The sequence below is a fragment of the Thioalkalivibrio sp. ALgr3 genome, from assembly GCF_000377325.1.
In the GTDB taxonomy this organism is placed as follows: Bacteria; Pseudomonadota; Gammaproteobacteria; order Ectothiorhodospirales; family Ectothiorhodospiraceae; genus Thioalkalivibrio.
In genome coordinates this window covers 165170-222840 of the sequence record NZ_KB897980.1, presented here as the reverse complement: position 1 = coordinate 222840, position 57671 = coordinate 165170, and the positions used below count along the sequence as shown (strand labels likewise).

General features: G+C 67.9%; 52 protein-coding genes and 5 tRNA genes (2 of these 57 running past the window's edge). 48 read left to right on the top strand and 9 right to left on the bottom strand.

Annotation, left to right across the window (positions count from 1 at the left end; translation table 11 throughout):
• The 6 genes from hflX to C998_RS0108030 all read left to right on the top strand — a co-directional run.
• Positions 1-1254: the 3' portion of a ribosome rescue GTPase HflX gene (gene hflX / locus C998_RS0108055; RefSeq protein ID WP_018870351.1), read on the top strand. 120 nt of this gene lie to the left of the window's left edge; 1254 of the gene's 1374 nt are visible here — the last part of the coding sequence; the start codon falls outside the window, past its left edge; it ends in the stop codon at positions 1252-1254.
• Positions 1255-1415: 161 nt separating this feature from the next.
• Positions 1416-2849 carry an MBL fold metallo-hydrolase gene (locus tag C998_RS0108050; protein ID WP_018870350.1) on the top strand — a complete coding sequence of 478 codons (1434 nt, stop codon included), beginning with the start codon at positions 1416-1418 and terminating at the stop codon, positions 2847-2849.
• A gap of 175 nt (positions 2850-3024) precedes the next feature.
• Complete coding sequence (hflK, locus tag C998_RS0108045) at positions 3025-4239, top strand: FtsH protease activity modulator HflK (protein WP_018870349.1); 1215 nt, start codon at positions 3025-3027, stop codon at positions 4237-4239.
• Positions 4239-5138: a protease modulator HflC gene (gene hflC / locus C998_RS0108040; protein WP_018870348.1), complete on the top strand. Its 900-nt coding sequence runs from the start codon at positions 4239-4241 to the stop codon at positions 5136-5138. Before hflK ends, hflC begins: the two co-directional genes overlap by 1 nt.
• Positions 5139-5267: 129 nt before the next feature.
• The gene (locus tag C998_RS0108035; protein ID WP_018870347.1) at positions 5268-6458 is read left to right on the top strand and encodes an ATP phosphoribosyltransferase regulatory subunit; all 1191 of its coding nucleotides are present in this window, start codon (positions 5268-5270) and stop codon (positions 6456-6458) included.
• Positions 6458-7753, top strand: coding sequence for an adenylosuccinate synthase (locus tag C998_RS0108030; RefSeq protein ID WP_018870346.1), 1296 nt, complete (start codon positions 6458-6460; stop codon positions 7751-7753). The genes C998_RS0108035 and C998_RS0108030 overlap by 1 nt, the downstream gene beginning before the upstream one ends.
• A 140-nt stretch (positions 7754-7893) precedes the next feature.
• Here the strand turns inward: C998_RS0108030 and C998_RS0108025 are convergent.
• A tRNA-Leu gene (locus C998_RS0108025) sits at positions 7894-7980 on the bottom strand.
• 211 nt (positions 7981-8191) lie between these two features.
• Between C998_RS0108025 and rnr the strand changes: the two genes are divergently transcribed.
• The 11 genes from rnr (at position 8192) to C998_RS0107970 (ending at position 21465) form a co-directional block, all read left to right on the top strand.
• The gene (gene rnr, locus C998_RS0108020) at positions 8192-10948 is read left to right on the top strand and encodes a ribonuclease R (RefSeq protein ID WP_018870345.1); all 2757 of its coding nucleotides are present in this window, start codon (positions 8192-8194) and stop codon (positions 10946-10948) included.
• 82 nt (positions 10949-11030) lie between these two features.
• On the top strand, positions 11031-11813 hold the full coding sequence (gene rlmB, locus C998_RS0108015) for a 23S rRNA (guanosine(2251)-2'-O)-methyltransferase RlmB (protein WP_018870344.1): 783 nt from the start codon (positions 11031-11033) through the stop codon (positions 11811-11813).
• 84 nt (positions 11814-11897) lie between these two features.
• Positions 11898-12296, top strand: coding sequence for a 30S ribosomal protein S6 (gene rpsF / locus C998_RS0108010; RefSeq protein ID WP_018870343.1), 399 nt, complete (start codon positions 11898-11900; stop codon positions 12294-12296).
• Between the two features lie 38 nt (positions 12297-12334).
• Positions 12335-12559, top strand: a complete 225-nt coding sequence (gene rpsR, locus C998_RS0108005; protein ID WP_018870342.1) for a 30S ribosomal protein S18 — start codon at positions 12335-12337, stop codon at positions 12557-12559.
• 52 nt (positions 12560-12611) lie between these two features.
• Entirely contained in the window at positions 12612-13550 is a 939-nt protein-coding gene (locus C998_RS0108000; RefSeq protein WP_018870341.1) for a hypothetical protein, read from the top strand.
• Positions 13551-13644: 94 nt separating this feature from the next.
• Positions 13645-14094: a 50S ribosomal protein L9 gene (rplI, locus tag C998_RS0107995; protein ID WP_018870340.1), complete on the top strand. Its 450-nt coding sequence runs from the start codon at positions 13645-13647 to the stop codon at positions 14092-14094.
• Between the two features lie 85 nt (positions 14095-14179).
• Positions 14180-15544, top strand: a complete 1365-nt coding sequence (dnaB, locus tag C998_RS0107990) for a replicative DNA helicase (RefSeq protein WP_026279536.1) — start codon at positions 14180-14182, stop codon at positions 15542-15544.
• 7 nt (positions 15545-15551) lie between these two features.
• Positions 15552-16658, top strand: a complete 1107-nt coding sequence (alr, locus tag C998_RS0107985) for an alanine racemase (protein ID WP_018870338.1) — start codon at positions 15552-15554, stop codon at positions 16656-16658.
• A gap of 55 nt (positions 16659-16713) precedes the next feature.
• A complete protein-coding gene (locus tag C998_RS0107980) occupies positions 16714-17907 on the top strand; it encodes an O-succinylhomoserine sulfhydrylase (protein WP_018870337.1) in 1194 nt (397 codons plus the stop codon).
• 198 nt (positions 17908-18105) lie between these two features.
• Complete coding sequence (locus tag C998_RS0107975; protein WP_018870336.1) at positions 18106-20604, top strand: heavy metal translocating P-type ATPase; 2499 nt, start codon at positions 18106-18108, stop codon at positions 20602-20604.
• A gap of 18 nt (positions 20605-20622) precedes the next feature.
• Positions 20623-21465, top strand: a complete 843-nt coding sequence (locus C998_RS0107970) for a ferritin-like domain-containing protein (RefSeq protein ID WP_026279535.1) — start codon at positions 20623-20625, stop codon at positions 21463-21465.
• A gap of 29 nt (positions 21466-21494) precedes the next feature.
• Here C998_RS0107970 and C998_RS0107965 read toward each other — a convergent pair whose 3' ends face one another.
• Positions 21495-22250, bottom strand: coding sequence for a UDP-2,3-diacylglucosamine diphosphatase (locus C998_RS0107965; RefSeq protein WP_018870334.1), 756 nt, complete (start codon positions 22248-22250; stop codon positions 21495-21497).
• Between the two features lie 4 nt (positions 22251-22254).
• Positions 22255-22767 (bottom strand): peptidylprolyl isomerase, encoded by a 513-nt coding sequence (locus C998_RS0107960; RefSeq protein WP_026279534.1) that lies wholly within the window; start codon positions 22765-22767, stop codon positions 22255-22257.
• 198 nt (positions 22768-22965) lie between these two features.
• Between C998_RS0107960 and gltX the strand changes: the two genes are divergently transcribed.
• Complete coding sequence (gltX, locus tag C998_RS0107955; RefSeq protein ID WP_018870332.1) at positions 22966-24408, top strand: glutamate--tRNA ligase; 1443 nt, start codon at positions 22966-22968, stop codon at positions 24406-24408.
• 25 nt (positions 24409-24433) lie between these two features.
• On the opposite strand, the gene folD is transcribed toward gltX, so the two are convergent.
• A complete protein-coding gene (gene folD, locus C998_RS0107950; protein ID WP_018870331.1) occupies positions 24434-25297 on the bottom strand; it encodes a bifunctional methylenetetrahydrofolate dehydrogenase/methenyltetrahydrofolate cyclohydrolase FolD in 864 nt (287 codons plus the stop codon).
• A gap of 175 nt (positions 25298-25472) precedes the next feature.
• On the opposite strand from folD, the gene C998_RS0107945 reads away from it, so the two are divergent.
• The 5 genes from C998_RS0107945 to C998_RS0107925 all read left to right on the top strand — a co-directional run bounded on the left by C998_RS0107945 (position 25473) and on the right by C998_RS0107925 (position 26508).
• A tRNA-Pro gene (locus C998_RS0107945) sits at positions 25473-25549 on the top strand.
• A gap of 46 nt (positions 25550-25595) precedes the next feature.
• Positions 25596-25672 (top strand) — tRNA-Arg (locus tag C998_RS0107940).
• Positions 25673-25715: 43 nt separating this feature from the next.
• Positions 25716-25791 (top strand) — tRNA-His (locus C998_RS0107935).
• Positions 25792-25818: 27 nt separating this feature from the next.
• Positions 25819-25894: transfer RNA gene (locus tag C998_RS0107930), tRNA-Lys, on the top strand.
• 194 nt (positions 25895-26088) lie between these two features.
• A complete protein-coding gene (locus C998_RS0107925; RefSeq protein WP_018870330.1) occupies positions 26089-26508 on the top strand; it encodes a nucleotidyltransferase domain-containing protein in 420 nt (139 codons plus the stop codon).
• Between the two features lie 133 nt (positions 26509-26641).
• Here the strand turns inward: C998_RS0107925 and C998_RS0107915 are convergent, their stop codons facing one another.
• Together C998_RS0107915 and C998_RS0107910 are read right to left on the bottom strand one after the other, a co-directional pair.
• Positions 26642-28069 (bottom strand): M48 family metalloprotease, encoded by a 1428-nt coding sequence (locus C998_RS0107915; RefSeq protein WP_018870328.1) that lies wholly within the window; start codon positions 28067-28069, stop codon positions 26642-26644.
• Positions 28070-28124: 55 nt separating this feature from the next.
• A complete protein-coding gene (locus C998_RS0107910) occupies positions 28125-28436 on the bottom strand; it encodes a hypothetical protein (RefSeq protein WP_018870327.1) in 312 nt (103 codons plus the stop codon).
• 245 nt (positions 28437-28681) lie between these two features.
• Here C998_RS0107910 and C998_RS0107905 point away from each other — a divergent pair, with 245 nt between their 5' ends.
• The 20 genes from C998_RS0107905 to C998_RS0107810 all read left to right on the top strand — a co-directional run bounded on the left by C998_RS0107905 (position 28682) and on the right by C998_RS0107810 (position 46012).
• Positions 28682-29011 carry a rhodanese-like domain-containing protein gene (locus tag C998_RS0107905; protein ID WP_018870326.1) on the top strand — a complete coding sequence of 110 codons (330 nt, stop codon included), beginning with the start codon at positions 28682-28684 and terminating at the stop codon, positions 29009-29011.
• A gap of 105 nt (positions 29012-29116) precedes the next feature.
• On the top strand, positions 29117-29347 hold the full coding sequence (locus C998_RS0107900) for a sulfurtransferase TusA family protein (protein WP_018870325.1): 231 nt from the start codon (positions 29117-29119) through the stop codon (positions 29345-29347).
• A gap of 182 nt (positions 29348-29529) precedes the next feature.
• Positions 29530-30204, top strand: a complete 675-nt coding sequence (locus C998_RS0107895; RefSeq protein WP_018870324.1) for a 4Fe-4S dicluster domain-containing protein — start codon at positions 29530-29532, stop codon at positions 30202-30204.
• 42 nt (positions 30205-30246) lie between these two features.
• The gene (locus C998_RS0107890; protein WP_018870323.1) at positions 30247-31653 is read left to right on the top strand and encodes a heterodisulfide reductase-related iron-sulfur binding cluster; all 1407 of its coding nucleotides are present in this window, start codon (positions 30247-30249) and stop codon (positions 31651-31653) included.
• Positions 31653-32702, top strand: coding sequence for a CoB--CoM heterodisulfide reductase iron-sulfur subunit A family protein (locus C998_RS0107885; protein ID WP_018870322.1), 1050 nt, complete (start codon positions 31653-31655; stop codon positions 32700-32702). The genes C998_RS0107890 and C998_RS0107885 overlap by 1 nt, the downstream gene beginning before the upstream one ends.
• Positions 32641-33513: a hypothetical protein gene (locus tag C998_RS0107880; protein WP_018870321.1), complete on the top strand. Its 873-nt coding sequence runs from the start codon at positions 32641-32643 to the stop codon at positions 33511-33513. The genes C998_RS0107885 and C998_RS0107880 overlap by 62 nt, the downstream gene beginning before the upstream one ends.
• A gap of 53 nt (positions 33514-33566) precedes the next feature.
• On the top strand, positions 33567-34283 hold the full coding sequence (locus tag C998_RS0107875) for a 4Fe-4S dicluster domain-containing protein (RefSeq protein WP_018870320.1): 717 nt from the start codon (positions 33567-33569) through the stop codon (positions 34281-34283).
• Positions 34276-35187: a CoB--CoM heterodisulfide reductase iron-sulfur subunit B family protein gene (locus C998_RS0107870; protein WP_018870319.1), complete on the top strand. Its 912-nt coding sequence runs from the start codon at positions 34276-34278 to the stop codon at positions 35185-35187. The genes C998_RS0107875 and C998_RS0107870 overlap by 8 nt, the downstream gene beginning before the upstream one ends.
• A gap of 102 nt (positions 35188-35289) precedes the next feature.
• Complete coding sequence (locus tag C998_RS0107865) at positions 35290-35736, top strand: glycine cleavage system protein H (RefSeq protein ID WP_018870318.1); 447 nt, start codon at positions 35290-35292, stop codon at positions 35734-35736.
• A 9-nt stretch (positions 35737-35745) separates the two neighbouring features.
• The gene (locus tag C998_RS0107860) at positions 35746-36153 is read left to right on the top strand and encodes a DsrE family protein (RefSeq protein WP_018870317.1); all 408 of its coding nucleotides are present in this window, start codon (positions 35746-35748) and stop codon (positions 36151-36153) included.
• A 32-nt stretch (positions 36154-36185) separates the two neighbouring features.
• Positions 36186-36623, top strand: a complete 438-nt coding sequence (locus C998_RS0107855) for a glycine cleavage system protein H (protein WP_077244523.1) — start codon at positions 36186-36188, stop codon at positions 36621-36623.
• 107 nt (positions 36624-36730) lie between these two features.
• Entirely contained in the window at positions 36731-37915 is a 1185-nt protein-coding gene (locus C998_RS0107850) for a radical SAM protein (RefSeq protein ID WP_018870315.1), read from the top strand.
• A complete protein-coding gene (locus C998_RS0107845; RefSeq protein ID WP_018870314.1) occupies positions 37908-38999 on the top strand; it encodes a biotin/lipoate A/B protein ligase family protein in 1092 nt (363 codons plus the stop codon). Before C998_RS0107850 ends, C998_RS0107845 begins: the two co-directional genes overlap by 8 nt.
• A gap of 34 nt (positions 39000-39033) precedes the next feature.
• Complete coding sequence (locus C998_RS0107840) at positions 39034-40116, top strand: NAD(P)/FAD-dependent oxidoreductase (RefSeq protein WP_026279532.1); 1083 nt, start codon at positions 39034-39036, stop codon at positions 40114-40116.
• A 54-nt stretch (positions 40117-40170) separates the two neighbouring features.
• Positions 40171-41349, top strand: coding sequence for a radical SAM protein (locus tag C998_RS0107835; protein WP_018870312.1), 1179 nt, complete (start codon positions 40171-40173; stop codon positions 41347-41349).
• A gap of 239 nt (positions 41350-41588) precedes the next feature.
• A complete protein-coding gene (locus tag C998_RS0107830; RefSeq protein WP_018870311.1) occupies positions 41589-42938 on the top strand; it encodes an OmpP1/FadL family transporter in 1350 nt (449 codons plus the stop codon).
• Between the two features lie 93 nt (positions 42939-43031).
• Complete coding sequence (locus tag C998_RS0107825) at positions 43032-44009, top strand: hypothetical protein (protein WP_018870310.1); 978 nt, start codon at positions 43032-43034, stop codon at positions 44007-44009.
• Between the two features lie 117 nt (positions 44010-44126).
• A complete protein-coding gene (locus C998_RS0107820; protein ID WP_026279531.1) occupies positions 44127-44564 on the top strand; it encodes a hypothetical protein in 438 nt (145 codons plus the stop codon).
• A gap of 6 nt (positions 44565-44570) precedes the next feature.
• Complete coding sequence (locus C998_RS0107815; RefSeq protein ID WP_018870308.1) at positions 44571-45605, top strand: lipoate--protein ligase family protein; 1035 nt, start codon at positions 44571-44573, stop codon at positions 45603-45605.
• A gap of 20 nt (positions 45606-45625) precedes the next feature.
• Complete coding sequence (locus tag C998_RS0107810; RefSeq protein WP_018870307.1) at positions 45626-46012, top strand: hypothetical protein; 387 nt, start codon at positions 45626-45628, stop codon at positions 46010-46012.
• Positions 46013-46117: 105 nt separating this feature from the next.
• Here C998_RS0107810 and C998_RS0107805 read toward each other — a convergent pair whose 3' ends face one another.
• A complete protein-coding gene (locus tag C998_RS0107805) occupies positions 46118-46435 on the bottom strand; it encodes a hypothetical protein (protein WP_018870306.1) in 318 nt (105 codons plus the stop codon).
• A 167-nt stretch (positions 46436-46602) separates the two neighbouring features.
• Here C998_RS0107805 and C998_RS0107800 point away from each other — a divergent pair, with 167 nt between their 5' ends.
• From C998_RS0107800 to C998_RS0107785, 4 genes are all read left to right on the top strand, one after another.
• Positions 46603-47472, top strand: a complete 870-nt coding sequence (locus tag C998_RS0107800) for a CbbQ/NirQ/NorQ/GpvN family protein (RefSeq protein ID WP_018870305.1) — start codon at positions 46603-46605, stop codon at positions 47470-47472.
• Positions 47469-50033 (top strand): VWA domain-containing protein, encoded by a 2565-nt coding sequence (locus C998_RS0107795; RefSeq protein ID WP_018870304.1) that lies wholly within the window; start codon positions 47469-47471, stop codon positions 50031-50033. The genes C998_RS0107800 and C998_RS0107795 overlap by 4 nt, the downstream gene beginning before the upstream one ends.
• Positions 50030-51253 carry an acetoin utilization protein AcuC gene (locus C998_RS0107790; protein ID WP_018870303.1) on the top strand — a complete coding sequence of 408 codons (1224 nt, stop codon included), beginning with the start codon at positions 50030-50032 and terminating at the stop codon, positions 51251-51253. Before C998_RS0107795 ends, C998_RS0107790 begins: the two co-directional genes overlap by 4 nt.
• 88 nt (positions 51254-51341) lie before the next feature.
• Positions 51342-52745, top strand: a complete 1404-nt coding sequence (locus tag C998_RS0107785; protein ID WP_231364969.1) for a diguanylate cyclase domain-containing protein — start codon at positions 51342-51344, stop codon at positions 52743-52745.
• Here the strand turns inward: C998_RS0107785 and C998_RS0107780 are convergent.
• The gene (locus C998_RS0107780) at positions 52742-55099 is read right to left on the bottom strand and encodes a helicase-related protein (protein ID WP_018870301.1); all 2358 of its coding nucleotides are present in this window, start codon (positions 55097-55099) and stop codon (positions 52742-52744) included. The two genes, C998_RS0107785 and C998_RS0107780, sit on opposite strands and share 4 nt — an antisense overlap.
• Positions 55100-55255: 156 nt before the next feature.
• A complete protein-coding gene (locus C998_RS0107775) occupies positions 55256-56347 on the bottom strand; it encodes an SEL1-like repeat protein (protein ID WP_018870300.1) in 1092 nt (363 codons plus the stop codon).
• A gap of 217 nt (positions 56348-56564) precedes the next feature.
• On the opposite strand from C998_RS0107775, the gene C998_RS0107770 reads away from it, so the two are divergent.
• A protein-coding gene (locus C998_RS0107770; RefSeq protein WP_018870299.1) for an aldo/keto reductase crosses the window boundary here: on the top strand, positions 56565-57671 show its 5' portion. 63 nt of this gene lie beyond the right edge of the window; the window shows 1107 of its 1170 coding nt (coding positions 1-1107); the start codon lies at positions 56565-56567; its stop codon lies off the right edge, out of view.

Below are 57671 nucleotides of genomic sequence, written 5' to 3'. Positions count from 1 at the left end.
GCCGAAGTGGTGGCCGTGGAATCCGGCTCGCGCCATCGTCCCGACTCGCGCCGGTTCGTGGGGTCCGGGAAGGCGGACGCCATTCGCGATCAGGTGGCGGCGCACGGGGCCGACCTGGTCATCTTCAACCACGAGCTGTCGCCCAGCCAGGAGCGCAACCTGGAACAGCACCTGCAGTGCCGCGTGCTGGACCGTGCCGGGCTGATCCTCGACATCTTTGCCCAGCGCGCGCGTTCTCACGAGGGCAAGCTGCAGGTGGAGCTGGCGCAGCTGCGTCACATGTCCACCCGACTGGTGCGTGGCTGGACCCACCTGGAACGGCAGAAGGGCGGGATCGGCCTGCGCGGGCCCGGCGAGACCCAGCTGGAGACCGACCGCCGGCTGCTGGCGGCGCGCATCAAGCATATCGAGCGGCGACTGGAAAAGGTCGAGCGCACGCGCGAGCAGGGGCGCCAGGCGCGCCTGCGCAACGAGGTGCCGACCGTCTCGCTGGTGGGCTACACCAATGCCGGCAAGTCGACCCTGTTCAACCGCCTCACCGATTCCGACGTTTACCAGGCCGACCAGCTGTTCGCGACCCTGGATCCGACCCTGCGCCGGCTGGATCTGGCGCCGCACCAGTCGGTGATCCTCGCGGACACCGTCGGGTTCGTGCGCGACCTGCCGCACGAACTGGTGGCGGCCTTCAAGGCGACCCTGACCGAGACCCGCGAGGCGGCGCTGCTTTTGCACGTGATCGATGCCGCCGATCCGGAGCGCGAGCGGCACATCGCCCAGGTGGAGGACGTGCTCGCGGAGATCGGCGCCGAGGACGTGCCCTGCTGGCGGATCTACAACAAGATCGACACCCTGCCGGAGCGCGACGACGAGACGGCGGAGCGCTTTGCCGGTGGCGAGGGCGAGGAGGCCTTCTGGCTGTCGGCGCAAACCGGCGAAGGGGTGGAGCGGCTGTACCAGCGCCTGGCCGAGTCCTTCACCGAATCCATGCGCCGTGGCTGGGTCGAGGTGCCGCCGTCCGCCGGGCGGCTGCGCGGTCGGCTGTACGACGAGAACGCCGTGGAGGCCGAGCAGACCGGTGATGAGGGTGCGATCCGCCTGCGGGTGCAGCTGCCGGAGCGGCGCTTTCAGGACCTGTTCCGCGAGGCCGGGCTGGATCCGGAAACGGCCTTCGTGGGGCCGGGCGAGGAACCCGGGGGAGCCGAGGACGCGCAAGCCGCCGGTGCGCGCGCCCCGGCACCGGGCTCCGGTGCCTGATCGCGCGCCCTGACGGGTTCCCGGGCAGCCGCGCAGCACCGGGAATATCATTTACGTTTTCTATCAGAACTTCCTTACGGGAACTTTTGCCCTAATAACTGACCAAATTAGTCAAGAAATGGGCAACGCCTGCAATGGCTGCAGGGAAAGGAGGTAGAACGATGATCTTTGAACGTTTCGTGGATTCCGGACTGTCACAGCATTCCTTCGTGGTCGGCTGCCAGGGCAGCGGCGAGATCGCCGTGATCGACCCGCAGCGCGACGTGGATGTCTACCTGGACTATGCGCGGGACCATGGCTATCGCATCGCGTACGTGATGGATACCCATATCCACGCCGACTTTGCTTCGGGCGCCCGCGAGCTGGCGGACAAGACCGGGGCGCGGCTGATGCTCTCGGGCTACGATGCCGGCGAGCATTTCCGGGTGCAGTTCCCGCACGAGGATCTGCACGAAGGGGACCGCATCGACATCGGCAACGTGCGCATCGAGGTCCGTCACACTCCCGGGCACACGCCGGAGCATCTGATGTTCGTGGTGTTCGACGGGGCACGGTCTCGTGACGAACCGATCGCACTGATCACCGGCGACTTCCTGTTCGTCGGCTCGCTGGGCCGGCCCGACCTGTTGGGCGAGGAGGCCAAGCGCGCGCTGGCGCGGCAGATGTTCGCCAGTGTGCGCGACAAGCTGGCCGACCTGCCCGACGGCGTGGAGGTCCACCCGGGGCACGGGGCCGGTTCCGCCTGCGGCGCGGGCATGGCCGGGCGTCCCGTCTCCACCCTGGGTTACGAGCGGGCGACCAACCCCTATCTGGATCCGTCGCTGAGCGAGGACGCCTTCGTGGAGAAGCTGCTGCACGGACTGCCGGAGATCCCGGATTTCTATCCGCGCAACAAGGGCATCAACTCCGAGGGTCCGAAGGACGTCATCCCGCTGCCGGGCATGCAGTCCATCGAACCCGACGAGGTGGCGCGGCGCGTGGAAGCCGGCGAGGTCACGGTGATCGACCTGCGCGATCCGCTGGCGTTCGGGGGCGGCCACGTGCCGGGGGCTCTGGGCATCGGCATCCGCGGCCCGTTCGCCAACTGGGCGGGCTGGGTCACGCCGGATGACCACCCGGTGATCCTGATCGACGGCAGCGGTGACCCCGCAGTGATCGAGCAGGCCGTGCGCAGCATGGTCCGCACCGGGCGCGACTACATCGACGGCTACGTGCGCGGCGGCATGGCCGCCTGGGCGGGCGCCGGCCTGCCGCTGGATACCCTGGCCCAGGTCGATGCCAGCGGAGCCGCGGACCGCGTGGCACGCGGCGAGGCCCGGCTGGTGGACGTGCGTACCCCGGCCGAGTACGCCGCGGGACACGTCGACGCGGCGGTGCATCGGCCGGTGGCGGAGACCCGTGAGGGCGTCCCGGGTGTCGATCCGGAAGAGCCGGTGGCCGTGGTCTGCGGCAGCGGTTACCGTTCCACGGTCGCGGCTTCCATCCTGCAGCGCCTGGGCTATCGCCACGTGATGAACGTGGTCGGCGGCATGGGCGCCTGGGAAGCGGCCGGTGTCGGAGAAGCCTCTACTTTCGGGCGCCGCGACGCGGCCTGACCCGTCCGCCCCGGCGAGTCGCGGGCCCCGCGGGGCCCGCGATCGTCCGCGGATCGCCCTTCCCTCAACCCGACTCCCGCAGGGGTGCGCTTGCCCGCCCCCGGGTGCCCCCCTAGAATGTCCGCTCCCTGTGCCTTCTCGGCACATCCCGAGCGATCGACGGAGTCCCTGATTCATGCCCTGGAACGAACCGGGAAACAACAACCGCGACCCCTGGAGCGGGGGAGGCGGTAACCGCGGCGGCAGCGGCGGTGGCGGAGGCGGCCAGCAGCCGCCGGATCTGGAGGAGATGCTGCGCAAGCTGTCGCGGCAGCTCAGCGGCATCTTTGGTGGCGGCAACCAGGGCGGAAGCGGCCTGGGCGGCGGCGGCATGGGGCGCGGCTCCCAGGCGCTGATCAGCCTCGGCCTGATCATCGCCCTGGTGGTCTGGATCGCCTCCGGCTTCCACATCGTCTCCGAAGGCGAGCGCGGCGTGGTGCTGCGCTTTGGCGCGTTCCAGGAGGTCAAGAGTCCGGGGCCGGGCTGGCACCTGCCCTATCCCATCGAGCGGATCGAGATCGAGAACGTGGACAACGTGCGGACCATCGAGAGCCGCGCGCTGATGCTCACCGGCGACGAGAACATCATCGATGTCGACATCGCGGTGCAGTACCGCATCCTCGACCTGGTCGATTTCCTGTTCAACGTCCGCAACCCGGATGCCACCGTGCATCAGGTCATGGAGTCGGCCATCCGTGAGCGGGTCGGCAAGGGCAATCTTGAATTCATCCTCGGCGAGGGCCGCGGCGAGATCGCCCAGTCCACCCGCACGGTGATGCAGGAGAACCTCGATGCCTACGGCGCCGGGATCGTGGTGACCGCGGTCTCCATGCAGCAGGCCCAGCCGCCGGAGGCGGTGCAGGAGGCCTTTGCCGATGCCATCCGTGCACGCGAGGACGAGGTCCGCTTCCGCAACGAGGCCGAGGCCTATGCCAACGGCGTGATCCCGCGGGCACGCGGTCAGGCGGCCCGTATCATCGAGGAAGCCGAGGGTTATCGCGATCAGGTCGTGGCCCGGGCGGAAGGTGATGCGTCCCGTTTCGATCAGTTGCTGGCCGAATACCAGCAGGCCCCCGAGGTCACGCGTGATCGCCTCTATCTCGAGGCGGTGGAAGCCGTACTCCAGGATTCGCGCAAGCTGATGCTGGACGTGGGCGCCAGCGGCAATCTGATGATGCTGCCGCTGGGCGAGATGTTCTCCGGTCAGCCGGGCACCCGCAATTCGGGTGATGCGCCGACGCCGCGTCCGCTGGATACCGGTCGCGGCACCCTTGGGGGTGCCTCCGGAACCACCGGAAGGGGTTCCATGACCCGTGATACCGAGAGCCTGCGCTCGCGGGAGGTTCGCTGATGCTGCGTATTGCCGGAATTGCCGTGGTGGTCATCGGGATCGTTGTGGCCCTGTCGACCTACACCGTTGACGAGCGCGAGCGCGTGATCAAGTTCGCCCTGGGGGAACTGCGCGAGGTGGACCAGGAGCCGGGGCTGCATTTCAAGTTCCCGCTGATCCAGAACGTCGAGAAGTTCGATGCCCGGATCATGACCCTGAACATCCCGCCGGACCGGTTCCTGACCAGCGAGGCGAAGAACATCATCGTGGATTTCTACGCCAAATGGCGGATCAACGATGTCGGTCAGTTCTACCGCGCCACCCGCGGTGACGAACGACTGGCCGAGGAGCGCCTGTCGCAGATCCTGCGGGACGGCATGCGTAACGAATTCGCCCGCTACGAGCTGCAGGACGTGGTCGCCGGCGAGCGCCTGACCATCATGGGCGCGGTGCGCCAGGCCGCCCTGGAGACGGCGCTGGAGCTGGGGGTCGATCTGGTGGATGTGCGCATCCGTCGCATGGACCTGCCGGACGAGGTGTCCGAGTCGGTGTTCGACCGGATGCGGGCCGAGCGCGAGCGTGTGGCACAGGACTTCCGTGCCCGGGGGCAGGAAGAGGCCGAGCGGATTCGTTCGCGTGCCGACCGCGATCGCACGGTGATCCTGGCGAACGCGTACCGTGACTCCGAGGAGATCCGCGGGGAGGGCGATGCCCGGGCCACCGAGATCCTGGGTGCCTCCTTCGGCGAAGATGAAGAGTTCTTCCGCTTCTATCGTAGCCTGATCGCCTACCGCAACAGCCTGCAGGGCGAGAACAGCACGTTCGTGCTGGAACCGAACTCGGAGTTCTTCCAGTTCTTCAACGCTCCGGGCGGCGAGCGTCCGTCCCGGGCTCCGCAGCTGCCGCAGCCCGCCGAGTGATCGTGCGGCCGGCCCCGCTGCGGGGCCGGTGCGGGCAGGTTCTGCCAATCACAAGCCGGGCCCGCACCGCGGGCCCTTCTTCTGGCCAGCCCGCCCGTGGACGGGTCAGGCCGTGCAGGCAAGGATGACATGACGGAAATCAATCGCTGGCTGCTGCCGGACGGACTGGAAGAGGCGCTGCCGGATTCGGCCCGGCGCCTGGAGGGTCTGCGGCGGCGTGTGCTCGACCATTTCGATGTCTGGGGCTACGACCATGTGATGCCGCCGCTGGCGGAATACCTGGAGTCGTTGCTTACCGGTGCCGGCCACGAGCTGGATCTGCAGACGTTCAAGCTGACCGATCAGCTGACCGGTCGTCTGATGGGCGTGCGTGCGGATCTTACGCCGCAGGTCGCGCGCATCGACGCGCACCGCCAGCATGTGGAGGGGGCCAACCGGCTGTGCTATGTCGGCACGACGCTGCGTGCGCGTGCCGACGAGTGGTCGGGATCCCGCAGTCCGCTGCAGGCCGGGGCCGAGCTTTTCGGCCACGACGGCCTGGATTCCGACGTCGAGATCATCCGTCTGATGCTGGCCACCCTCGAGGTCTGCGGTGTGCGCCGGCCGAGCATGGATCTGGGGCACGTCGGGATCTTCCGCAGTCTTGCACGGGCCGCGCGTCTGGAGCCGGAGCAGGAGCGCGCCTTCTTCGATCAGCTGCAGCGCAAGAGCATCCCCGAAATTGAACAGACCCTGGCGCAATGGCGTGAGGCGGGCCTCGACCCCGATCTGGCCGACGCCCTGCGTGCCCTGCCGGACCTCAATGGCGGACCCGAAGTCCTGGCGAGTGCGCGCGCCGCGCTGGGCCGGGCGCCCGCGGAGGTGCACGCGGCGCTGGATCACCTCGCGGCGGTGGTGGATGCGCTGCAGGCGCTGGATACCGACGTGGATCTGCACGTGGACGTTGCGGAGCTGCGTGGCTACGCCTATCACACCGGCCTGGTGTTCGCGGCGTTCATCCCGGGATCGGGGCAGGCGGTCGCCCGCGGCGGGCGCTACAACGAGATCGGTCGCGTTTTCGGGCGGGCGCGCTCGGCCACCGGTTTCAGTACCGACCTGCGCGAGCTCGTCCGGTACGGCGACGCGGGCGGCGATCCGGCGCGGCCGCGTGAATGCGTACTCGCGCCCGCCGGAACCGATCCGGAGCTGGAGGCCGCGGTGCGCGAGCTGCGCGGGCGCGGCGTGCGGGTGGTCCGCGAGCTGCGGGGCGAGACGCCGGTGGCGGATGCGGTCGCGCGCCTGGAGTACCGCAATGAACAATGGACGGTGGTGGAGCACTGATGGGACGTTTCGTAGTCGTACTGGGCAGTCAGTGGGGTGACGAGGGCAAGGGCAAGATCGTCGACCGACTGACCGAGGATGCCGCGGCGGTGGTGCGCTTCCAGGGCGGGCACAACGCCGGGCACACGCTGGTGATTGACGGCGAGAAGACGGTGCTGCACCTGATCCCCTCGGGCATCCTGCGTGAAGGGGTGGAGTGCATGATCGGCAACGGCGTGGTGCTGTCGCCGGAAGCCCTGCTCAAGGAGATGGACGAGCTCGAGGCCCGCGGCGTGCCCGTGACCGATCGCCTGCGGCTGTCGGACTCCTGCCAGCTGATCCTGCCGTACCACGTGGCGCTGGATCATGCGCGCGAGAAGGCGCGCGGCAAGGCGGCCATCGGTACCACGGGCCGCGGTATCGGTCCGGCCTACGAGGACAAGGTCGCACGTCGTGGACTGCGGCTGGACGACCTGTTCCATCGCGAGCGTCTGGCGGCCAAGCTCGGCGAGGTGATGGATTACCACAACTTTGCCCTGAAACATTATTTCGGGGCTGCGACGGTGGACCATCAGCAGGTGCTGGAGCAGTGCCTCGAGCATGCCGAGCGCCTCAAGCCGATGGTGACCGACGTCGCCGGCCGTCTGCACGAACTGCGTGCGGCGGGCCGCGACGTGATGTTCGAGGGGGCACAGGGTACGCTGCTGGACATCGATCACGGGACCTATCCGTTCGTGACCTCCTCCAGCACGACCGCCGGCGGCGCCTCCACCGGTTCGGGGGTGGGCCCGCGCGATCTGGATTATGTGCTGGGGATCACCAAGGCATACACCACGCGGGTCGGGGCCGGACCCTTTCCCACCGAGCTGTTCGACAACATGGGGGAACACCTCGCGCGCCGCGGCAACGAATTCGGTTCCACCACCGGGCGTGCGCGCCGCTGCGGGTGGTTCGATGCGGTGGCGCTGCGGCGCGCGGTCGCGGTGAACAGCATCAGTGGTCTGTGCATGACCAAGCTGGACGTGCTCGACGGTCTGGAGACGGTCCAGATCTGCACCGGTTACGACGTTGACGGCCGTCGCGTGGAGATCCCGCCCGCGGGGGCGGAGGCCTACGATTCGTGTACGCCGGTCTACGAGGAGATGCCGGGCTGGCAGGAGTCCACCGTCGGGGTGCGGGAGTATGCGCAGCTTCCCGCCAATGCGCGTGCCTACCTGGAGCGCCTGTCCGAGGTGGTGGGCGTTCCGATCGACATGATTTCCACCGGACCGGACCGTGACGAGACGCTGGTGATGCGCGACCCGTTCCGGGGCTGACGGGGGTGGCCGTCCGGTCCGGTTGCGGGCCGGGTGGCGACCGCACATGCAAAGACGCCCCGCAGGCCATTGCCATGCGAGCGATTGCGGACGCGGGATCTGAGGATTGCTTCGGGCACGAAGCGGGAAGCGAATAAAAATGGTGCCGAGGAGAGGACTTGAACCTCCACGGGGTTACCCCCACTAGCACCTGAAGCTAGCGCGTCTACCATTTCCGCCACCTCGGCACTTGAGGTCGGCCCTGTGAGGGGGCCTGCGCTTCAGGAACGCGTAAGGTAATCCGCGCTGGCGGATCTGTCAAACCCTGCGAGCTCCGCAGATGAAAGAAATGCGCCCGCGCCGCATCGGGGCCATAATGGGCGCCGGGCCGGCTCCGGCCTGTCACTGCCGCGGGCACCTCGGGTGCGCGGCACAACACCAGAAGAAAGAGTTCACTGAATGCCAGGAAAACGCAGCAAGCCGCAGGTCGACCCCAACCTCGAACGCGAGGCGCAGAAGTACGACAACCCCATCCCCAGCCGCGAGTACATCCTCGACCTGCTGCAGCTCGAGGGGAACCCGCTGTCCTTCGAGGAAATCGCCGGGCGTCTCGGCATCGAGGACGAGGAACGGCTGGAGGCCCTGAGGCGGCGGCTCAAGGCGATGGAGCGTGACGGTCAGGCGCTGTGCAACCGTCGGGGTGCCTACCTCCCGGTCAATCAGGAAGACCTGATCCGCGGGCGCGTGATCGGCCATCCCGACGGCTTTGGTTTCCTGGTGCCGGACGAGCAGGATGACGACCTGTTCCTGTCGCCGAAGCAGATGCGGGGGGTGTTCCACGGGGACCGCGCGGTGGCGCGCGTCATGGGCGTGGACCGGCGCGGGCGTCGTGAGGGCGGCATCGTCGAGGTGCTGGAGCGCAACACCACCCAGGTGGTCGGGCGTCTGCGCATCGAGGACGGCGTGGGCCTGCTGACCCCGGACAACAAGCGCATCACCCACGAGATCCTGGTACCGCCGGACGGTCTGGGCGAGGCGCAGGACGACCAGATCGTGGTCGTGCGCATCCGCGAGATGGCTTCGCGCAAGTCGCGTCTGCGCGGTGACGTGGTGGAGGTCCTGGGCGAGCACATGGCACCGGGGATGGAGATCGACATCGCGATCCGTGCCCAGGGTCTGCCGTTCGAATGGCCGGACGAGGTCACCGAAGCGGCCGACAAGCTGGGCGATTCGGTGCCGGAGAAGGCGAAGAAGAGTCGGCTGGATCTGCGCGACAAGCCGTTCGTGACCATCGACGGCAGCGATGCGCGGGACTTTGACGATGCCCTGTATTGCGAGCCCGAAGGCAAGGGCTGGCGGCTGTGGGTCGCGATCGCCGATGTGTCGCACTACGTCGAGCCGGATTCCGCGCTGGATCGCGAGGCGGTCAATCGCGCGACCTCGGCGTATTTCCCCGAGCAGGTGATCCCGATGCTGCCCGAGGCGCTGTCCAACGGGCTGTGCTCGCTGAATCCGGACGTCGACCGCCTGAGCATGGTCTGCGAGATGGAGATCGGTGCCCGCGGGGCGCTGAAGAGCTACCGTTTCCACGAGGGCGTGATTCGCTCGCATGCCCGGCTGATCTATGACGATGTGGCCGCAATGCTCGCGGGCGATGAGGGCCTGCGCGAGCAGAACGCGCAGGTGCTGCCGCACGTGGAGGAACTGCACCGGGTGTTCAAGGCGCTGCACGCGGCGCGCAACCGCCGTGGTGCGATCGATTTCGATTCCACCGAGACACAGATCGTGTTCGGCGAGGACCGCAAGATCGAGCGCATCGTGCCGGTGGAGCGCACCGATGCCCACCGCCTGGTCGAGGAATGCATGATCATGGCCAACGTGGCCGCGGCGCGCTTCCTCAAGAAGCACAAGGTCCCGGCGCTTTATCGCAACCACGATCAGCCGCCCACAGAGAAGGTCGAGGAGCTGCGTGAATTCCTCAATGGCGCGGGTCTGTCCCTGGGCGGAGGCGACGAGCCGACCCCGCGGGACTACACCGAGGTCCTCAAGGCGGCGAAGCAGCGCACGGACCAGAAACTGATCCAGACGGTCCTGCTGCGTTCGCTGTCGCAGGCGGTCTATTCACCCGACCTCGGCGGGCATTTCGGCCTGGCGCTGGATGACTACGCGCATTTCACCTCGCCGATCCGGCGCTATCCGGACCTGCTGGTCCATCGGGGCATTCGCCACGTGCTGCGCAACGGCAGCAACAAGGGCTTCCCCTATACCCATCAGCGCATGGAAGGCCTCGGCGAGCACTGCTCGATGGCCGAACGCCGCGCCGAAGACGCCACCCGGGACGTCGAGGCCTGGCTGAAGGCCGAGTACATGCAGGACAAGGTCGGGGATGTGTTTACCGGCATCGTCTCGGGCGTGACCGGGTTCGGCCTGTTCGTGGAGATCCAGGGGGTGTACATCGAGGGCCTGGTGCATGTCTCCAGCCTCGACAACGACTTCTACCACTTCGATCCCAAGCGCCACACCCTCACGGGCGAGCGCGCCGGCCGCGTGTTCCGCATCGGTGACGAGCTCCAGGTACAGCTGGTGCGGGTGAGTCTGGATGACCGCAAGATCGATCTGGCCCTGGCCGGTGAGTCGAAGCCCGCGGAGAAGGCTGCACCGGCCGGGCGCCCGGCCGGTCGCAAGGGCCCGGGCGGAGGTCCCGGTGCCGGCGGGAAGAAGCGTGGCAGCGCCCGCGACAACGCCCGTCGCAAGCGTCGCGCCAGAGGAGGCGATGCGGAGACGGGCGGGGGCCCGGCTGCTGGCCCGGATGCGGGCCCGGTGTCCGACGATTCCGCACCCGCCGACAGCGAAGGCGAACACGCAGCGGCAGAATCGGCCCCGGAATCGGCGCCGGAGCCCGCCGGTGACGACGCACCGAAGAAGAAGGGCCGGCGGCGCGGCCGTCGGCGCAGCAAGCCTTCCGCGGAGGAGGGTGACGCCGCCGCGCAGGGTGCCGACGGGCCCGGCGGGGGTGCTGCCTCCGAAGAGGACCCCGCAGATGCTCCGGAGCCGGGCAACGAGCGGCTTCCGGAGCCCGAGGCCGTTCCGGACAAGGATGGCAACACCATCCCTGACGCGGATGCCTCCGGCCCGGGCGGCTCCGGAGACGGCGAAACCGGGGACAAGCCGGGACGGCGTCGGAGCCGTCGCCGGCGCCCGACATCTTCTTCCTGATCGATGCACGGATGTCCGACGTTGCGGGTGCCGTTGCGGGCGTTCTGTCCGTACCGCGACCGAAAATGCGGGGACGTGCGGGATGAGCCGTAGCGGCGGAAAGGGGCGCTCCCGGGGCGAGGCCTTCGGCGGGATCCATGCGGTGGCATCGCTGCTCGAGCGTGCTCCGGAGCGGATCAAGAGCCTGCAGCTCGCGCGCGGCGAGGTGGATGCATCCCTGCAGCGCATCCTGGAGCGCGCCGGTACGCGGGGAGTGGCGGTGGAGCGGGTGGCCCGCGAGCGCCTGGACCAGCAGCACCCCGGATTTCAGCACCAGGGCGTGATCGTGCACTGTACGCCCCGCCCGGTGGTGGACGAGCGCGAGCTGCGCCAACGCGTGGAGGCCGGCCTGGATCTGGTGCTGGTGCTGGATGGCGTCACCGATCCGCACAACCTCGGCGCCTGCCTGCGCACGGCGGACGCCGCAGGCGCCGGGGCCCTGGTCGTCCCGCGCCACCACAGTGCTCCATTGACCCCGGCGGCGATCAAGGTGGCCTCCGGCGCGGCGGAGACCGTGCCGGTGGTGAGCGTGGGCAATCTCGCCCGCACCCTCGCCGCGCTGAAGGAGTCCGGCATGTGGGCCACGGGGCTGGACGGCGAGGCGCAGGAGGTCCTGTATGACGTCGATCTGCGCCCGCCCACCGCGATCGTCATGGGCGCCGAGGGCGAGGGCCTGCGACGCCTGACCCGCGAGGCCTGCGATCATCTGGCGCACATACCCATGGCCGGCACCGTGGAGAGCCTGAACGTGTCGGTTGCCACCGGCGTGTCGCTGTTCGAAGTCCGGCGCCAGCGCCGTGTTGTGACCGCGGGCAACATCGGTTAACGTATTGCGCCTTTCCGCCCGTCGTTAGGGCGGTTCCTTGCCTCACCGGCGCACCGGGAGGCTGTTACCCGCAAGGAGTTGGATATGCGTCACTATGAAGTCGTGTTTCTGGTCCATCCCGACCAGAGCGAGCAGGTCCCGGCGATGATCGAGCGCTACAAGGGTCTGGTGGAAGGCCACAGCGGCACGGTCCACCGTCTGGAGGACTGGGGCCGCCGGCAGCTCGCCTACCCCATCCAGAAGCTGGTCAAGGCCCACTACGTGCTGATGAACATCGAGGCCGACGAGGCCGCGATGGAAGAGCTCGACAGCGCCTTCCGCTTCAACGATGCGGTGCTGCGTCACCTGTCCATCCGCATGGATCGTGCGATCACCGAAGCGTCCCCGCTGGCCAAGGGCCGCGAGGAAGAAGAAGGCAAGGGCAGCCGCCGCCGCGAGGACGCCTCCGCGGACGAGTCGGCCGAAGCCCCCGCCGACGAGTGATCCCGAACCCCACCCCCGTTTACTGAAGGAGATCGGACATGGCCCGTTTCCCGCGTCGTCGCAAGTTCTGCCGGTTCACCGCCGAAGGTATCGAGTACATCGATTACAAGGACCTGAACCTGCTGAAGAATTACATCACCGAGACCGGCAAGATCGTGCCCAGCCGCGTCACCGGCACCAGCGCCAAGTACCAGCGTCAGCTGTCCACGGCGGTCAAGCGCGCGCGTTTTCTCGCGCTGCTTCCGTACAGCGATACGCATTGATCGGCGCCTGAACGCTGCCTGATCGCCGCCCGCCGGGCGGAGTGCAACGGTCATGCAGATCCTCGCCGAATTCGCGATGAAGAGCCGGGGCCGCGCCGTGGGTGCGGTCGCCGGCTTTGGTATTGCCGGGCTGTTCCTGCCGCCGGTATCCATCGTCAGCAGTGCCCTGGTGGCCCTGGTCGGGCTGCGCCTGGGGCTGACTCAGGCCCTGGTCGTCCTCGCGATCGCCTCCGCCCTGCTGGGCGCGGCCCTGTGGGGTCTGAGCCCCGGAACACCGGGACCGGCGGTGCTGCTGGCCGGTGTCATCCAGTGGCTGCCGGTGGCCCTGCTGGCCGAGCTGTTGCGGCGCACGGTGTCCTGGCGCATCACCCTCAAGGCCGGGGCGCTGGTCGCCGGTGCCGGCGTGTTGCTGATGCACGCCCTGGTGCCGGATGCCGAGGCATTCTGGGTGCGGGCAGGCATGGAGTTGCTGGCGCCGCTGGTGGAGACCGGCGAGGCGGCAGCGCGCGAAGAGCTCGAGGCGGTGCTGGCCGACCTCGCGCCCTACCTGGCCGGGCTGCTGGCGGGCATCGTGCTGTTGAGCGTGACCCTGGCGATGCTGATCGCCCGCTACTGGCAGGCGGCGCTGTACAACCCCGGGGCCTTCGGCGCGGAATTCCGCGCCCTGCAGCTGGGGCCGGGCGTCAGCGCCGCCGCGGTTGTGCTGCTCGCGGTGGGGCAGCTGGTGCCGTCGCCGCTGGCGATGGAGCTGGCGTTCATCCTGGGGGTGCTGTTCTTCCTCCAGGGGATCGCCCTGATGCATGCGCTGACGCATGGCCAGGGCATGAGCGTGTTCTGGCTGGTGGGCATGTACATTTTGATGGCCCTGGCGTTGCCGCAGATGTTCCTGCTGCTGGCCACCATCGGGGTCATCGACGCGTGGGCGGATATCCGCCGGCGCATGGGGATCGGTCGCGAGCGCGATGCCGGCGACGATCCCCCGGAATCCTGAGCGTGTGACGCGCGCGGTTCGGCCGGCGCGGCACACGGTGTAGAATACGGCCCGACCTCGGGTCGCTGGTTCAATCGTTGACGGGAAGACCAAGATGGAAGTCATTCTGCTGGAAAAGATCGACAACCTGGGCGGGCTGGGCGATCGTGTCCGCGTGCGCCCCGGTTTTGCGCGCAACTACCTCCTGCCGCAGGGCAAGGCGGCCTTCGCCACCGCGGAGAACATCGCCGAGTTCGAGGCGCGCCGTGCCGAGCTGGAAAAGGCCGCGGCCGAGGCCGTGGCGGCCGCCGAAGCCCGTCGCGAAAAGCTCGACGGCATGGATCTGGAGATCCGGGCCAAGGTCGGCGCCGAAGGCAAGCTGTTCGGTTCGGTGAGCCCGGCCGACATCGCCGACGCGCTGACCGCGAAGGGTGTGGAAGTGGAGAAAAAGGAAGTGCGCATGCCCGAGGGGCCGCTGCGGGCGACCGGCGAGTTCGAGGTGGGCGTTCACCTGTACTCGGGTGTCGACGCGGAGATCCGCGTCACCGTCACCCCCGAGGAGTGAGGCTCCCGATGGCGGACGGGCGGACCGCCGGGCGGGCCGCTGCCGCCGCGGGCCCGCATGATGGCGGCGGGGGCACGGCATGGCGATGACCGACATGCCGCGCGTCCCGCCGCATTCCGAGGAGGCGGAACAGTCCGTCCTCGGCGGTCTGATGCTCGACAACGGGGCCTGGGACCGGGTCGCTGACCGCATTACCGCGGACGACTTTTATCGCCATGACCACCGCGTGCTGTACCGGGCGATCGGGCAGCTGGCGGAGCGCAATGCTCCGTTCGACGTGGTGACGGTTTCCGAACAGCTGGAACGCACCGCCGAACTGGAAGCCGCCGGCGGCATGGCCTATCTTGGCCAGCTCGCCAGTGACACCCCTTCGGCCGCGAACATCGTGGCCTATGCGGACATCGTCCGCGAACGCTCCATTCTGCGCTCGCTGATCACGGTCGGCACCGAGATCGCCGATTCGGCATTCGTGCCCGAGGGGCGCGATTCCAAGCAGCTGCTGGACGAGGCGGAACAGAAGGTGTTCCGCATTGCCGAGCTGGGCGCGCGCGGGGCCCAGGGCTTTCGCGGGATGAAGCCCCTGCTGGCGTCCGCGGTCGAGCAGATCGAGTTCCTCTACGAGAGCACCAGCCCGATCACCGGCATCGCGACCGGTTATCAGGACCTGGACGAGCTCACCTCGGGGCTCAATCCTTCCGATCTGGTGATCGTTGCGGGACGCCCGTCGATGGGCAAGACCAGTTTCGCGATGAACATCGCCGAATATGTGGCGATGAAGAATCAGGAACCGGTGGCGATCTTCTCCATGGAGATGCCGGGCGAGCAGATCGCGATGCGCCTGCTGTCCTCCATGGGCCGGATCAACCAGCAGAAGCTGCGTTCCGGGCGCCTGGACGACGGCGACTGGCCGCGCCTGACCAGCGCCGTGCAGATGCTCTCCGGGGCGCCGCTGTTCGTCGACGACACCCCGGCGCTGACGCCCACCGAGCTGCGCGCCCGTGCGCGGCGCCTGATGCGCGAGCACAAGGGCCTCAAGCTCATCGTGGTCGACTACCTCCAGCTGATGCAGTACCCGGGCTCCGGGGATAACCGCGCCCACGAGATCTCCGAGATCTCGCGCTCGCTCAAGGCCCTGGCCAAGGAGCTGGAGGTCCCGGTGATCGCGCTGTCACAGCTCAACCGTTCGCTGGAACAGCGCCCGAACAAGCGCCCGGTGATGTCGGACCTGCGCGAATCGGGAGCGATTGAACAGGATGCAGACATCATCGCGTTCGTTTATCGCGACGAGGTCTATAACGAAGAATCGCCGGACAAGGGCACCGCCGAGATCATTATCGGCAAGCAGCGTAACGGGCCGATCGGGACCGTGCGTCTGACCTTCCGCGGCCAGTTCACCCGCTTCGAGAACTATGCCCCGGACGTGTACGGCGAGGTGGGCCCGGAGGGCTAGTCACGACATGCAGCGGGCGGCCAGCATCCAGCTCGATTCCGGAGCCCTGCGCCACAACCTGGAGGTGGCCCGCGGGCTCGCCCCGGAGACGGCGATGTGGCCCGTGATCAAGGCGGAGGGCTATGGCCATGGTCTCGAGTGGGCGGCGCAGTCACTGGGCGAAGTGGCCGACGGGCTGGCCGTGTCCGCGGTGGAGGAGGCCGAGGTCCTGCGGCGGAGCGGATTCGATGGCCCGCTGCTGGTGCTGCAGGGCGGGCGGGACGCCGCCGGGTTTCGCCGTTGTGCGGAGCTCGCGCTGCAGCCGGCGGTGCATGCGCCGGCGCAGCTGGAAGCGCTGGACGCCGCCAGCGTCGTCCTGCCCGAGGTCTGGATCAAGCTCAACACCGGGATGAATCGACTGGGATTCGCCCCGGCCGAAGCCGATGCCGTGGAACGTGCCCTGCGGGCGGCCGGTCACGGCGGGCGCGGCCTGCACTGGATGACCCACATGGCCTGCGCCGACGACCCGGCGGATGACCACAACGCGGCACAACTGTCGGCCTTCGCCACGGCCGTGGCGGGACGCTCCGGCGCGCGCTCGCTGGCCAATTCGGCGTCGCTGTTCGCCGGCTGGGGGCGAGGGGCCGGTCATGGCGCGGACGAGGCCTTCCGCGCCCGGCCGGGCATCATGCTCTACGGCTGCCACCCGGCCTCGGTACCGGCCAGGGCCCCGCCGGAGGGTCCGGATGCCGACCTGCGCCCGGTGATGACCGTGCAGGCCCCGATTATCGGGATCCAGCATCCGACGCCCGGTGACGGGGTGGGCTACGGCGCCACCTGGACCGCGCATGGCGGGGAGCGCATCGGCATCGTGGCCATGGGCTATGCGGACGGTTACCCGCGCCACGCCCCCACCGGCACGCCGGTGCGGGTACGCGGTCAGCTCTGCCCGCTGGTCGGGCGGGTCTCGATGGACATGCTCGCGGTGGATCTCTCCGGCGTGCCCGCGGCCGGGGTGGGCGATCTCGCGACACTGTGGGGCGAGGGCCTGCCGGTGGAGCGCGTGGCGCGTGCTGCCGGCACGATCGGCTACGAGCTGCTCACGCGGGTGGCCGGGCGTCTGCGGCCAGCGTAGCGAGTGCCGGCGGGCATCCGTAAACTGGCCCGTTCACGCGAGCCAGGAAGCCCCGATGCACGAAGAATTCGATCCCGCCGACTACGACCCCGATACCGTCGCCATCCGCCATGGCTACCGTCGGACCCCGGAGCAGGAACACTCCGAGGCGATCTTCCCGACCTCCAGCTTCGTGTTCGACAGCGCGGCGGAGGCCGCCGCCCGGTTCTCGGGCGAGGTCCCCGGCAACATCTATTCGCGCTTCACCAACCCCACGGTGAGGACCTTCCAGGAGCGGCTCGCGGCGCTGGAGGGAGGCGAGGCCTGTGTGGCCACCGCCTCCGGCATGTCCGCGATCCTGGCGACCATGATGGGACTGCTGAAGGCCGGCGATCACGTGGTCTGCTCGCGCTCGGTGTTCGGCACCACCACGGTGCTGTTCAACAACTACCTCGCCCGCTTCGGCGTGGAGGTGACCTACGTCGAGCTGTCGAACCTCGAGGCCTGGGAGGCCGCTACCCAGTCCAACACCCGGCTGTACTTCTGCGAGACGCCCTCCAACCCGCTCGGCGAGGTGGTGGACATCGCCGCGCTGGCGGCGATCGCGCATCGTCATGACGCGCTGCTGGCGGTGGACAACTGCTTCTGTACGCCGATCCTGCAGCGTCCACTGGATCTGGGGGCCGACCTCATCATTCACTCGGCGACCAAGTTCCTCGACGGCCAGGGCCGCTGCCTGGGCGGCGCGGTGGTGGGCGACGCCGAGCGCGTCGGCAAGGACGTCTACGGCTTCCTGCGCACTGCCGGCCCGACCCTGTCGCCGTTCAACGCCTGGGTGTTCCTGAAGGGGCTGGAGACCCTGGCCCTGCGCATGCGTGCCCACAGCGACAATGCCCTGGCCCTGGCGCAGTGGCTGCAGGCCCACCCGAAGGTCACGGCGGTGCATTACCCGGGGCTCGAATCCCACCCGCAGCATGCGATCGCGAAGCGCCAGCAAAGCGGCTTCGGCGGCGTGCTGAGCTTCGAGGTCGCCGGCGGGCGCGAGGCCGCCTGGTCGGTGATCGACGCCACGAGGTTCCTGTCGATCACCGCGAACCTGGGCGATGCCAAGACCACCATCACCCATCCGGCCACCACTACTCACGGTCGCGTGGACCCGGACAAGCGCGAGGCCCAGGGCATCACCGAGGCCCTGGTGCGGGTCGCGGTGGGGCTGGAGTCGGTCGCCGACATCCAGCGCGACCTGGCCCGCGGGCTCGACGCCCTCTGACCCCATTCATCTCGCCCCGGGGTATGGCGGCGAGCTCGATTCTGGCTCTGGCTGCTCGTTGTCGCCGTGGGGTAGCCGGTATGGCGGGTGGTCAGTCGGTTGGCAACTCGCCCGCCGGGGGACTACAACACGGGGATGAGCGCGGCCGGGGCATCCGGTTCGATAAACGTGGTGCAGTGACCGCTCAGGAGCGACCCGATGGTGCACGAGTCCCCGCAGTGGCGTGAGGCAGTGGTGATCGTCCCCGGTATGGGGTCGGACCACTGCGCGGGGATTGTCCGCGCGGCGCTGGAGAAGACCCCGGGCGTGGCCTCGGTGGGGACCAATATCGCCCGCCACCGGGTGACCGTGGGATATGACCCCGAGCAGGTGGACCCGCAGGGGTTGCGGGCTGCCGTGGAGGGGGCCGGCTACGACGTCGCCCGGGTCGAGGGTGAAACGGGCGCCACGGGTACGGTGCGTCTGGTGGTGCCCGGCATGGGGTCGGATCACTGCGCGGGGATCGTGCGCGGTGCGATCGAGAAGCTGGACGGCATCCAGGCGGTGCGCACCAACATCGGTGACCACCGTGTGACCGTGGAAACCGGTCCCGGAGGCCCCGACGCCGAGGCCCTGCGCGCCGCGGTCGAGGGCGCCGGTTATGACGTAGCGGCGGTGGAGACCGAGGAGGCCGGCAGCGAGGCGGACGACGCCGAGATTGACGCCGCCTACCTGAAGCAGGCCTGGCGCCGGCTGTGGATCGCGATGATCCCGACCATCGCGATCATGGTCCTGATGATGGTCCACATGTTCTGGCAGCCGATCCCCGGCTATCTGCTGATCATCGCCGTGCTGGCCTTCCCGGTGGTGTTCATGGCCGGGGGTGCGGCCACCCACCGTTCGTCCTGGCGCGCGCTGAAAAGCGGCAGCCTGAACATGGATGTGCTGATCTCCATGGGCTCGCTGCCGCCCTATCTGCTGGGACTGATCGGCTTCGTCTACCCGATGACCTCGTTCATCGAGATGGCCGCGACCATCATGGCCTTCCACATGCTCGGGCGGTACCTGGAGTACCGCGCCAAGGGCGAGGCCTCCTCCGCGATCCGCAAGCTGCTGGATCTGGGCGCGAAGACGGCCCGGGTCGAGCGCGACGGCGAGGAGGTCGAGGTGCCGGTGAAATCGCTGCAGGTGGGCGAGGTGATGATCGTGCGCCCCGGCGAGAAGATCCCCACCGATGGCGAGGTGGTCGCCGGCGAGAGCACGGTGGACGAATCCATCGCCACCGGCGAGTCGGTGCCGGTGGACAAGGGCGAGGGCGATAGCGTGCTCGGCGCGACCCTGAACCAGCAGGGGCGGCTGAAGGTGCGCGCGACCCGCGTGGGGGCCGACACCTTCCTGTCGCAGGTGATCCGTCTGGTGAACGAGGCCCAGGGCTCGCGGGTGCCGGTGCAGGAGCTGGCGGACCGCATCACCGCGCGCTTCGTGCCGGCGGTGCTGGTGATCGCGCTGGCGGCGTTCGCGGCCTGGCTGGCGTTCTCCGGGGCGCTGCAGCCGATCCTGATCTGGGGCGAGGGCTTCCTGCCCTGGGTCGACGCCGAGCGCCCGCCCATCGTGCTGGCCATCCTCGCGGCCATCGCCGTGCTGGTCATCGCCTGCCCCTGCGCGCTGGGGCTGGCCACACCCACCGCCCTGATGGTCGGTTCCGGCATGGGGGCCGAGCGCGGGGTGTTGATCCGCTCGGGCTCCGCGATCCAGACGTTGAAGGACATCCGCGTGATCGTGCTCGACAAGACCGGGACCCTCACCCGCGGGCAGCCGGCACTGACCGACGTGATCGCGGCCGAGGGCTTCGATGACGCTCGCGTGCTGCAAGCGGCCGCAGCGGTGGAGGCCGCTTCCGCGCACCCGCTGGCCGAGGCCATCGTGCAGGGCGCGCGCGACCGTGAACTGGAGATCGCCGAGGTCGAACAGTTCCAGTCGCACACCGCGCGCGGGGTGGCGGCCCACCTCGGCGGAGAGCGCGTCCTGGTCGGCAGCCAGCGGTTGCTGGAGGAGCAGGGACTGGATCCGTCCGGGCTGGTGGAATCGCTGCGGCGGCTCGAGGATGCCGGCAAGACGGCGATGCTGGTGGCCATTGGTGATCAACCGGCCGGCATCGTCGCGGTGGCCGACACGCTCAAGGATGAGTCGCAGGCTGCCATCGAGCAGCTGCATGGCCTGGGCATCCGCTGCGTGATGGTCACCGGGGACAACGAGCGCACCGCCAAGGCGGTGGCCGCGCAGGTGGGGATCGACGAGGTCCGCGCCGGCGTGCTGCCGGAAGGCAAGGTCGAGGCGATCCGCGAACTGCAGGCGCAGTACGGCGACCACGTGGCCATGGTGGGCGACGGCATCAACGACGCCCCGGCGCTGCAGCAGGCGAACGTCGGCATCGCGATCGGGGCCGGCGCGGACGTCGCCATCGAGGCCGCCGACGTCACCCTGGTGCGCGGCGAGCTGACCAGGGTCGTCGAGGCCGTGCAGCTCTCGCGCATGACGTTCCGCAAGATCGTCCAGAACCTGTTCTGGGCCTGGGGCTACAACTCCGCCGCGATCCCGATCGCCGCGGCCGGCCTGCTGCACCCGATGATCGGCGTGATCGCCATGACCGCCAGCTCGCTCTCGGTGATCGGCAACTCCATCCTGCTGCGCCGCAGCATGCCGACCGACGAGCGTTGAGCGGGTATCCTGTGTCGCATGCGCCCATCAAACCCGAATCCTGAACCCGTGCCCGAACCTTCGGTCGTTTATCGAGCAGCCGAGGCCGCATTGCGGGAGCGGGACCCGGAGGCCAAGTGCGAGCGGGTGCTGGAACTCATGCGCGCGTGGTGGGCGGACGAGCTGGAGCCCGGGAAGGCTTTGGCGCCGGAGCGCATGGAGGTGCCGGGGCGGCCGGAGCGGCCCGCGCTGGTGCACCCGAAGGACCTTCCGCGGCGCGGGCTGCACACGACGGCCGGGCGGGTGGCGCTGGTGCACGCCGTCGCGCATATCGAGTTCAACGCGATCAACCTGGCGCTGGACGCCGTGTATCGCTTTCGCGACATGCCGGAACCCTTCGTCAGCGACTGGCTGCAGGTGGCGGCCGAGGAGGTGCGCCATTTCCGGTTGCTGCGGAAGCGGCTCCACGAGCTGGGGGCGGACTACGGCGACCTGCCGGCCCATAACGGCCTGTGGGAGGCGGCGCTGGCGACCGATCACGACGTGATGGTGCGCATGGCGCTGGTGCCGCGGGTGCTGGAGGCGCGCGGGCTGGACGTGACCCCGGGCATGATCGAGCGTCTGACGGCGGCGGGCGATCACGCCACCGTGGCGCTGCTGGAGATCATACAGCGCGAGGAGGTTGCCCACGTGGCGATCGGCACGCGCTGGTTCCGCGAGCTGGCCCACGCACGCGGGCTCGATCCCGAGCCGCTGTTCCTCGAGCTGCTGGCCGAACACATGCCGGGGCGGGTCCGCCCGCCGTTCGCGCACGAGGCCCGCCTGGCGGCGGGGTTCACCGAGTCGGAGATGGGGGCGCTGGAGGAGCAGGGTCGGCGCTGAAGCAGCCCCGGGGTAACCCCGCGACAGTCTCAGGCGTGGAGCAGGTGTGCGGGGTAGGGCGTTTCGTCCAGCTGGCGCAGGACCGGGCCTTCCGGGCCGAGCTCCAGGAAGCCGGGGTGCTCGTCCCAGGCCGGCAGCACGCAGCGCTGACGCGGCTGGCCGGCGACCTCCAGATCGTGGATCGCGGGGCGGTGGGTGTGTCCGTGGATCAGCAGCGGCACGTCGCCGTCGCGAAAGGTCGCGGCCACGGCTTCGCCATTCACGTCGGTGATCGCGGCGGCCTTCATCTGCCCGTTGTGACGGCTGGCCTCGCGCATGGTTTCGGCCCGCGCGATGCGCTGTTCCAGTGGCTGGCCGAGGAAATCCCGTTGCCAGACCTCGCTGCGCACCATCTGGCGAAAGGCCATGTGTTCGCTGTCGTCGGTGCACAGGGAGTCGCCGTGCATCAGGAGGGCCGGGCCGCAGGGCAGCGTGGCGTGCAGCGGCTCGGGGGCGAGTGTCATGCCGGCGCGGGCGGCGTAGTCCGGGCCCACGAGGAAGTCGCGGTTGCCATGGATGAACATGACCGGCGCCTCCAGCGCGGAGAGCGCCGCCGCCAGTTGCTCTGCCGCCGGATGCGAGGCGTCGTCGCCGACCCAGTACTCGAACAGGTCGCCCAGGATGTACAGGGCCGAGGCGGCCCGCGCCGGGCCGTCGAGGAACGCCAGCGCGGCGTTCAGCGTCGGGCCGGGTTCGCGCTCCAGGTGCAGGTCGGAGATGACCAGGGCGGGCGCGGTCTCGCTCACGGGATCACTCGGCGCGGCGGGCGCTTTCCAGGACCACGGGTTCCTGCGGCACGTCCTGATGCATGCCGGAACGGCCGGTGGGCACGCCCTCGATGGTGCGCACGACGTCCATGCCCTCGACCACTTCGCCGAACACCGTGTAGCCCCAGCCCTGCGGGTTGGGTGCGGTGTGGTTGAGGAAGTCGTTGTCGTTGACGTTGACGAAGAACTGGGCGGTGGCCGAATGCGGGTCCTGGGTGCGGGCCATGGAGACCGCGCCGACCTTGTTCTTCAGGCCGTTGTCCGCCTCGTTGCGGATCGGGTCGCGCGTGGGCTTCTGGCGCATGTCCTTGTCCATGCCGCCGCCCTGGACCATGAAGCCGGGGATCACGCGATGGAACAGCGTGCCGTCGTAAAAGCCGTCGTCGACGTACTGCAGGAAGTTGGCGACGGTCTCCGGCGCGGCTTCGGCGTCGAGTTGCAGGACGATGCGGCCGTGCGTGGTTTCAAGCGCGACCTTGGGGCTGGATTCGGCCATGAGGGCTCCCGGAAAGCTGAGGACGAGGATCAGGAGGGCCGCGGCGATGCCGGCCAGCGGAACAGGACGGGGCATGACGACACTCCGGAATCAGGAGCCGGCATGGTAACCGCGGGCCCCCGCCGGTTCCAGTCGGCCCGCCTCGCGCTCCCCCTTTTGGCGGAGCGGTGCTGGTCGCACCGGGGTCGCTCGGCTACCATGCGCGCCATGACGACAACCGTGACCCGCACCCGTTTCGCGCCCAGTCCCACCGGGCTGCTGCACCTTGGCAATCTGCGTACCGCGCTGTTCAGCGCCCTGCTGGCACGGGCGCGCGGCGGGCATTTCCTGCTGCGCATCGAGGACACCGATGCGGAACGTTCGCGCGCGGAGTTCGTCGAGGCGCTGCAACAGGATCTGCAGTGGCTGGGGCTGGACTGGGACGAGGGGTACGGCGCGGCCGCCGGCGACGCCGGTCCCTATGCCCAGTCACAGCGTACGGGGCTCTACCAGGCCTACTACGACCGGCTGATCGAGGCCGGTCTGGCGTATCCCTGTTTCTGCACGCCGGAAGAACTCGAGCGCGGGCGCAAGCGCATGCGTGCCCAGGGCAAGCCGCCGCGCTACCCCGGCACCTGTGCCGGACTGGACCCGGAGGAGGCGCGCCGCCGCGAGGCCGAAGGGCAGCGCCCGACCCTGCGTTTCCGCGTGCCGCTGGGGCGCACGGTGCGCTTCGAGGACGGAGTGCGCGGCGCGGTGAAGTTCCGCACCGACGAGATCGGCGACTTCGTGATCCGGCGCTCGGACGGCACGCCGGCGTTCTTCTTCTCCAACGCGGTGGACGATGCCCTGATGGGGGTGACCGACGTGGTACGCGGCGAGGATCACATCGCCAACACCCCGCGCCAGCTGCTGTTGCTGGAGGCGCTGGAACTGCCGGCGCCCGGCTATCACCACCTGCCGCTGGTCAACGGCGACGACGGGGCTCCGCTGTCCAAGCGCAACGGTTCGGCCAGCATCCGCGAACTGCGCGAGGCCGGGGTGCTGCCGCTGGCGATCCTCAACCACCTCGCGCGGCTGGGTCATCGTTACGAGGAGGGGGGCCTGCTCTCGCTGGAGGGGCTGGCGCAGGGGTTCGACCCGGCGCGGATCGGTCATTCGGCGGCGCGCCACGATCCGCGCCAGCTGGAGCACTGGCAGGCCGAGGCCCTGCGCGCGCTGTCGGACACGGATCTGCAGGCGCATCTCGCGGGGCTGGGCGTGCTGGAACCGCTGCCGGAGGCCGGGCGCGCGGAGTGGATTGCGCTGGCGCGCGACAACATCGCGTCGGTCGAAGACGCGCGGCGCTGGGTGGCCGCGTTCGCCGAGGATCCGGCGCCGCTGAGCGAGGCGGCCCGCGGGGAGATCGAGGGTGCCGGGCCGGCTTTGTTCGAGGCCGCGCTGGAGGCGCTGGACACCAGCAAGGATTTCCCTGAAATGGCGAAGGCCGCGGGGGCGGCCACGGGTCGCAAGGGACGCGGTCTGTTCATGCCGCTGCGCGCGGCGCTGTCCGGGCAGACCTTCGGCCCGGAGCTGCCGCGCATCCGCGACTATCTGGGCCCGGAGCGCACCCGCGTCCGGCTGCAGGCCGCGCGCGACGTGGCGGCCGCGGTCGCCGACTGATCCGCCGGGCCGGCGGGGTGGCCGTTCAGGCCGCCTCGTGCGTACCGAAGGCCCGCGCCCGCAGGGTGTTGTCCAGCAGCATGGCGACCGTCATCGGGCCCACGCCGCCGGGCACCGGGGTAATCCAGTCCGCCTTTTCTGCCGCGCCGTCGAACTCCACGTCGCCGCACAGGGTGCCGTCGTCGCGCCGGTTGATGCCGATGTCGATGACGGTGGCGCCCGGCTTGATCCAGTCGGGCTTGACCAAGCCGGGCTTGCCCGCCGCAGCCACCAGGATGTCGGACTGGCGGGCGATGGCCGCGGTATCCGGGGTGAACCGGTGGCAGATCGTCGGCGTGGCCCCGGCCAGCAGCAGTTCCAGCGCCATCGGCCGGCCGACGATGTTGGACGCGCCGATGATGCAGGCGGTGCGCCCCTTGAACGGCTCCTCGATATGGCGCAGCAGCTGGATGACACCCCAGGGCGTGCAGGGACGCAGGCGCGGGATGCGCGCCACCAGCCGCCCGACGTTGTACGGATGGAAGCCGTCCACATCCTTGGCCGGGGAGATGCGCTCGATGATGGTCTCCGGGTCGATGTGCTCCGGCAGCGGCAGCTGGACCAGGATCCCGTCGATGGTGCGGTCGGCGTTGAGCTGGTCGATCAGCGCCAGCAGATCGGTCTGCGGCGTGCCCGACGGCAGGTCGTAGGAGTGCGAGACCACGCCCACCTGTTCACAGGCCTTGCGCTTGTTGCGCACGTACACCTGCGAAGCCGGATCGGCCCCCACCAGGACCACCGCGAGACCCGGCGGACGCAGATCGCGCGAGGTCATGGATTCGATCTCGGTGGCGATGCGGGCGCGATGGGTCTGCGCGATGGCGCGTCCGTCGATGGTCTGGGCTGTCATTCGGTCTCGTCCGGCAGGAGGGCTGAACGCGATGATCCCATGGCACAGCCGGGTCCTCAAGGAAGGTCGGACACGATCCCCGGGGGCTGCGACGCGGGCCATGGCTTGACCCGGGGGCCTCCCGGCGCTACGATTTCGCACTCGCTGTGCAGGACCCATTGCGGGAACGGCTCGACGGGGTATAGCGCAGTCTGGTAGCGCGCCTGCTTTGGGAGCAGGATGTCGGGGGTTCAAATCCCTCTACCCCGACCATGGCGGACGCAACCGGCTGGAACAACCCGGATGCCCGGCGGCAAACGCGCTCGTAGCTCAACCGGATAGAGCACCGGCCTTCTAAGCCGGCGGTTGCAGGTTCGAGTCCTGCCGGGCGCGCCAGAGCCCGGATCGGCAATGGCCGAAGCAGTGAAACAATACGGTGGTGACCGTAGCTCAGTTGGTAGAGTCCCGGATTGTGACTCCGGTTGTCGTGGGTTCGAGTCCCATCGGTCACCCCATCCCTCGTTTGTACTCGTCCGTACCGGGGGCCGTTAGCTCAATTGGTAGAGCAGTGGACTCTTAATCCATTGGTTGAAGGTTCGATTCCTTCACGGCCCACCATCCTTGTCTTTATTTCTGCATCCTGGCCCGAGCTGTCTGGCAGCTCCCGGACGGGGAGAACGTGAACGCCCCGGCGGCCACTGGCCTCGAGGCCGCGCCATGAGTGCACCCTCGCGCGTACCCGCCGGCGTACGGCCCCGGAGCCGGATCGCGCCGTGCTACATTGATGGATACTCCGGTGTGGAGCACGATCAATGACGGCTGCCCTGACAATCGAGACGATCGCCGAGCGGGTGAAAAGGGTATTCGCGCGCTACCGTGAAGTGGAAGCGGTCTTTCTGTTCGGCTCTCGCGCGGAGGGTCGGGCGCGGGAGGGCAGTGACATCGATCTTGCGCTGGTCGGCCCCGCCGGGGCGATCGAGCCGCGCCGCCTGGACATCCTGACGGATCTGGCGCGGGAAGGGCTGGATGCGGTGGATCTGGTGCTGCTCGATGGCGCGGATCCGGCATTGCGTTTCGAGGCCGTACGGCCGAACTGCCTGTTGCATGCCGGGCCCGACTTCGATCGGGGCAGTTACTACTCGCTTGCGCTGCGGGAATACTTCGATTTCGAACCCTACCTCCGTGTCCAGCGCGAGGCCCTGAAGGAAAGGCTGCTCGATGGTCAGGCCTGAAGTCATCCGCAGACGCATCGAGGCCATCTCGGAAAACCTCGCCGTCCTGGAGCGGATTGCACGGTACGACGAGGACGAGTTCCTCGCTGACATTTGACCTCGCGGGTGCCGTCCGCGTGCGCGCGCAGGGGCGTTACCGCTCCTCGCGGAATTCGCGTGCCGTGCGGCTGGCCGTCTCGCGCTTGTCCTCGATGCGCTGGCGGTCTCGCTCGCTGGCGTCCCCCGCCTCCAGGGCCACCTCGAACTGCCGCACGGCTTCTTCGTACTGGCCGCGATGGAAGAAATACTCGGCCATGGTTTCGTGGCGCAGGGCCTCGCGGCCGGCCTCGCTGGCGATGTCCGCCTGCAGGCGCAGCAGGGCCGGTTCCGGTGCTTCGGTTTCGCGGATCATGCGCGAGGTGATCCGCAGGGCCCGGTCGTAGTTTCCGAGGTCGCGCTGGACGCGGGCCATGCGCTCGCGCACCACCGGGTGGCCGGGGTAGACGGCGTCCAGGTCCTCGAGACTGGTGAGGGCCGCGGCGTGTTCCCCGGTTGCGCGTTCCACGGCGATCCGCGCCAGTTCCAGGGTGAGTGTGGGGGCGTCGGGCGCGTCGATCCGTTCCAGCAGCTGGCGGGCCTCGCGCGGGTTGCCGCGTTCCAGTTGTGCGATGGCGCCCCCGTACAGCTCGGCGGCGGAGGCATCCTCGCCGATCCGGTCCAGCGCGCGCCGCGGATCGCTCAGCGCCCGGGCGCGGGCCTGCATCCAGGCGAATTCCGGGCCCTGGTTGCGCACGCCTTCGGGCTTGTCGCGCGCACGGTTGCGCGCATCGGTGATGCGGTCGAGCGTGACCGGGTGGGTGCGCAGATATTCGGGTACCGCGTCGCCCGCCCCCCGGGAAAGCTCCTGCATGCGCTCGAAGAAATCGGCCATCGCCTCCGCGTCGAAATCGCTGGCGGCCAGGATGCGCATGCCGACGCGGTCGGCTTCCGCCTCGTTGGCGCGTGTGAAGTTGATCTGGGACTGCATGCCGCTGGCGACGCCGCCGGTGATCACCGCCTGACCGAGCTGCGGGTCGATCCCCGCGGCCAGGACCCCGGCGAGGATCGCCAGGCCGGTGCGGAAGTTGATCTCGCGGCCGCGGGCGAACATGCGTGCGAGATGGCGCTGGGTCACGTGGGCGATCTCGTGCGCCATGACCGCGGCGAGTTCCGCCTCGTCCCGTGTCTCCAGCATCAGCCCGGTGTGGACACCGATGATGCCGCCCGGCATCGCAAAGGCGTTGACCTGATCGTTGTCGATCGGGATGAAGTGGAAGGTGATGCCCTCGCCATCGCTGTGGCTGGCGAGCTGCTGGCCCAGCGATCCCACGTAGAAGCGGATTTCCGCGTCGTCCACGACCGGCAGGGAGCGTCGGACTTCGCGCAGCAGGGAGCGGCCGAGCTCGCTTTCTTCGGCGGGGGTCAGCACGCCGCCCGAGGCTTCGCCAAGGCGCGGGAGGGAGGTATCCGCAGAGGTGCTCGCCGGTGCCAGAAAGAGCACCAGAAGAAGCGGGATCAGGAACGTGAGGAGGGTCTTTTTCATGATACGGGGGCCGGCGGTGTGCCGGCCCCCGCAGCGTGGTGCTGCCGCTTGCGGGTTACTTGCCCAGGCCGGGGGCCGAGGAGTAGGCCCGCATGCTGTCGCGGTCCTTCCACAGTTTCGGATCCAGCACGGAATCCGGGACCATGAACTTCTTGCGGTCCAGAACCTTGTGGGTGCGTGCAATCTTCACCACGTCGTCGTACTTGAGCTTGAACAGCAGGCCCACGTCGCCGCCGGAGGTGTAACGAACGATCATGTGATCGTCCTCCATGCGATGGACGTAGATGTTCGCCGGGCGCAGCTTGCCCTGGGCATCCTTCATCGTCACGGCGTAGTGGCCGTCTACCTGGAAATCACTCTTTTCCACCGGAAAATCCTCCGCAGGACTGTTTAGGCGGGCGTGACCTTATCATGTCTGACCGCAGGGGGCGATACCGGTTCCGGTGCAGTGCGGGCCACACCCTCCTCCCCGGGCTTCGCGGATGCCGTCATCCCATTTGCATTTGTCGCCGGTTTCGCTATCCTCCGCGCCCACCGTGTGCGTGGCCATTCTGCAAGGAAGCCTCGCACCTGCTACACCGCCCGGACGTTAACCGGAAACTGGAGCTGGCCGTGTACGGATTCTCGGAAATCACCCCGGATGAACTGGAACAGTGGCGCGCGGAAGGTCGAGCCTTCCGTCTGGTGGACGTGCGCCAGCCGGGCGAGACCGGACGCGGGGTGATCCCCGGCGCCGAACTCGTGCCGCTGGCGGCGGTGCCGCCGCGCAAGGACGAGTTCACCGAGGACGATGCCCCGGTGGTGTTCTACTGCCAGAGCGGGGCGCGTTCGGCGCAGGCCTGCGCCTTCATGTCCCAGCAGGGCGTGGAGGGCGTGTACAACCTGCGGGGCGGCATCATGGGCTGGGCGCAGTCCGGCCGCTCGATTGTCACGCCCGATTAGTATCTGGTTGTATTCCGATTCCGTTTCCCCTATAAGGGGGAGTTCGGCGGATCCACGACCGGTAACGGTCAACCATTACGAAGACTCACATAAGGAGAGAAAGCCATGGCCAACTTCGATCAAGAGCTCGACGCCTCCGGCCTGAACTGCCCGCTGCCCATCCTGCGTGCCAAGAAGGCGCTGGCCTCCATGGACGCCGGTCAGGTGCTGCACATCATCGCCACCGATCCGGGCGCGGTGAAGGACTTCCAGGCGTTCGCCAAGCAGACCGGCAACGAACTGATGGAGCACAAGGAAGAGGGCGGCAAGTTCTACTTCCTGGTCAAGAAGGCCTGAGGTCTCCTGACGCATCGAAGCCCGGGTCCGGTCCCGCGAACGGCCCCGGGCTGCCGGTAGACGCGGTTACCGTGAGGTAACTGGATTGATGCCTGGACCCGATCTAGGCTGGCTGCAAGGTCCGTACAAAAGAGGCCTGCTCGCCCACAGCGAAGAGGTGACATATGGCGACATATGCTGAGATGCAGCAAATCTTCGACGACATCCGCGGAGATTTTCGCTACGACCATGATCTCAACGGCTGCCTGAACTGCGGGATCTGCACGGCGACGTGCCCTTCCGCCCAGTTCTACGACTATTCCCCGCGCGAGATCGTCCAGCTGCTCTGGACCGAGAACGTCGAGCAGATCTACGACGCGATGCAGGAAAAGATCTGGGCCTGCGCCCAGTGCATGACCTGCGCCGCCCGCTGCCCGTTCAAGAACTCCCCCGGCGGTCTCGTCGCGATCATGCGCGAGGTGGCCATCAAGCACGAGATGCAGTCGGCCAAGGACGTGCTTCGTCCGTTCGGGCGCGTGATGCTCAAGCTGATCACGACGGGCAACCAGCTTTCGCCCGACATGATCCAGCCCGATCACTTCCCGGACTGGGGTCCCAACATCCAGAAGGTGGAAGGCGATCTCCAGGTGCTGCGCAAGGCCATCCCGGTGAAGACCCTGCAGACCGTGGAAACCGCCTGGGAGGTCTCGCTCAAGACCTCGGTCGAGATGTACACCATCTGGGAAATGACCGGCGTTCTGAAGTCCCTCGAACTGATGGATGAAAACCTCTTCGACGTGATCGAGGACTTCATCGACGAGAAGCGCGAGGATTACGAAGACTGGCTCGAGGAGCAGGAAGAGGAAGACGACGAGTAATCGTCTCTGTCCCTCCGGTTCCGCGACATCAGGAGAAGCGTTATGAGTGAACAGACCCCAGGCAATCACAACCAGAACGGTGAAGGTGCCGGCGGCGGCGCCATGAAGCCGGGCTATCACAACACCGACGGCCAGGGCGTTGCCGGTCACGGTTCTTTCTTCCAGGCGACCGATCTGTCGCAGGAAGAAGCCGTCAAGGCCACCGACTGGGTGCGCAAGCACGTCGACCGCCGCACCATCGACCTCGGCGACCGCATGGATGACGTCCGCGAGCACATGTACGAGCTCGAGAAGGACGGTCAGATCATTATCCACCGCATCACCGACGGTCACGAGCCGGCGACCGTGCAGACCCTGTTCGGCTGGGACAAGCAGGTCCCGACCAAGCAGCTGTGGCACCACAAGTCCTGTGGCCAGTGCGGCAACATCCCGGGCTATCCGACCTCGCTGCTGTGGTTCATGAACCAGTTCGGCTTCGAACCCGGCAAGGACTACCTCGACGAGACCGACCAGACGTCCTGCACCGCGTGGAACTACCACGGTTCCGGCATCGGCAACGTCGAGTCGCTGGCCGCGGTATTCCTGCGTAACTTCCACCAGGCCTACGTCTCCGGCAAGCAGCACGGCCACGACCTGGGCCACTTCTATCCGCTGGTCCACTGCGGCACCTCCTTCGGCAACTACAAGGAGATCCGCAAGTTCCTGGTGGAGTCCGCGGAACTGCGCGAGAAGGTCACCAAGATCCTCGGCAAGCTGGGCCGTCTGGTCGACGGCAAGCTCGTGATCCCTGAAGAGATCATCCACTACTCCGAGTGGGTCCACGTGATGCGCAATCGCATCGCGTCCGAGCTGCAGACCATCGACGTGTCCAACATCCGCACCACCGCCCACGTGGCCTGCCATTACTACAAGATGGTGCACGAGGACGCGGTCTACGATCAGTCCGTGCTGGGCGGCAACCGTACCGCCATCATCACCTCCACCGCCCAGGCACTGGGTGCCCAGGTGATCGACTACTCCACCTGGTACGACTGCTGCGGCTTCGGCTTCCGGCACATCATCTCCGAGCGTGAGTTCACCCGCTCGTTCACGATGGACCGCAAGATCCGGGTGGCACGCGAAGAGGCCAATGCCGACGTGATGCTGGCCAACGACACCGGCTGCGTCACGACCATGGACAAGAACCAGTGGATCGGCAAGGCGCATAACCAGAACTTCCAGATCCCGATCATGGCGGAAGTCCAGTTCGCGGCCCTGGCCTGCGGCGCGGATCCGTTCAAGATCGTCCAGCTGCAGTGGCACGCGTCGCCCTGCGAAGATCTGGTCGAGAAGATGGGCATGTCCTGGTCCGAAGCCAAGAAGACCTTCCAGGAGTACCTCAAGGAGGTCGAGGCCGGGAACATCGAATACCTCTACAATCCTGAACTCGCATACGGGGGCAAGGTGTGATGCAAGATACTGTACTGGTTGTTGGCGGAGGTCCGGCGGGCCTGTCCGCCGCCGCGAACGTGACCTCGGCCGGCTACAAGGCCGTCATGGTCGAAAAGGAAGACGTCCTGGGCGGTGCCCCGATCCTGTCGGGCTATGCCAAGCTGGTCCCCTCCGGCGAGTGGGCTTCCGAGGCGATTGGCCGCATGGTCAAGCGCGTCGAGGACGACTCCAGCGTGGCCGTGCACAAGAGTGCCAAGGTCGAGAAGCTGGACGGCGAGGCGGGCAACTTCACCGCCACGCTGACCAATGGCGAAACCGTGCAGGCCGGCTCGGTCGTGCTGGCCACCGGCTTTACCCACTTCGACTCGATCAACAAGCCGGAGTGGGGCTTCGGCACCTACGAGGACGTGCTGACCACCACCCAGGTGGAACAGATGGTCGCCTCGGGCAACATCGCCTGCCCCTCCGACGGCCGTGTGCCGGAGCGGGTCTGCATCCTGCTGTGCGTGGGTTCGCGTGACCGCCAGATCGGTCGCGAGTGGTGCTCCAAGATCTGCTGCACCGTGTCCGCGAACATGGCCATGGAGATCAAGGAACTGTCCCCCGAGACCGACGTGTTCATCTACTACATGGACATCCGTACCTTCGGTCTGTACGAGGACAAGTACTACTGGAAGTCCCAGGAAGAGTTCAAGACCAAGTTCGTCAAGGCGCGTATCGCCGAAGTGACGTCCTCCGGTGACGGCCGCCTGCTGGTCAAGGGCGAGGACACCCTGGTCAAGCGCCCGATCGTGATCCCGTTCGACATGGTCGTGCATGCGATCGGCATGGACCCCAACGCCGACAACCCGGAGATCTCCCAGGTGTTCGGCGTTGGTCTCGAGAAGCACGGCTTCCTCGAGAAGGCCGAGCAGTACACCAACACCTGCGGTACCACGCGCAAGGGCATCTATGCCTGCGGCGCGGCGTACGGCCCCGAGACGATCGACGACTCGATCGCCCAGGGTGCGGCCGCGGGTGGCCGGGCCGTGGCGGACCTGCATGCGCTGGTTCAGAAAGCCGGCTGAGGTGGTCAAGGACGAGGCGGTGCCGGATCTGACGCCGGTACCGCCTCGTGTCACCTTTGACAGGGACATCCTTGCAACGAAGCTGAACACGCTGCAGGAGAACATCGCCGACGCCGGCGGGGTTCAGGGATTGCAGACCTTCATTGAGGCGCTGCAGTCCAAACACGAGGTGTTCGCCGAGGTCGTCGCCAAAGGTGACGAGATCGACGATGCCGACGTGCGGACCCTGGGCGGCCTGGTGTTCTCGGTGCGGCGCAAACTGGGGCCGCTGCTGGCGGAGCGTCAGGGCGCGGTGGTCGAAGGCGTACGCAGTCTGGTACGGCCGGATGTTCATCCGGATGAACGGGTGCAGGCCTTCGCCGATCTCGCCGGCGACGATCGCAAGCTGCGGCGCGGACTGTGGGACTTCGGTTCGGAGGTCCTGCACTTCGCGGATCCGGAGGCGCTGCCGCTGGCCAATCGCTGGGTGTGGGACTCCGGTACCACGGCCGGCGCGATGCGGGAATTCATCCGCGGGAACGACACCCTGCGGGAGATCCCGATCGACGACGGCTATGCAGCGCTGCTGGGCATGCGGCAATGGTTCTACGAGGCCCTGCACGACATGGGGTTCTATCGGGATCTCCATTTCGTGACGGATCTGCTCTGGGTGCAGGCGTATTCCGACTACGCCAGGTCGCTGTCGATGAGCCTGGGGCTGATCGATGCCCAGTTCGGGGCCCGCGAGGATCCGCTGGAGCTTGTGGTGAAACTGCTCGGGATCGATTCTCCCGAGGGGCGCCTGAAGGGCGAGCAGGCTTCGTTGCACTGAATAATAACTGAATCGAGTTTGAGCCTGGTTGGACAGGTTTTCGGAGAGACGTCATGGCAATACACGAGAAGGCACTGATCGAGGACGAGCGGCTCCAGCAGCACGACGAGCTGGTGGTCGACGGCGTAGACGTGTCCGGGCACTGGAACACCATGATTGCCCCGCGCACGGTCCGCGACTACGACGACGATTTCGAGAAGAAGATCCAGAGCTACACCGGCGGCGAGTACGTGCACCGCTGCTGGCAGTGCGGGTCCTGCACCAACTCCTGCACCATGTATGCGCAGAACGTGCAGTTCAATCCGCGCTACTGGATCTACCTGACCCGCCTTGGCATGAAGGAAGAGCTGGTCAAGGACAAGGACATCATCTGGCAGTGCGTATCGTGCAACAAGTGCACCAACATCTGCCCCAAGGACGTGAAGCCCGAGGGCGTGATGAAGGCGCTGGCGCACTGGATGGAGGAAGAGGGCATCACCGAAAAGGCCCCCTCCACGATGTTCGACGAAGAGTTCGCCGACCAGATCTACAAGACCGGCCGCATCGAAGACGGCAAGGTCATGCAGAACTTCTTCAAGAAGTCCGGCCAGCCGCTGGTCCAGGAATGGCTGAAGGTGTTCATCTTCCGCATGATGAAGCACCTGCCGGTGAAGCACCTGATGGCGATGGGCTTCAATACCGTACATACGCCGCGCACCAAGTCCTGGGGCAAGACCGGGGACGTGCTGAAGAACTACGTGCGCGAACAGAAGGAGGCCGCTCATGGCTAAGGTTGCTTACTATCCCGGGTGTGCCCTCGAGGGCTCCGGCGGTCCCTACGACCGTTCGACCCGCGTGCTGGTCAAGGCGCTGGGCCTCGAGATGGAGAACCTGCGCGACTGGAACTGCTGCGGCGCGATGGAGGTGAAAAACGTCCATCCGATGCTGCAGACCTATCTGTCGGCCCGGAACATGGCCATCGCCTCCGAGCAGATGGGCATGGACACGGTGATGGCGCCGTGCAATGGCTGCTATCACAATCTGAAGAAGGCCGAGTACGAGACCGCGACGTCCGACGAGACGATGAATACGGTTCAGGACCTGGCCCGCAAGTCGGACGATCCGGTGTATTCCGGGGACGTGCGCACCCTGCATCTGCTGGAATGGCTGATGGAGGAGCTGGGTCCCGAGGGCATCAAGCAGAAGATGACCAAGAGCCTGAACGGCCTGAAGATCGCGAACTATTACGGCTGCATGTACACGCGGCCGCGGCAGATCTTCCCGGAAAAGGACAATGGTCCCGGGTCGGATTCCAGCTATCAGCCGCATTTCATGGATGACCTGCTGGGGGCCGCCGGCGGCGTCAACGTTGACTTCCCGCTGAAGACGTCCTGCTGCGGCGGCGCCCATACGCTGTCCGACTCGGATACCTCGACCCAGCTGGTGCTGAACCTGCTGCAGTCGGCCGAGGATTCCGGCGCCGAGGTGATCGCGACCGAATGCCCGACCTGCCACTCCGGTCTGGAGATGCACCAGGTCCGTGCCGAGACCGAGTTCGGTATCAAGACCGACGTGAAGGTGCTTTACTTCACGCAGCTGCTGGGGCTGGCCATGGGCCTGTCGCCGCGCAAGCTGGGCATTCACGAGAACGTGAGTGACTCGATCGGCCTGCTGAAGGAGAAGGGGGTCCTCTGATCCCCTTCTTTCGGCATCCAGGCTTGATACGACAAAACGGGCGCGCTGCGCCCGTTTTTTTGTGGAGCACGGGCGCGCGGGCGTCCGGGAACGAGGCGAATCATGGATTGCAACGGCTGCGAGTTCCATCCTGAACTGTTCTACGACGACGAATACCAGATCTGGCTGCGGCGGGAGGACGACGACACGCTGACCGTCGGCATGACCGATCTGTCCCAGACCATTGCGGGCAAGATCATCCACGTGCGCGTGCGGCGGCCGGGGACCCGGCGGCCGCCGGGCAAGCCGGTGGCGACGATCGAGAGCGGCAAGTGGGCCGGCCCGATCCCCAATTTCATCGACTGCAAGATCGTCGAGGGGAACGAGGAGGTGCTGGAGAACCCGGTTCTGCTGAATTCGGACCCCTACAATGCGTGGATCGCGCGGGTCGAGGCGACCAACGGGGCGGATGCGGCGCTGGCGGAGTTCGTCACTGGGGACAGGGCGCACGAAGGCTACTGCCGGCGGGCGCGTGAAGACGATATCGAGTGCCAGCGCAAGCTGCGCTGAGGGGTGACCATGGCCGATCTCGACGACGACTATTATCTCGACAACGACGAACAGACCGTCGTGTTCGTGATGACTTCGGGCCCGTCGACGCCCGCGCGCTGCGCCACGCCGTTCTATCTGGGCGCGGTGATGGCGTCGATGGACGTGGACGTGTACATCTTTTTCACCATGGAAGGGGTGAAGCTGATGGAGCAGGGCGTGGCGGAGAATCTGAGGGCCATGGAAGGGGGCAAGCCGATCAGCGAGTTCATCCGGGACGCAAAGCGTGCCGGGGTTCGTCTGCACGTTTGCCAGCCCGCTTTGCCGGGGTATAGAATCGACGCGTCTTCCGATCTCGTGGACGAGGTCGATGAAGTCAATCGGGCCAGCGAGCTCGCTGACCTGATCCTGCGTAGTGACAAAACGATAACTTTCTAGTCTTTCCCGCTTTACTCATCCAGGAGGTAATTATGGGCGCTGTTCGGGGTTGTGATATTCCGGAAGATCTGATGTACAACGTTGAAAACAACGTCTGGGTGCGCAAGGAGAGCGATGGTACCGCCACCGTCGGCCTGACCTCCTATGCCTGCTCGCTGGCCGGCACGATCGTGTCGTACACCCCCAAGAAAGTGGGAAAGTCGGTCAAGAAGGACAAGTCCTGCACCACGGTTGAATCCGGCAAGTGGGTTGGCCCGGCCAAGACCCCGGTCACCGGCGAAGTCACCGAGACCAACGACAAGGTCGCCGCGAACCCGGGCCTGATCAACGAAGATCCCTACGGCGAAGGCTGGCTGATCAAGCTGAAGCCGGAAGACTGGGACGGCGAAAGCGCCGAGCTGAAGACCGGCTCCGATGCCCTGGCGGCGTTCGAAGCCAAGATGGAAGCGGACGGCTTCGGCGGCTGCTGAAGGTCTTTCGCGAAGGGGCCGTCGTTCCCGAGGGATCGGCGGCCTCTTTTTTGTCACTAATACCGCAGTAAAACGTTCAACTAATTGCGCGCACCCGGAGAGAGCCGATGACGAGCTGGAACGATGTGATCCGGCGGGTTGAACCCCTGGAAGACGTCCCCGTGGATCCGTTGCTGGTGGAGGATCTTCAGGCCCGGGGAGGCGGCGCGATTGCGGGCAGTGACTCGGTCCATTTTTACACCCCGACCTTCAAGTCCTACCAGACGAGCGAACTGGCCGACTGCGGGAAAAGCGCCTGGCCCGCGATGTCGATCACCGGCGGGGACTGCAAGCTGGCCTGCGACCACTGCAAGGCCAAGATCCTGGAACCGATGATTCCGGTGCGCAGCCCCGAAGACCTGTGGCGGGAGGTCAATCAGGTGATCGAATCCGGCGCCCAGGGGATGCTGCTCACTGGCGGCTCGAACCACCGCAACGAGGTGGAGTACGGGCCCTACTACTCGACCATTCGTCGGATCAAGGACGAGTTCCCGGATTTCCGTATCGCGATGCACACCGCCCTGGTGGACGACGACATCGCGCTGTCCATGGAGCAGGCCGGGATCGACGCGGCGATGATGGACGTGATCGGTGCACAGGACACCATTACGCAGGTCTATCACCTGCGCCGCAGCGTCGACGACTTCGAGCGGACCCTGGAGAGCCTGGTCAAGACCAACATGAAGGTGGTGCCGCACATCGTGGTCGGTCTCCACTACGGCAAGCTGCTCGGCGAGTGGAACGCGCTCGAGATGCTGGCCCGGCATCTGCCCGATGCGGTGGTGCTGGTGGTGGTCATGCCGTTCTATGCCCCGGCCAGTCGGCCGTTCGAAACCCCGGACGTGCATGCGGTGGGCCGTTTCTTCCATGACGCCCGCGAACGCCTGGGCGACACCCCGCTGCTGCTCGGGTGCGCCCGGCCGCCGGGCGAGGCCAAGAGCCAGATCGACAGCTATGCCGTGATGGCCGGGCTGTCGGGGATCGCGCATCCGGCCGAGGGCGTGGTCGAGCTGGCGGCGCGGCTGGGCAAGAACGTACGCGTCACGCCCGCCTGCTGTTCCATCGCGGTGGGCGACGAGGTGATGGCGGAGGCCGCGGACAACGCCAGCGGGGTTGAACTGGATCTGGACACCATCGTTGCCGAAGAGGCCCGCCGACGCGAACAGGAGCGCAAGGCGCGCGAGGGCCTGGGCGGTATTCGCATCGTGACCGAAGGCGGGGCCGTGGCCTCGGGGGGTGGCTGTCATGCCTGAACGTGATCAGAAATCGCTGCGCATCCTGGATACCGGCCTGCGCCCGGCCGCGGAGAACATGGCGTTCAACCGCGCCCTGCTGGAGTGCCACCAGGAGGGGCATTCGCCGCATACCCTGCGTTTCCTGCAGTTCGAGCCCTGCGCGCTGGTGGGCTTCCACCAGAACGTGGATCAGGAGATCCACGCCGATTACTGCCGGGAGAATGGCATCGCGATCCAGCGCCGGATCACTGGCGGTGGCGCGATCTATTTCGACAGCACCCAGCTGGGCTGGGAGCTTTACTTGGACAAGCAGTTCCTCGGCACCGCCGACATGGGGCGCATCGCCGAACGGATCTGCACCGCGGCGGCCGAGGGCATGCAGAAGCTCGGGGTGGATGCGCGCTTCCGTCCGCGCAACGACATCGAGGTGGACGGCCGCAAGATCTCCGGGACCGGCGGCGCCTTCGACGGCGAGTCGATCCTCTACCAGGGCACGCTGCTGATCGAGTTCGACGTCGAGGACATGCTGCGCATCCTGCGCATCCCCGCGGAGAAGCTCTCCGACAAGGCGATCGAGTCGGCGCGTGATCGCGTCGCCAACATGGCGACCCTGCTGGGCGAGACCCCGGATCTGGACCACGTGAAACGCACCATCGCCGAGGCGATCGCGCGCGAGTTCGCGGTGGAGGCGGCACCCGCCGGCCTGCTGGAGGAAGAAGACGCCGCTTTCCGCGAGGCGCTGGCCGAGATAGACAGCGACGAATGGGTCTACCAGCGCAACCGGCCCGCGACCGATGCCCCGCTGCACGAAGCGGTGTATCGCTGCGACGGCGGCCTGATGCGCGTGGGCGCGGCGGTGGACCCCGAGCGCAGCCATCTCAAGCAGGTCTGGATCACCGGCGATGTCTTCGTCAAGCCGACCCGCACCATCGCGGATCTGGAGGCCAGCCTGAAGGATACTCCCGTCACCGAGATGCAGGACCGCGTGCGCGCCTTCTTCGCGGCACGCGAGGTGGAGATGCTGCAGCTGACGCCGGAAGACTTCATCGCCGCCCTGCGCGAGGCCCTGGCGCAGGCGGAAACCGACGAGGCCGCCGAATAATGAACGGTGTCCCCAACCCGGCGGGGTGCGCCTGATGCTGCCCCCTTCGGTCGACGTACTGGTGGTCGGGCTGGGGCCCGGCGGGGCCTCCGCCGCCCGCGTGGCGGCCGAAGCGGGGCTGTCGGTGCTGGCGGTGGAACGCAATCGTGCACGCGGCGAGCCGGTGCAATGCGCCGAGTTCATCCCCAACCCCATGGGCGCCTATGCGAAGCCGGACGGCGTGCTGCATCAGCGCATCGATTCCATGCAGAGCTTCCTGCCCTCCGGCGCGGTAGAGCAGTCCGACTTCCCCGGCCTGATGGTCGATCGCGGCGAGTTCGACCGTGCGATCATCCGCGCGGCGGAGGCTGCCGGGGCGCAGGTGGCGATGTCCACTCCGCTGACCGACGTGGATGTGGATCGGCGCGTGGCCCGGGTGAAGCACACGGGTGAGGCGGTCGAGGTCGGCTTTCGCTTCCTGGTGGCCGGCGACGGCCCGCATTCCCCCGTGGCCGCGGCCCTGGGGCTGGATCCGCTGCCGGTGGTGCAGACCCGCCAGTACACCGTGCCGTTGCTGCGGCCGTACACCGCGACCGACGTCTGGCTGTCGGACGATTTCCCCGGCGGGTATGCCTGGCTGTTCCCCAAGGGCGAATGGGCCAACCTGGGCCTGGGCGCCGACAAGCGCCTGGAGCGCGACATGAAGACCCCGCTGGAGACGCTGCATGCGCAGCTGGTGGAGCAGGGGCTGCTGGGCACCGAGATCGTGCATCGCACCGGCGGTGCCATCCCGGTGGGCGGTCTGCGCGAACACCTCGTGCACGGGCCGGTGCTGTTCGTGGGCGATGCGGCCGGGCTGACCCATCCGATCACCGGGGCCGGGATCGCCGCGGCGGTGGTCTCCGGCGAGGCGGCCGCGCAGGCGATCGTGGATGACCTGGGCGGCGATGACGAGGCGCTGGAGGACTACGACGACGAGATGCGCAGCCAGTACGGGCCGGCGCTGGAGCGTGCCTGCCGCCGGCGTGCGTTTCTCAATCAGCACTGGCGCACGCCGCGGGCGAACGAAGACGCAACGCAGCGTCGTGGATGGATTGCATTTTCCGAGTATTTCGACGATGGTGATCGGGCCGCGTAATCGGGCCCGGTCGATGGATGCCCCGCATCCCCGAGACAACGCTGGAGGAAAACAATGAGTGCAAGTGCAGAGGAGATGGTCGCGCCGGTAAACTTCTATCGGCCGGACTATCACATCAAGACCCCGGACATGCGTTCGCCGGAGTACGTGCAGATGTCCACGGCGGCCGCGATTACGCTTGGCCTGGTGCCGGGGACCATGCATCGCACGTCCTGCACCCACTGTCTGAACCTGCTGGTCACCTATCCGGAAGGCTGCCGCGCCAACTGTTCCTACTGCGGGCTGGCGCGCCACCGCGAGGAATCGCGTGACTACGCCGACCGCAACTTCATCCGCGTCGACTGGCCCACCGCCAAATACGACGAGGTGATCGAACGCGTGAAGAACAACGCCGACGCCGGCCAGTTCGAGCGCATGTGCATCTCCATGATCACCCATCCCAACTCCGATGCCGACACCGTCGAGCTGCTGGAGAAGTGGGTCGCCGAGGTCAATCACATCCCGGTGTCGATCCTGTCCAACCCGACCACCATGAGCTATGAAGACCTCCAGCTCCTGCGGGACAAGGGCGCGGACATCTTCACCGTCGCGCTGGACGCGGTGACCCCGGAGATCTTCGAGCGCACCCGCGGCAAGTCGGTCGAGAGCCCGCATACCTGGGACAAGTACTGGCAGTCCATCGAGTGGGCCGCCGAGATCTTCGGCCCGGAGAAGTTCGGCGCGCATCTGATCTGCGGCATGGGCGAGACCGAGGAAGAGATCCTGCAGGTCTGCCAGCGCATCCGCGACCTGGGCGGCCACAACCACATGTTCGCGTTCTTCCCCGAGGAAGGCTCGCTGATGGAGGACTGGAAGCCGGTCCCGCGCGATCAGTGGCGCCGCGTGCAGCTGGGCCGTTTCGTCATCGACTACGCCGGCGGCCGCATCGACGACATGAAGTTCAACGACGACGGCCAGGTGGTGGACTTCGGCCTGCCGCAGTCCGAGGTGGAAGAGCTGATCGCCTCCGGCAAGCCGTTCCAGACCTCCGGCTGCCCCGGCAAGTCGGACGAGGAGGTCTCGGCCTGCAATCGCCCCTACGGCGATTCCAGCCCGACCGACATCCTGTCGTTCCCGTTCGCGCTGAACAGCAGCGACGTCGGATTCGTGAAGCGGCAGATGGATGGCGAGGATGTCGGCACCTTCGACTTCGACGCCGACGACGAGGCCGAGGACGAGACATCGGCCCGTTAAGCAATAACCATCAAGCCCCCGTCGAAAGCCCCGCCCTGCGGGGCTTTCGCACGTCAGGGCGCCGATAAGCGGTTTTGAATATTCAGGTTTCGAGCGGCAGGGGGCCGCCGAAATTTCGCGCGGCAGGGGGCCGCCGAAAAAGACGCCCGCCCGCATGGTCAGCGGTGCGGGTGTCCCGAGCCGACGGGGGAGCCAGTCCGCCCCCGGCTACAACAAGAAGACCACCAAAGGAGACAACAATGGAAGCACGCTTCATTCGCCGCAGCGCGATGACGATGGCGGTCGGCCTGGCCCTGGGCGCCGCCGGTACCGCACAGGCCACCAACGGCTACTTCGCCCATGGCTACGGCATCAAGGCCAAGGGCATGGGCGGCGTCGGCATGGCCATCTCGCAGGACAGCTACGCACCGGGCATCAATCCGGCCGGCATCGCCGGCATGGAAACCCGCTTCGACGGGGCCCTGACCTACTTCCGTCCGGAGCGCTCGTATGAGGCGGGCATGCCATCCGGGCAGATGGGCACTTTTGGTCTGGCACCGGGCGAAGTCGACAGCGACAGCAAGAACTTCTTCATCCCGTCGCTGGGCTTCGTCCAGCAGATCGATGAAGACCGCTCCTGGGGCATCGCCTTCCTCGGCAACGGTGGCATGAATACCGATTATCCGGGATTTGAGAACGCGATGTACTGCACCGACGGCGGTGGAAATCCGATCGGTTCGCAGACTGGCCCGTTTTGTGACGGCTCGGCCGGGGTCGACCTGGAGCAGCTGGCGATCATCCCGACCTACGCGCAAAGGTTCGCCGACGGCCAGGTGAGTGTGGGCTTCAGCCCGATCATCTCCTACCAGCGCTTCGAGGCGAAGGGGATCCAGACCTTTGCCGATTTCGGGGCGTCCGATGATCCGGAGAACTTCAGCGGCAACGGCACGGATGATTCCTGGGGCTATGGCGCGCAGATCGGGATCCAGGCCCAGGTGGCCGAAGGGGTGCGGCTGGGTGCCAACTACCGCTCCAAGATCCGCAACTCCGACTTCGACGACTATGCCGGGCTGTTCGCCGAGAGCGGGTCGTTCGACATCCCGTCGACCTGGGGCATGGGGGTGGCCTGGGAGGTGACGCCCACGGTGACCCTGGTGGCCGACTACCAGCGCATCAACTACTCCGACGTGGACGCGATCTCCAATTCCGGACCGACTCAGGAAGATCTGGGGGCGGCCATGCAACAGGGCGTCCCGTTCTTCGGCACCTCCGACGGTCGCGGCTTCGGCTGGGACGACATCAACGTCTACAAGATCGGTGCCCAGTTCGAGCTGCCGAACGACTGGCAGGTGCGCGTGGGCTACAACCGCGGCGACAACCCGATCGATTCGGACGAGGTGACCATGAACATCCTCGCCCCGGGGGTGATGAAGCATCACTACACCGCGGGCTTCACCAAGTCCTTCGGCGACCAGCACGAGCTGAGCTTCGCGGCGATGTACGCGCCCAGCAATTCGGTCTCCGGATCGAACGCGTTTGATCCGGACCAGGACATCGAGATCGAGATGAAGCAGTACGAGCTGGAGCTGGGCTACAGCTACCGCTTCTGAGGTCGGCCCGTCGATCCACCGGCCCCGGGGTTGCGGCCCCGGCCGGGGTCGACGGCGATGTCCCGCTTCCCATTGATCGAAGGAGCAGTACCCATGTCATTGTTTCATCGCAAGCCGCTGCAAGCTGGTGGCTCGACCGGGATCGTCCGGTCACTGACGGCCGGGCTGGTGGCCGTGACCCTGATGGCCGCGGCGGCGTCCGCCACCGCGGACGAGTATCGCCCGTTCGTGCTGGCCTGGACCGACGGCGGGGCCGGCGTCTCCGAGGTGGCCGACGAGGCGCGCGAGCGTCTGGAGGGCGCGGATTTCGAGATCCTCGGTGAGTACGATGTCACCGACTCGGCCCGCGTGCTGGTGGCGACCAGCGACGACCTGCTGGAGGCGGCCGCCTCGCATGAGCGTGCGGCTTATATCGCGCCGATGCGTGTCGGCATCACCGAGGTCGACGGCGAAGTGCAGGTCAGCTACACGCATCCGGTTTACTTCCAGCACGCCTATCGTGTCGAGGTGCCGCTGGACGGTGTCGCGGCGTCGCTGGAAGAGGCCCTCGGGGCCGAGGAGACCTTCGGCCACGAGGACGGCAAGAGCCAGCGCGACCTCAACCGGTATCGCTATGCGTTCGGCATGGAACGTTTCGACGCGCCCTACGAGCTGGGCAGCCGGGGCTCGCGTGCGGAAGCGCTCGAGGCGCTGAGTGCAGGTCTGGAGGAGCGGGCCGGGGGTGTCAGCGAGGTCTATCGCGTGGATATCCCGGGGCGCGACGCAACCCTGGTCGGCGTGGCGATCCGCGTCGCGGACGGGGCCGAGGAGGATGCGTCCGATCGCAACGCCCTGGAGACGGTCGACGTCAATGCACGTCGCCACACCGCCTACGTGCCCTACGAGGTCCTGGTCAATGGCGGCGACGTGGAGGCGCTGCACATGCGCTTTCGCATGGCGCTGCATTTCCCCGACCTGAGCATGCTGGGGTCGAACAGTTTCATCCAGCTGCGCAATGCCCCGGGAGCGGTGGAAGAGGCGCTGCAGGAGGCCACCGGATTCGCGTCCTCCGGCTTCCAGTGGGATGACTGAATCCCGGCCCGGGAAAAACCCCTGGTTGCACTCAAGAACCCCGGTCCGCCGGGGTTTCTTACGTAGGGGGGCCGGGGTTGTTTATCCTCCCCGTTCACTCGCGGCAGGAAGCAGGCCATGAAATCAATGAAAATCGCCAACATGGGCGAGATCCGCAACGAACTCAACAAGTACAAGAAGGGTCGCAAGCTGGACATCCACCAGTTCAACCAGGTCGCGCGTCAGGCGTGGCTCGGCAAACTGGTGATGCAGCCGCTGGACCTCGAAGATCCCGAATGCAAGGCGTTCCTGGTGTTCGTGCAGGAGCCCGAGGAGCTGGCGCAGCATTTCCTCGACACCGACCAGGAGCTGCTGGGCGGCATGCACATCATCGATGGCCAGCAGGCCGAGGCGCTGGTGGATATCATGCGCACCGGGGTCGAGGAACGGGCCAAGCTGTACGAGGATCTGTCGCGCTCCGACTTCTATTTCCGTTATTTCTACAAGCCGGGGAACGATGACAAGGATCAGGAGCAGCAGGGCGACGCGGCCGCCGGTCAGCCGTCGGAGGAATAAGGCGCGATGACGACCCCGGCCGCTCCGGAATGGATCGATGCCGGGGAGCGGTCGGCGACGGAGCTGCATGCCCTGTATACCGGGCTGGCGGCGTCCACTCCGCCGGACGCTCCGCCCCGGATACTGTGGGCGCGCTCGCGCGAGGCGCATGTCTCGGTGGGCGGCAGTCAGGATCCCGAAGCCGATCTCGATCTGGACCACTGTGCCGCGCGTGGCATCCCGGTGGTGCGGCGCCCCCTGGGCGGTGGTTCGGTATGGGTGGATGCCGACCAGGACTGCTTCTTCGTGATCCGGCCGAGCCGTGTCCTCAAGCGTGGCCCCCGGCATCTGTTCGCGCAGGGCCTGGCCATGGCCGTGGACGTCTTGCGCGAGCTGGGCCTGCAGGGGGTGGAACCCCGCGGACAGGATGTGTGGGTGCAGGGCCGCAAGATCATGGGTACCGGTGCGGCCACCCTGAACGAGGGCTCGGTATTCGGCGCGAGCTTTCTCGGTCGTTTCCCGGTGGAGGATTTCCTCGCCTGTGTGCGGGCCCCCAGCGAGGGGTATCGCGAATGGCTGCGTCCGGTACTGGAGGCCGGCATGACCGACTGCGCCGGGGAGCTGGGGCGGGCGCCGGATTCTGCGGCCCTGCGCGACTCGCTGCGCCGGGTCGCGGAACGCCGCTTCGAGGCGCCGCCGGTGGAGGTGACGCCGGACGCGGCGACCCTGGAGGCCTGGCTGGCGGCCGGCTACGAGGAACTGGACGATCTGGCGGACGGGGATGCGCGCCCGTCCGTGCCGGAGGGGATCCGGGTCAATCGTGACAATCACGTGTTCGAGACACGGGTGGCCTGCGGGCGCCTGCGCCTGCACGTGGAAGGACAGCACATCGCCCGCGTCTGGTGCGAGGACCCCGCGGTGGACCGCGTCCTCGGCGAGCGCGTGGCGGGCGAGCTGCCGGAACGTCTGCATCTGCGCTCGCGCCTGGCCGGCTGCCTCGACCCTGCGGTGGCCGATGCGGTCAGCGCCCGCATCGATGCGCTGTACCGCGGCATCGCCTGAATTTCCAAGGAGACACCGAGATGGCCGAACCGACGATCCAGCGCCGGCTGGAAAAGCGCCTGATCCTGATGAGCCGGGACGGCGAGATGATCGAGCGCCTGCGGGTGCCGTTGCCCGACGACTGGCACATGGAAGCGACCACCGATCTGGAGGGTCTGGGAGACTGGAACGAGGTGCTGCTGTATCGCTTCCTGCTGCTGGATCTGGACGAGATCGAGGTGTTCGATCCGCTGGACGTGATCCGCACCCTGCGCATGGAATACCAGATCAACCTGCCGGTGTTCTGTTTCGGCGGGGATGCGGACATTCGTGACGAGATGCGTCTGGCGCGGGCGGATCGCTTCTTCGACCGGGACGAGATGGTCGAAAAGCTCCCCGAGTTCATCCGCATGTACGACTGGGGCTGAGACCCGTCAGAAAGGCCCCCAACAGAAAAGGCCCCGGGCTCAAGCCACGGGGCCTTTTCGCTTCGCCGGTCCGCGTGTGCCGCGGAGCGGGGAATGGCGCGGCCTTCAGCCGATCCAGGCGTGCTCGAGGACGTCGATCCGGATCTTCTGGTGGTAGGTCTCGCCGTTGCCCTCGATCTCCAGGTCACCCATGCGGGTCCCCGCGGTGTCGTAGCTGAACTTGCAGTCGAAGCTGCCGGGCAGGGAGACGCTGCTTTCGCAGAGGGTCTCGCCCTCCACGGTGAAGCGGCACTGCGCGGTGCCCGAGCCGTTCAGCATGGCCTGCAGGCGGAATTCCTCGTTCACCGGGCGACGGTACACTTCCGGGTCGCGGTTCGGGTTGTACTGCAGGTTGTTCAGCTTGACGAGTTTGACAAGTTTCATTGCGGGTCCTCTATTTACGCGCTGAATCCGAGTGAACTGGTTGGGTATAATCAAACCCGAAATCATACAACAATCCCCGCGCGATGACGATTCCGGGGTGCGCCCCCCGGGAATGTGCCCGGAATCGTCATGCGACGCGACATACCAGGCGGCCTACAGGAGCCAGCATGAAGAACCTGATCAACCGCATGCGCGGAGTGGAACGCGACGTAATCGACAAGCCCGGCCAGGATGGCAGCCAGGGCGGCGCGCCCTTCTACAAGCCCCAGGCCGACGAGGTCGAGATCTTCCGGGCGGCCTATGCCAAGCGCCTTCCGGTGATGCTCAAGGGGCCGACCGGCTGCGGCAAGACCCGGTTTCTGGAGCATGTCGCGCATACCATCGGCCAGCCGCTGGTCACGGTGTCCTGCCACGAGGACCTCACCAGCTCCGACCTGGTGGGCCGCTTCCTGCTGGAGGGCGAGGAGACCGTGTGGCAGGACGGGCCGCTGACCCGCTCGGTCAAGGAGGGGGCGATCTGTTACCTAGACGAGATCGTCGAGGCGCGTACCGACACCACCGTGGTTATCCACCCGCTGACCGACCACCGCCGCCAGCTGCCGCTGGACAAGAAGTCGCAGATCATCGATGCGCACGAGGACTTCATGCTGGTGATCTCCTACAACCCCGGTTACCAGACCGTGCTGAAGGACCTGAAGCCGTCCACCAAGCAGCGCTTCGTCGGCATCCACTTCGATTACCCCTCGGAAGAGGTCGAGCGCGAGATCGTCGCCAAGGAGTCCGGCGGTCTGGACGCCGATCGGGTGGAGAAGCTGGTCGCCGCCGGGCGCAAGGCGCGGGCGCTGAAGGACCACGGCCTGGAGGAGGCGACCTCCACCCGCGCGCTGGCCTATGCCGGGGAGCTGATGCAGGCGGGCCTGAGCCCGCGCGTGGCCTGCCGCGCGGCGATGATCGCGCCGATCACCGATGACCCCGAGCTGATCCAGGCGCTGGAGGAGATCTTCGACGCCCACTTCCCCGAGTCGGAAGCCGCGTGAGCGAGCAGGCCCGCAACGACGGGGGCGCGAACACCGAGGCCGAGGATCTCGTCGAGATCGAGGAGATCCTGCAGCACCTCGAGGACATGAGCTTCGTCGCCCACCGCGACGCGAAGGAGGCCCTGCCGGCGATCCGCGAGTTCGGTGCCGGTCCCGCCCGGCGGTGGATCGAGACCGCGCGCGACCTGTTCTTCCATGACCGCGAGGCCGGCAAGAGCTTCATGCGGCATTCCGCGCGGATGGCCGAACACGTCGGCGGCGTGGAGCCGTGGCGTGCACAGGCCGCCGAATTCGCCCGCTGGGTGAATTCCGCCGATGCGCTGGAAGGCTTCATGAGCCAGGCCGACCGGGTGTTCGCCGCCTGGGGCGAGGACGGCGAGCGCGAGTGGTACGCGACCGGTCTGCGCTGGTGCGAGCGCAGCCTGCCGGACGCGCGGGCCTATTTCGAGACCGATTTCGACAAGCTCGCGGCCGGTCGCGGCATCGAGGGGCTGCGGGCCCTGATCGACCCGGCCGAGACCCTGTTCGACGAGCGCGGCCTGACCCTGGACTGCTACCTCGAAGGGGCGCCGATCGCGCGCAACCTGGTCGGCGATGGTGGTCTGCTGTCCTGGGCGCGGCGGGGGGCCGACCTGCTGAAGGCCGGGCGCTCGCGCGGCGAGGCGTATTTCCGCCTGGAGAGCGACGAGAGCCTGAAGCTGCTGCTGGACGCGCTGCCGGGGTTCCGTCCGCGCATGCACGGACGCTTCCTGCGGCTGGTGATGCTGGCCTGGCTGGACGCCGACATCCCGCTGGCGGATTCCAGCTGGAAGCCCGGCGAGGGCCGGCCGATGCTGGAGACCGACGGCCGGCGGCTGTTCATGCCGGCGGTGATGGACTCGCGCGAGGAGGCCCTGGTGGCCACCCAGCATGCGGCCGCCCATCTGGCCTACGACACCTACGCCCTGTCCCGCGTGGAGCGCCTGTTCGAGCGCGCGGGCAGCGAGCACCCGCCGCTGGATGACCGCTCGCGCATCACCTGGCGGCCGCTGTTCGCCGCCTTCGGCGAACGCATGTTCCGTTTCCAGATCCTGTTCGATCTGGCCGAGGACCTGCGGGTGAACGCCCGGGTCGCGCCGCGCATCCCGCGCTTTCTCGAACGGCTGGTGCGGCTGGCCGAGGCGTACGAACGCCCGGCCGAACCGGCCGGCACGTATTTCGATTTCGCCCTGCGGGCGCACCGGGCGTTGCTGGAAGGGCGCGAGCCGGAGGATCCGCGGCTCGCGCGCATGCTGGAGCCCGATGCCGACGTGGTGACCGCCTGGGAGGTGGCCGAGGAGCTGTTCGCCGACGGGGCCTTTCCCGAGATCACCATCGAGGAACGCGCCGAGGCCTACCTGCCCGGGCTGTCGCTGAACGCGGCGCTGCCGGTCTATCCCCAGCGCGAGCGTAACGGCGAGCTGGCGGACTTCCGCGACCACGAGGCGCACGACGAGCACAAGTTCGAGCACGAGAAGCAGGAAGAGCAGCCGCAGCAGGCCCCGGAGGACGCGCAGAAGGACCCGGACGCCGACATCCAGACCCCGCAGCAGGAGACCTCCGGCACCGGCGGGCGGATCGGCACCGGGATCCCGCAGCCTGCCCAGGTGGCCAAGCGCGCGGCGCCGTACACGCCGAAGAAGGACGGCATCCTGTACCCCGAGTGGGACTACCGCGAGCAGCGCTACATCTCCGACTGGGTCAACCTCTACGAGCGCGTGCTGGACGACGAAGAGCCCGACCGCGCGGCGGAGATCCTCACCCGGCATGCCGACACCCTGAAGCGCCTGACCCGGGGTCTGGAGATGCAGCGCCCGATGCGCCCGGCGCCGCTGCGCAAACAGATGGACGGCGACGAGCTGGATACCGAGGCAGTGATCGATTATGTCGCCGACAAGAAGGCGGGGCTGTCGCCCAAGGCCTTCATCTACCGCCGTCGCGCGGTGCAGCACCGCGACACCTCGGTGCTGATGCTGGCGGACATGTCGACCTCCATCATGGCGCGTCATCCGGGCGGGCAGGGCAAGATCGTCGACCGCGTGCGCGAGGGCATGATGCTGTTCGCCGAGGCCATCGACCGGGTCGGCGATCCCTGTGCGATCGCCGGGTTCGCCTCCAAACAGCGCGATCAGGTCAACTATTACTGGCTGAAGGACTTCAACGAAGACCTGAGCGCCACCGTGCGCAACCGCATCGCCGGGGTCTCCGGGCGCCTGGCCTCGCGCATGGGCGCGGGCATTCGCCACTCGCTGGAGGCCTTCCGGCGCAGCTCGGCCCAGCGCCGCCTGCTGCTGATCCTGTCCGACGGCCGCCCGGCCGACTACGACGACGGCGGCGATCAGCGCTACCTGCACGAGGACACGCGCATGGCCATGAAAGAGGCGGTGGACGCCGGCGTGCACCCGTTCTGCGTCACCCTGGACCCATCCGGCTCGGAATACCTGCCGGCGATCTTCGGCCCCGGCCACTACACCATCATCGACCACGTGGACGAGCTGCCGCGCCGTCTGCCCGAGATCTACCTGAGGCTGCGCCACCAGTGAATGTCACCCCCGAAGCCGCCCCCGTCGCTGCCCCGGACGCCGCATCCGGTCCGGCGCGCCGCCACGCGACGCTGCTGCACGCCCCGCGCTATCGCGGGCACAGCTACGGCGACAACCACCCCCTCGGGATCCCGCGGGTGTCGCTGACCATCGATCTGATCGAGGCCTACGATGCCGTCACCCCCGGCGAGATGGCGGTGACCCGCAAGGCCATGCCCGCCGAGCTCGAGTGGCTGCATACTCGCGACTACGTGACCGCCATGCAGCGCGCCGAGGCCCTGGGCAAGGTGTTCCAGCGCTACCGTGACCGCCACAACATCGGCAACTTCGAGAACCCGTTCTTCGCCGGCTTCTTCTCCACCCCGGCCACGGCCACCTATGGTTCCATCCAGGGTGCCGAGGTCGTGCTGCAGGGCGGCATGGCCTTCAATCCGGCCGGCGGCATGCACCACGCCGCCCCCGACCAGGCGCGCGGTTTCTGCTACTTCAACGACTGCGCGCTGGGCATCATGCGCCTGCGCCAGAGCGGGGCACGGGTGCTGTACCTGGATATCGACGCCCATCACGGCGACGGCGTGGAAGCGGCATTCGCCGACGACCCGGACGTGCTTACCGTGTCCCTGCACATGGATACCGAATACGGCTATCCGTTCCAGGGCGGGCGCATCGAGGACACCGGCCGGCTGGGGAACGCGGTCAACCTGCCGCTGCCGAAAGAGACCAACGACACGGAATTCCGCAGCGCCTTCAGCCGCATCTGGGAGGCGGCGCGTACCCGCTGGCAGCCGGATTACGTGGTCGTGCAGGCCGGCACCGATGCGCTGCTGCCGGACCCGCTGGGCAAGTTCGGCATCTCCACCCAGTGCTTCCTCGCCTGCATCGACGACGTGATCGAGACCAGCCCCCGCCACGGCGACGGCACGCCGAAGCTGCTGGTGCTCGGGGGCGGCGGCTACCATCCGCTGGCGCTGGCCCGCTGCTGGACCGGCGTGTGGGCACAGCTCACCGGCCGCGAGCTGCCCGCCCGGCTGCCCGAGGCCGGGCAGGCCCTGCTGCGCGAGGTCGACTGGGACATGGACGAGGAAGAGGAGTGGTACGACAACCTGTTCGTATCCCGCCTCGACGCGGACCGCAGCGGCCCGGTGCGCGCCGAACTGGAACAGCGCCTGGAGCGGCTGTTCCGCACCCACCCCCTGCTGCGCAGTGCCGCTGGGGGATGATAGCCCGCCGGCGCCGTTGACCGTGGCCCGTCATGGTATAAGCTCGAACAATGGCCCCGCACAGGCGGGCATGGATCAGGTGCCCCGGATGGACGACGAATCCGAGTCGCAGCTGCGTGCGGCGCTTCCCTTTACCGATCTCCCCGAGGAGCCGATCCCGGTCGCCTGGCGACGGGTGCTCCGGGACGCGGCAGAGCGTATCCGCGAGCTGGAGGAGTGCCGGGAGTACTACCGTCAGCTGACGGACGCCGGTCAGGTCCTGATCTGGGTCTCCGGGGCCGACGGGGGCGTGGAATATGTCAACGAGCCCTGGCTGCGTTTCACCGGCCGCAGTCTGGCGCAGGAGCAGGGCGACGGCTGGCTGGAGGGGGTCCACCCCGACGACCGCGCCGCCTGCATCGAGGGCTACCGGGCCGCCGTCGCCGCGCGCCGGACCTTTACCCTGGAATACCGCCTGCGCCGCGCCGACGGCGAGTATCGCTGGATCCTCGACGAGGGCGGGCCGCGCCATGACCCGCACGGCGAGTTCCGGGGCTATGTCGGCTTTTGTTACGACATCACCGCGCGTCTGGCCGCGGAACAGGAGCTGCACCGTTCCCTGCACCACATCCAGGTGCTGCACGAGGCCCTGGACCGTGTGCCGGTCGCGGTCTATGTGAAGGACCGGCAGCGTCGCTATACCTATGGCAACCGCGAGACCCTGCGGGTGTTCGGTTGCACGGCGGACGAGCTCTACGGACGCGGCGACGAGGATTTCTTCCCGCCGGCCACGGTCGCCCGTCTGCACGAGGTGGACAGCCGGGTGCTCGCCGGCGAGGACAGCCGCGAGGAGATCGAGGCGCTCGAGGAGGACGGTGGCCACCGGGTCTACTGGGAGGTCAAGACCCCGGTCTACACGGACTCGTCCCGCACTCTTCCCGACAGCCTGCTGGGCATCTCCACCGACATCACCTGGCAGAAGGATCTGCTGCGCGAGTTCGAGCACGGTGCCCATTACGATGCCCTGACCGCGCTGCCCAACCGGGTCCTGCTGCTCGATCGCCTGCACCAGGCCATGGTCCGGGCCCGGCGCCGGGGAACCCAGCTGGCGGTGGTGTTCCTCGACCTCGACGGTTTCAAGGCGGTCAACGACGGCTATGGTCACGACGCCGGGGACCGTCTGCTGCGGGTGGTCGCCGAACGCATGCGGGTCTGCCTGCGTGAGGGCGATACCTTTGCCCGGCTGGGGGGCGACGAATTCGTCGCGGTCCTCGAAGACGTGGACCCGGGAGCCACCGTCCCGCTGCTGGAACGCCTGCTGGCGGCCGTCGCGGCGCCCGTGGAGGACGGCGAAAACGTGTTCCGGGTCAGTGCCAGCCTGGGCGTCGCATTCTACGGACACGATCCCGAACCGGGCCCGGAACAGCTGCTGCGCGAGGCGGAGCAGGCGATGTACCGGGCCAAGGCGGCCGGGCGCAACCGCTACGTGATCTCGCGACCGCCCGGAGGTTAACGCACGTCGACCACGCGGCTGGCGCGCTGGAAGCGGACGTGCCAGCCCTGCCAGGCGGGCAGTTCCCAGCGCTTCGGGTCGTCGCGGCGGTTGCCGTCGATCTTCTCCGCGGTGACGGTACGGCGGGCGACGTCGTAATGGATGCGCATGTGCAGGCCCGAGAGCCGCACCTCGCGCGGATAGCGGCGATCGAACCGTTCGCGTTCCCACTCGGGTACGCCCTCGAACGCCAGGTCCTCCGGTTCCAGCAGGACCACGTCCTCGTCCGACTCCACGCCCAGGGTCTGCAGGCGGCGGGCCAGCCAGTCGCGGGCGTCCGGGACCTTGCCCTGCTCGAAGCCCAGCGCGAGATACAGTGCCCAGGCGTCGAGGTCGTCGTGCAGGCGCGAGCCGGCGGGGGCGAGCAGCCGGTCGTCGAGGATCAGCGAGGCCAGTGCCTCGCGCGCCTGAGCGCCTGCGGGGCGGGTGTGGTCGCTGCGCAGTACGCGCCCGGCATGCCACCAGTCGCGGCGGACCACGAGTCCGTCCGCGGACCATTCGGGATCGGCGATGGCCGGCGTGGCCACCCCCGCGTCGATCAGGGCATCGGGCTCCAGCGGCGCGAGCACCGTGGCGATGGTGCGGGTGTCGCGGGTGCCCTTGCCGGGCAGGCTGTGGCTGTCGAACACCACGGCCGCCTCGGCATCCTCGGCCAGCAGCGAATCCCGACCGATCTCCGCCTCCTCGCCGCCGTTGCCCAGCGCAAAGCGGCGGCGCTCGCGGCGCACGAACGCCAGCTCGGGGGCGGCAGCCACCGCGGCGGTCAGGGCCCGGGGCGCGGTGGCCGCGAGCGGCTCCGACTCCGGTTCCTGCTGCGGTTCCTGTTGCGATTCCCGGGCGGGCAGGCCGGCCAGCTCGCGCACCTGACGGGCCAGATGGCGCGCCTCGCGGCGTTCCTCCCGGCGTATGCGAACCCCGTCGGGTGCGTGGCCGCGCACCGCGGCGACCCGCAGCGTCGCATCACAGGCCCGGCCGAGGGCGGCGAGTGCATCCTGCCGCTCGCGTTCGTCGTCGGGCGGCACCGCGACCGCCCGGCGGCTGCCGAGGGCGCCGGCCAGGTCGGCCATGAACGTGGCCGTCGCCGCATCCGGCATGGCCAGCACCAGATGGGCCAGCGCGGTGTCCACCGGCAGGGCGAACAGGCGTCGGCCGTGCGCGGTGGCGCGACCGTCCGCGGCGATCGCGTGCATCGCCCGCAACCGGTTTTCGGCGCGCTCCAGGGCCTCCTCGCGCGGGGGATCGGGGAATGCGAGTTCGCGTGCCGGGCGCCCGCAGCAGGCGGCCGCCAGTACCGGTTCGGTGAGGTCCTCGCGCTGCAGCTCCGGCGGGGTGTTCGCGGCCAGCGGGGCATTGCGCCCCCACAGGCGCAGGCACAGACCCGGCGCGGTGCGGCCCGCGCGCCCGCGGCGCTGCTCCGCGCTGTCGGCGGCGATCGCCTGCAGCGCGAGCACGGTGCGGCCGTTGCGCCGACCCGTGCGGCGCTCCAGGCCGCTGTCGACCACGGCGGTGACCCCGGGCACGGTCACCGAGCTCTCGGCGACGTTGGTGGCGAGGATCACCCGGCGTTCCTGCCCCGGCTGCAGGGCATGGCGCTGCGCCTCGGCGCTGGCGCCGGCGTGCAGCTCGATACAGGCCACCGGCTCGTCCTTCAGGGCCCGGGCCGCCGCGCTGATCTCGCCGCGCCCGGGCAGAAAGGCGAGGACATCGCCGTCGGTACGCGCCAGTGCGGTGCGGATGCCTTCGGCCACGCGCGTGGCCAGGTCCTTCGCATGAGGCATTGCCTGCGGGTCCGCGGCAAGGTGTTCCAGCGCGACCGGCCAGGAGCGGCCGGGGCTCTCGAGGTGGGTGCCGCCGAGATCGCGGGCGAGGCGCGCGCCGTCGATGGTGGCCGAGGTGATCACCAGGCGGTGGCATCCGGTCTCGGTCAGCAGGGCGTAGAGCAGGTCGGTATCCCAGCGGCGTTCGTGGAACTCGTCGAGGACCACCACCGCGAAATCCGCGAGGCCGTTGTGCGCCAGCCATTGCAGGGCCATCCCGGGCGTGGCGAACACGATCTGCGTGTCGCGGTCGCAGCGCACCTCGCCGCGCACGGCGAAGCCCGCCTCGCGCCCGGGTTTGCCGCCGAGCAGGCCGGCCACCCAGTGCCCCAGGCTGGTGGCCGCTACCCGGCGCGGTTCCACCACCAGCACGCGCCCCTGTTCCCGCGCCCACACCGGCAGGCGCGTCGACTTGCCCGAACCGGTCGCCGCCGATACCACCACCGGACCGTCGGCCAGCGCCGCGGCAAAGTCCCCGTGCAGGGCGTCGATGGGCATCTCCTCGCTCATGCGGGCGAAGTGTCCACACAGCGACGGGCCGATCAAGCCCGCCAGGCGTGTGGTAGCGGTCCTGGCGCTCAGTCTGACGGTGGGCGGGGCGTGGGTCGGCTGAGGCCGGGTCCGGGGAAACACGGCTCCGGCGGCTGACGGCGATCACTCACGCGACTTGCGGGCCAGGGCGTCCTGCTGCTGCTCCAGTGACAGGTGCTGGTGGACATAGTCGCGGGCGTCGGCGGCCGAGGGGTGTCCCTGGTCGGCCGCGCGCGAGAACCAAACCCAGGCCTCGACCGGATCCTGTTCCACGCCATGGCCTTCGGCCAGGAAGATGCCCAGGTTGTACTGCGCCTGCATCTGCCCCTGGCGGGCCGCCAGCCGGTACCAGTGGGCGGCCTCGCGCTGGTCCCGGGCGATCCCGTGACCGCGGTCCAGCAGCACGCCCAGGTTGGTACGCGCCGCGGGATGGCCGGCATCGGCGGCGACGCGATACCAGTGTGCCGCCTGCGCCGGATCGCATTCCACGCCCTTGCCGTCGCGGTACAGGTTGCCGAGGCGGGCGGCGGCCTCGTTGTCGCCGTCCTCCGCGGCCTGGCGGTACCAGCGCACGGCCTCGGTCAGATCGGCGATCACGCCGTGGCCCTGTTCCAGCAGCCGGGCGAGGTTGCAGGCCGCCCCGGCATGACCGGCGCCGGCGGCCCGTGCGTACAGCCGGCCGGCTTCGGCGGGGTCGGCATCGCAGCCGCGGCCGGTTTCGTACGCCACCCCCAGACTGTTCAGGGCATCGGGATCGCCCTGTTCGGCGGCTTTCTCCCACCAGGCGACGGCCTCCGCGGCGGCTTCCGGGGTGACTTCGCTGGCGAAGCGCAGAACGCCCAGGTTGTACTGGGCGTTCGCGTGACCGGCCTGCGCCGCGCGGCGATACCAGGTCTCGGCTTCCTCCGCGGGATCACCCTCGGCGACCCCCTGTTCGGCCAGCAGGCCGAGGTTGAAGCAGGCATCCGGCAGGCCCAGATCGGCCGCGCGTTTCCAGTGCTCGCGGGCCCGCTGCACGTCGGATTCGACGCCCAGGCCGCTGGCGTACAGCACGCCCAGGCCGAGATGGGCGCCGGCATGCGGTCCGTCGGCGCGTTCGCTCCAGATTCGGTGGGCTGCGGCAAAGTCGCCGCGTTCCAGGGCCTCGAAGCCGGCTTCGTCTTCCGGTTCGACGCCCGTCTGCGGGGTGTGTTCGGGGTCTTCGGGAGCGGTCATCTCGGGCGGTATTCCGGGCGGCACGATGGGGCCGCCAGCTTCGCAGCATTCCGGGGCTGGCCGCAAACGATCGGGGGACGCAGGGCGGGCACCCTCCGTCTGTCGAGGGAAACGTGCACATCGAGCGGTGTTTCCCTAGGATTCGCATTCCCGATGCGATGCGCCGGAGGACCAGGATCCGGCGGTTGCCCCAGTTGCGGCGGTTCGAGAGAGGAATATGGAAGCTTCGCAGAAACTGATTCCCGGCTACGCCAACGCCAAGGCGACGCGCAAGTACGCCGAGTCGTTCCTCGCCGACGGGCGTGCGGCCGAGGGCCATTACAGCGAGTTCTCGCGCGCGCGGATGCGCCTGTCCAGTCTGGGCATCGGCACCTTTGGCGGGGCGGCCACCGCCGAGGTGGATGCGGCGATCTCCGCGATCGTGGCCCGCGGGCTGACCGAGGGCATCAACGTGGTGGATACCTCCGCGCATTACCGCTATGGCCGCTCGCTGGCGGCCGTGGGCGCGGGCGTGCGCACGGCGCTGGAGGCCGGGGTCCCGCGCGAGGCGATGTTCCTGATCTCCAAGGGAGGCTTCCTGACCCTGCGCGGCGGTCAGCCGGACGACATGGACGCCTGGTTCCAGCGCGAGATCGAGGCCCCGGGCATGGGCACGAAGGAGGACCTGGCCAAGGGCGCGCATCTGCTGACGCCGGAATACATCCACTACCAGATGGAGCTGTCGCGCTCGCTGATGGGCGTGGAGACCCTGGATGCGTTCATCATCGACCAGCCCGAGGTGCACATCCACGAGATCGGCAAGGAACGCACCAACTGGAAGCTGGAGCCGGTGTTCGAGATGCTGGAACGTGCGGTGCGCGACAAGAAGATCCGCGCCTACGGGATCTCGACCTTCGAGGGCTTTCGCGAGGAGACCGACGCCGCGGTGTTCCAGTCACTGACCTCGATTCAGGGGCTGGCCCAGCGTGCGGCGCAGACCGTGACCGGCGACGAGTTCGCGCGCGATCATTTCAAGCTGGCGATGCTGCCGTTCAATCAGGTGATGCTGGAGGGCTTCACGCGCTTCAATACGGCCACCGGGCAGGGCAACGTGGCCAGCCCGCTGCAGGCGGCGCATCAGCTGGAGATCTACATGATGGCCTCGCACACCATGCTCAAGGGCCACCTCGCGCAGCAGTCGGTGGAAGTGGTGGAGAAGGAGCTGGCGGGGCTGGCCAATCCGGCGCAGCGTGCGATGCAGTTCAATCGCTCGACGCCGGGTCTGGGAACCTCGCTGGTGGGCATGAGCACGCCGGAGCATCTGGACGACATGCTGGCGGTGATG

Coding starts and splice junctions, on each gene's coding strand:
- C998_RS0107870 (WP_018870319.1), top strand. CDS start 34,276: ATGGCTAAGGTTGCTTACTATCCCGGGTGTGCCCTCGAGGGCTCCGGC.
- C998_RS0107815 (WP_018870308.1), top strand. CDS start 44,571: ATGACGACCCCGGCCGCTCCGGAATGGATCGATGCCGGGGAGCGGTCG.
- hflK (WP_018870349.1), top strand. CDS start 3,025: ATGCCCTGGAACGAACCGGGAAACAACAACCGCGACCCCTGGAGCGGG.
- C998_RS0108035 (WP_018870347.1), top strand. CDS start 5,268: ATGACGGAAATCAATCGCTGGCTGCTGCCGGACGGACTGGAAGAGGCG.
- dnaB (WP_026279536.1), top strand. CDS start 14,180: ATGACCGACATGCCGCGCGTCCCGCCGCATTCCGAGGAGGCGGAACAG.
- C998_RS0107855 (WP_077244523.1), top strand. CDS start 36,186: ATGGGCGCTGTTCGGGGTTGTGATATTCCGGAAGATCTGATGTACAAC.
- C998_RS0107925 (WP_018870330.1), top strand. CDS start 26,089: ATGACGGCTGCCCTGACAATCGAGACGATCGCCGAGCGGGTGAAAAGG.
- C998_RS0107915 (WP_018870328.1), bottom strand. CDS start 28,069: ATGAAAAAGACCCTCCTCACGTTCCTGATCCCGCTTCTTCTGGTGCTC.
- folD (WP_018870331.1), bottom strand. CDS start 25,297: ATGACAGCCCAGACCATCGACGGACGCGCCATCGCGCAGACCCATCGC.
- C998_RS0107805 (WP_018870306.1), bottom strand. CDS start 46,435: ATGAAACTTGTCAAACTCGTCAAGCTGAACAACCTGCAGTACAACCCG.
- C998_RS0108050 (WP_018870350.1), top strand. CDS start 1,416: ATGATCTTTGAACGTTTCGTGGATTCCGGACTGTCACAGCATTCCTTC.
- C998_RS0107900 (WP_018870325.1), top strand. CDS start 29,117: ATGGCCAACTTCGATCAAGAGCTCGACGCCTCCGGCCTGAACTGCCCG.
- rlmB (WP_018870344.1), top strand. CDS start 11,031: ATGAGCCGTAGCGGCGGAAAGGGGCGCTCCCGGGGCGAGGCCTTCGGC.
- rnr (WP_018870345.1), top strand. CDS start 8,192: ATGCCAGGAAAACGCAGCAAGCCGCAGGTCGACCCCAACCTCGAACGC.
- C998_RS0107810 (WP_018870307.1), top strand. CDS start 45,626: ATGGCCGAACCGACGATCCAGCGCCGGCTGGAAAAGCGCCTGATCCTG.
- hflC (WP_018870348.1), top strand. CDS start 4,239: ATGCTGCGTATTGCCGGAATTGCCGTGGTGGTCATCGGGATCGTTGTG.
- C998_RS0107825 (WP_018870310.1), top strand. CDS start 43,032: ATGTCATTGTTTCATCGCAAGCCGCTGCAAGCTGGTGGCTCGACCGGG.
- alr (WP_018870338.1), top strand. CDS start 15,552: ATGCAGCGGGCGGCCAGCATCCAGCTCGATTCCGGAGCCCTGCGCCAC.
- C998_RS0107820 (WP_026279531.1), top strand. CDS start 44,127: ATGAAATCAATGAAAATCGCCAACATGGGCGAGATCCGCAACGAACTC.
- rpsR (WP_018870342.1), top strand. CDS start 12,335: ATGGCCCGTTTCCCGCGTCGTCGCAAGTTCTGCCGGTTCACCGCCGAA.
- C998_RS0107960 (WP_026279534.1), bottom strand. CDS start 22,767: ATGGCCGAATCCAGCCCCAAGGTCGCGCTTGAAACCACGCACGGCCGC.
- C998_RS0107830 (WP_018870311.1), top strand. CDS start 41,589: ATGGAAGCACGCTTCATTCGCCGCAGCGCGATGACGATGGCGGTCGGC.
- C998_RS0107885 (WP_018870322.1), top strand. CDS start 31,653: ATGCAAGATACTGTACTGGTTGTTGGCGGAGGTCCGGCGGGCCTGTCC.
- C998_RS0107890 (WP_018870323.1), top strand. CDS start 30,247: ATGAGTGAACAGACCCCAGGCAATCACAACCAGAACGGTGAAGGTGCC.
- C998_RS0107975 (WP_018870336.1), top strand. CDS start 18,106: ATGGTGCACGAGTCCCCGCAGTGGCGTGAGGCAGTGGTGATCGTCCCC.
- C998_RS0107970 (WP_026279535.1), top strand. CDS start 20,623: ATGCGCCCATCAAACCCGAATCCTGAACCCGTGCCCGAACCTTCGGTC.
- C998_RS0107895 (WP_018870324.1), top strand. CDS start 29,530: ATGCAGCAAATCTTCGACGACATCCGCGGAGATTTTCGCTACGACCAT.
- C998_RS0108000 (WP_018870341.1), top strand. CDS start 12,612: ATGCAGATCCTCGCCGAATTCGCGATGAAGAGCCGGGGCCGCGCCGTG.
- C998_RS0107845 (WP_018870314.1), top strand. CDS start 37,908: ATGCCTGAACGTGATCAGAAATCGCTGCGCATCCTGGATACCGGCCTG.
- rplI (WP_018870340.1), top strand. CDS start 13,645: ATGGAAGTCATTCTGCTGGAAAAGATCGACAACCTGGGCGGGCTGGGC.
- C998_RS0107800 (WP_018870305.1), top strand. CDS start 46,603: ATGAAGAACCTGATCAACCGCATGCGCGGAGTGGAACGCGACGTAATC.
- gltX (WP_018870332.1), top strand. CDS start 22,966: ATGCGCGCCATGACGACAACCGTGACCCGCACCCGTTTCGCGCCCAGT.
- C998_RS0107835 (WP_018870312.1), top strand. CDS start 40,171: ATGAGTGCAAGTGCAGAGGAGATGGTCGCGCCGGTAAACTTCTATCGG.
- C998_RS0107860 (WP_018870317.1), top strand. CDS start 35,746: ATGGCCGATCTCGACGACGACTATTATCTCGACAACGACGAACAGACC.
- C998_RS0107875 (WP_018870320.1), top strand. CDS start 33,567: ATGGCAATACACGAGAAGGCACTGATCGAGGACGAGCGGCTCCAGCAG.
- C998_RS0107775 (WP_018870300.1), bottom strand. CDS start 56,347: ATGACCGCTCCCGAAGACCCCGAACACACCCCGCAGACGGGCGTCGAA.
- C998_RS0107850 (WP_018870315.1), top strand. CDS start 36,731: ATGACGAGCTGGAACGATGTGATCCGGCGGGTTGAACCCCTGGAAGAC.
- C998_RS0107840 (WP_026279532.1), top strand. CDS start 39,034: ATGCTGCCCCCTTCGGTCGACGTACTGGTGGTCGGGCTGGGGCCCGGC.
- C998_RS0108030 (WP_018870346.1), top strand. CDS start 6,458: ATGGGACGTTTCGTAGTCGTACTGGGCAGTCAGTGGGGTGACGAGGGC.
- C998_RS0107865 (WP_018870318.1), top strand. CDS start 35,290: ATGGATTGCAACGGCTGCGAGTTCCATCCTGAACTGTTCTACGACGAC.
- C998_RS0107780 (WP_018870301.1), bottom strand. CDS start 55,099: ATGCCCATCGACGCCCTGCACGGGGACTTTGCCGCGGCGCTGGCCGAC.
- rpsF (WP_018870343.1), top strand. CDS start 11,898: ATGCGTCACTATGAAGTCGTGTTTCTGGTCCATCCCGACCAGAGCGAG.
- C998_RS0107980 (WP_018870337.1), top strand. CDS start 16,714: ATGCACGAAGAATTCGATCCCGCCGACTACGACCCCGATACCGTCGCC.
- C998_RS0107785 (WP_231364969.1), top strand. CDS start 51,342: ATGGACGACGAATCCGAGTCGCAGCTGCGTGCGGCGCTTCCCTTTACC.